48 protein-coding genes and 2 tRNA genes are annotated in these 42,603 nt (G+C 38.1%); 39 read left to right on the top strand and 11 right to left on the bottom strand.

Annotated elements, in window-relative coordinates:
• The 16 genes from ABD909_RS01495 to nusB all read left to right on the top strand — a co-directional run.
• Positions 1-110, top strand: a 110-nt coding sequence (locus tag ABD909_RS01495) for an EF-Tu C-terminal domain-related protein (protein WP_482830035.1), incomplete at its 5' end; no start/stop codon positions are given.
• Positions 111-152: 42 nt separating this feature from the next.
• Positions 153-228 (top strand) — tRNA-Trp (locus ABD909_RS01490).
• 204 nt (positions 229-432) lie between these two features.
• A complete protein-coding gene (secE, locus tag ABD909_RS01485; protein WP_345096195.1) occupies positions 433-645 on the top strand; it encodes a preprotein translocase subunit SecE in 213 nt (70 codons plus the stop codon).
• A 20-nt stretch (positions 646-665) separates the two neighbouring features.
• Positions 666-1,196 (top strand): transcription termination/antitermination protein NusG, encoded by a 531-nt coding sequence (gene nusG / locus ABD909_RS01480; protein ID WP_345096194.1) that lies wholly within the window; start codon positions 666-668, stop codon positions 1,194-1,196.
• A gap of 149 nt (positions 1,197-1,345) precedes the next feature.
• Positions 1,346-1,774 carry a 50S ribosomal protein L11 gene (gene rplK, locus ABD909_RS01475; RefSeq protein WP_345096193.1) on the top strand — a complete coding sequence of 143 codons (429 nt, stop codon included), beginning with the start codon at positions 1,346-1,348 and terminating at the stop codon, positions 1,772-1,774.
• A 4-nt stretch (positions 1,775-1,778) separates the two neighbouring features.
• Positions 1,779-2,477: a 50S ribosomal protein L1 gene (rplA, locus tag ABD909_RS01470; RefSeq protein ID WP_345096192.1), complete on the top strand. Its 699-nt coding sequence runs from the start codon at positions 1,779-1,781 to the stop codon at positions 2,475-2,477.
• 366 nt (positions 2,478-2,843) lie between these two features.
• Complete coding sequence (rplJ, locus tag ABD909_RS01465) at positions 2,844-3,362, top strand: 50S ribosomal protein L10 (RefSeq protein WP_345096191.1); 519 nt, start codon at positions 2,844-2,846, stop codon at positions 3,360-3,362.
• Positions 3,363-3,465: 103 nt separating this feature from the next.
• Positions 3,466-3,837: a 50S ribosomal protein L7/L12 gene (gene rplL / locus ABD909_RS01460; RefSeq protein WP_345096190.1), complete on the top strand. Its 372-nt coding sequence runs from the start codon at positions 3,466-3,468 to the stop codon at positions 3,835-3,837.
• Positions 3,838-4,121: 284 nt separating this feature from the next.
• On the top strand, positions 4,122-8,273 hold the full coding sequence (gene rpoB / locus ABD909_RS01455; protein ID WP_345096189.1) for a DNA-directed RNA polymerase subunit beta: 4,152 nt from the start codon (positions 4,122-4,124) through the stop codon (positions 8,271-8,273).
• Between the two features lie 174 nt (positions 8,274-8,447).
• Positions 8,448-12,659: a DNA-directed RNA polymerase subunit beta' gene (gene rpoC / locus ABD909_RS01450; protein ID WP_345096188.1), complete on the top strand. Its 4,212-nt coding sequence runs from the start codon at positions 8,448-8,450 to the stop codon at positions 12,657-12,659.
• Positions 12,660-13,397: 738 nt separating this feature from the next.
• The gene (gene glyA, locus ABD909_RS01445) at positions 13,398-14,711 is read left to right on the top strand and encodes a serine hydroxymethyltransferase (RefSeq protein WP_345096187.1); all 1,314 of its coding nucleotides are present in this window, start codon (positions 13,398-13,400) and stop codon (positions 14,709-14,711) included.
• 14 nt (positions 14,712-14,725) lie between these two features.
• The gene (nrdR, locus tag ABD909_RS01440) at positions 14,726-15,208 is read left to right on the top strand and encodes a transcriptional regulator NrdR (protein WP_345096186.1); all 483 of its coding nucleotides are present in this window, start codon (positions 14,726-14,728) and stop codon (positions 15,206-15,208) included.
• Positions 15,201-16,328 (top strand): bifunctional diaminohydroxyphosphoribosylaminopyrimidine deaminase/5-amino-6-(5-phosphoribosylamino)uracil reductase RibD, encoded by a 1,128-nt coding sequence (gene ribD / locus ABD909_RS01435; RefSeq protein WP_345096185.1) that lies wholly within the window; start codon positions 15,201-15,203, stop codon positions 16,326-16,328. Before nrdR ends, ribD begins: the two co-directional genes overlap by 8 nt.
• Positions 16,310-16,927 carry a riboflavin synthase gene (locus ABD909_RS01430; protein ID WP_345096184.1) on the top strand — a complete coding sequence of 206 codons (618 nt, stop codon included), beginning with the start codon at positions 16,310-16,312 and terminating at the stop codon, positions 16,925-16,927. Before ribD ends, ABD909_RS01430 begins: the two co-directional genes overlap by 19 nt.
• Positions 16,928-17,009: 82 nt before the next feature.
• Positions 17,010-17,468, top strand: coding sequence for a 6,7-dimethyl-8-ribityllumazine synthase (locus tag ABD909_RS01425; RefSeq protein WP_345096183.1), 459 nt, complete (start codon positions 17,010-17,012; stop codon positions 17,466-17,468).
• 2 nt (positions 17,469-17,470) lie between these two features.
• The gene (gene nusB / locus ABD909_RS01420) at positions 17,471-17,941 is read left to right on the top strand and encodes a transcription antitermination factor NusB (RefSeq protein ID WP_345096182.1); all 471 of its coding nucleotides are present in this window, start codon (positions 17,471-17,473) and stop codon (positions 17,939-17,941) included.
• 54 nt (positions 17,942-17,995) lie between these two features.
• On the opposite strand, the gene ABD909_RS01415 is transcribed toward nusB, so the two are convergent.
• Positions 17,996-18,475, bottom strand: a complete 480-nt coding sequence (locus ABD909_RS01415) for an outer membrane protein assembly factor BamE (protein WP_345096200.1) — start codon at positions 18,473-18,475, stop codon at positions 17,996-17,998.
• Between the two features lie 217 nt (positions 18,476-18,692).
• Between ABD909_RS01415 and ABD909_RS01410 the strand changes: the two genes are divergently transcribed.
• The 5 genes from ABD909_RS01410 (at position 18,693) to ABD909_RS01390 (ending at position 22,585) form a co-directional block, all read left to right on the top strand.
• Complete coding sequence (locus tag ABD909_RS01410) at positions 18,693-19,250, top strand: YceD family protein (protein ID WP_345096181.1); 558 nt, start codon at positions 18,693-18,695, stop codon at positions 19,248-19,250.
• 142 nt (positions 19,251-19,392) lie between these two features.
• A complete protein-coding gene (gene plsX / locus ABD909_RS01405; protein ID WP_345096199.1) occupies positions 19,393-20,475 on the top strand; it encodes a phosphate acyltransferase PlsX in 1,083 nt (360 codons plus the stop codon).
• A 36-nt stretch (positions 20,476-20,511) separates the two neighbouring features.
• On the top strand, positions 20,512-21,486 hold the full coding sequence (locus ABD909_RS01400; protein ID WP_345096180.1) for a beta-ketoacyl-ACP synthase III: 975 nt from the start codon (positions 20,512-20,514) through the stop codon (positions 21,484-21,486).
• Between the two features lie 75 nt (positions 21,487-21,561).
• On the top strand, positions 21,562-21,885 hold the full coding sequence (locus tag ABD909_RS01395) for an integration host factor subunit alpha (protein WP_345096179.1): 324 nt from the start codon (positions 21,562-21,564) through the stop codon (positions 21,883-21,885).
• A gap of 196 nt (positions 21,886-22,081) precedes the next feature.
• Positions 22,082-22,585 carry a MerR family transcriptional regulator gene (locus ABD909_RS01390; protein WP_345096178.1) on the top strand — a complete coding sequence of 168 codons (504 nt, stop codon included), beginning with the start codon at positions 22,082-22,084 and terminating at the stop codon, positions 22,583-22,585.
• A 38-nt stretch (positions 22,586-22,623) separates the two neighbouring features.
• Here the strand turns inward: ABD909_RS01390 and thrS are convergent, their stop codons facing one another.
• The 3 genes from thrS to ABD909_RS01375 form a co-directional block, all read right to left on the bottom strand.
• A complete protein-coding gene (gene thrS / locus ABD909_RS01385; protein ID WP_345096177.1) occupies positions 22,624-24,600 on the bottom strand; it encodes a threonine--tRNA ligase in 1,977 nt (658 codons plus the stop codon).
• Between the two features lie 115 nt (positions 24,601-24,715).
• Positions 24,716-25,069: a membrane protein insertion efficiency factor YidD gene (yidD, locus tag ABD909_RS01380; RefSeq protein ID WP_345096176.1), complete on the bottom strand. Its 354-nt coding sequence runs from the start codon at positions 25,067-25,069 to the stop codon at positions 24,716-24,718.
• Entirely contained in the window at positions 25,070-25,498 is a 429-nt protein-coding gene (locus tag ABD909_RS01375) for an iron-sulfur cluster assembly scaffold protein (RefSeq protein ID WP_345096175.1), read from the bottom strand. It lies immediately after the preceding gene.
• Positions 25,499-25,624: 126 nt separating this feature from the next.
• On the opposite strand from ABD909_RS01375, the gene folE reads away from it, so the two are divergent.
• The 3 genes from folE (at position 25,625) to ABD909_RS01360 (ending at position 27,803) form a co-directional block, all read left to right on the top strand.
• On the top strand, positions 25,625-26,245 hold the full coding sequence (gene folE, locus ABD909_RS01370) for a GTP cyclohydrolase I FolE (RefSeq protein WP_345096173.1): 621 nt from the start codon (positions 25,625-25,627) through the stop codon (positions 26,243-26,245).
• 139 nt (positions 26,246-26,384) lie between these two features.
• Positions 26,385-26,469, top strand: a tRNA-Leu gene (locus ABD909_RS01365).
• 161 nt (positions 26,470-26,630) lie between these two features.
• Entirely contained in the window at positions 26,631-27,803 is a 1,173-nt protein-coding gene (locus ABD909_RS01360) for a tyrosine-type recombinase/integrase (RefSeq protein ID WP_345096172.1), read from the top strand.
• Between the two features lie 9 nt (positions 27,804-27,812).
• Here the strand turns inward: ABD909_RS01360 and ABD909_RS01355 are convergent, their stop codons facing one another.
• From ABD909_RS01355 to ABD909_RS01330, 6 genes are all read right to left on the bottom strand, one after another.
• The gene (locus ABD909_RS01355; RefSeq protein WP_345096171.1) at positions 27,813-28,088 is read right to left on the bottom strand and encodes a helix-turn-helix transcriptional regulator; all 276 of its coding nucleotides are present in this window, start codon (positions 28,086-28,088) and stop codon (positions 27,813-27,815) included.
• Between the two features lie 80 nt (positions 28,089-28,168).
• Positions 28,169-28,792, bottom strand: coding sequence for a lambda exonuclease family protein (locus ABD909_RS01350; RefSeq protein WP_345096169.1), 624 nt, complete (start codon positions 28,790-28,792; stop codon positions 28,169-28,171).
• 1 nt (position 28,793) lies between these two features.
• Positions 28,794-29,621 (bottom strand): phage recombination protein Bet, encoded by an 828-nt coding sequence (gene bet, locus ABD909_RS01345; RefSeq protein ID WP_345096168.1) that lies wholly within the window; start codon positions 29,619-29,621, stop codon positions 28,794-28,796.
• A gap of 13 nt (positions 29,622-29,634) precedes the next feature.
• Entirely contained in the window at positions 29,635-30,378 is a 744-nt protein-coding gene (locus ABD909_RS01340; protein WP_345096167.1) for an antA/AntB antirepressor family protein, read from the bottom strand.
• Between the two features lie 83 nt (positions 30,379-30,461).
• Complete coding sequence (locus tag ABD909_RS01335; RefSeq protein ID WP_345096166.1) at positions 30,462-30,827, bottom strand: hypothetical protein; 366 nt, start codon at positions 30,825-30,827, stop codon at positions 30,462-30,464.
• A gap of 282 nt (positions 30,828-31,109) precedes the next feature.
• Positions 31,110-31,463, bottom strand: coding sequence for an XRE family transcriptional regulator (locus ABD909_RS01330; protein ID WP_345096164.1), 354 nt, complete (start codon positions 31,461-31,463; stop codon positions 31,110-31,112).
• Between the two features lie 89 nt (positions 31,464-31,552).
• Between ABD909_RS01330 and ABD909_RS01325 the strand changes: the two genes are divergently transcribed.
• From ABD909_RS01325 to ABD909_RS01315, 3 genes are read left to right on the top strand one after another with little or no spacing between them, the layout of a single operon-like run.
• A complete protein-coding gene (locus tag ABD909_RS01325; RefSeq protein ID WP_345096163.1) occupies positions 31,553-31,813 on the top strand; it encodes a helix-turn-helix domain-containing protein in 261 nt (86 codons plus the stop codon).
• A complete protein-coding gene (locus ABD909_RS01320) occupies positions 31,800-32,945 on the top strand; it encodes a hypothetical protein (protein ID WP_345096162.1) in 1,146 nt (381 codons plus the stop codon). Before ABD909_RS01325 ends, ABD909_RS01320 begins: the two co-directional genes overlap by 14 nt.
• 10 nt (positions 32,946-32,955) lie before the next feature.
• Positions 32,956-33,324, top strand: a complete 369-nt coding sequence (locus tag ABD909_RS01315) for a hypothetical protein (RefSeq protein ID WP_345096161.1) — start codon at positions 32,956-32,958, stop codon at positions 33,322-33,324.
• Here ABD909_RS01315 and ABD909_RS01310 read toward each other — a convergent pair.
• Positions 33,297-33,974, bottom strand: coding sequence for a hypothetical protein (locus tag ABD909_RS01310; protein WP_345096160.1), 678 nt, complete (start codon positions 33,972-33,974; stop codon positions 33,297-33,299). The genes ABD909_RS01315 and ABD909_RS01310 overlap by 28 nt on opposite strands.
• A 66-nt stretch (positions 33,975-34,040) precedes the next feature.
• On the opposite strand from ABD909_RS01310, the gene ABD909_RS01305 reads away from it, so the two are divergent.
• The 12 genes from ABD909_RS01305 to ABD909_RS01250 all read left to right on the top strand — a co-directional run bounded on the left by ABD909_RS01305 (position 34,041) and on the right by ABD909_RS01250 (position 42,569).
• Complete coding sequence (locus tag ABD909_RS01305; protein WP_345096159.1) at positions 34,041-34,517, top strand: crossover junction endodeoxyribonuclease RuvC; 477 nt, start codon at positions 34,041-34,043, stop codon at positions 34,515-34,517.
• On the top strand, positions 34,507-34,872 hold the full coding sequence (locus tag ABD909_RS01300) for a DUF1376 domain-containing protein (protein WP_345096198.1): 366 nt from the start codon (positions 34,507-34,509) through the stop codon (positions 34,870-34,872). Before ABD909_RS01305 ends, ABD909_RS01300 begins: the two co-directional genes overlap by 11 nt.
• Positions 34,862-35,209: a DUF1376 domain-containing protein gene (locus ABD909_RS01295; RefSeq protein ID WP_345096158.1), complete on the top strand. Its 348-nt coding sequence runs from the start codon at positions 34,862-34,864 to the stop codon at positions 35,207-35,209. Before ABD909_RS01300 ends, ABD909_RS01295 begins: the two co-directional genes overlap by 11 nt.
• A complete protein-coding gene (locus ABD909_RS01290) occupies positions 35,202-36,302 on the top strand; it encodes a YdaU family protein (protein WP_345096157.1) in 1,101 nt (366 codons plus the stop codon). Before ABD909_RS01295 ends, ABD909_RS01290 begins: the two co-directional genes overlap by 8 nt.
• Complete coding sequence (locus ABD909_RS01285; RefSeq protein ID WP_345096156.1) at positions 36,244-36,690, top strand: hypothetical protein; 447 nt, start codon at positions 36,244-36,246, stop codon at positions 36,688-36,690. Before ABD909_RS01290 ends, ABD909_RS01285 begins: the two co-directional genes overlap by 59 nt.
• Positions 36,691-36,934: 244 nt before the next feature.
• Positions 36,935-37,372 (top strand): hypothetical protein, encoded by a 438-nt coding sequence (locus ABD909_RS01280; protein ID WP_345096155.1) that lies wholly within the window; start codon positions 36,935-36,937, stop codon positions 37,370-37,372.
• Between the two features lie 294 nt (positions 37,373-37,666).
• Complete coding sequence (locus ABD909_RS01275; protein WP_345096197.1) at positions 37,667-37,966, top strand: hypothetical protein; 300 nt, start codon at positions 37,667-37,669, stop codon at positions 37,964-37,966.
• A 383-nt stretch (positions 37,967-38,349) separates the two neighbouring features.
• Positions 38,350-39,084, top strand: a complete 735-nt coding sequence (locus tag ABD909_RS01270) for a phage antirepressor KilAC domain-containing protein (protein WP_345096154.1) — start codon at positions 38,350-38,352, stop codon at positions 39,082-39,084.
• 84 nt (positions 39,085-39,168) lie between these two features.
• Positions 39,169-39,663, top strand: coding sequence for a bactofilin family protein (locus tag ABD909_RS01265; RefSeq protein WP_345096153.1), 495 nt, complete (start codon positions 39,169-39,171; stop codon positions 39,661-39,663).
• Between the two features lie 762 nt (positions 39,664-40,425).
• Entirely contained in the window at positions 40,426-40,863 is a 438-nt protein-coding gene (ssb, locus tag ABD909_RS01260) for a single-stranded DNA-binding protein (RefSeq protein ID WP_345096152.1), read from the top strand.
• Positions 40,864-40,878: 15 nt separating this feature from the next.
• Positions 40,879-41,358 (top strand): hypothetical protein, encoded by a 480-nt coding sequence (locus ABD909_RS01255; RefSeq protein ID WP_345096151.1) that lies wholly within the window; start codon positions 40,879-40,881, stop codon positions 41,356-41,358.
• 149 nt (positions 41,359-41,507) lie between these two features.
• Positions 41,508-42,569: a tyrosine-type recombinase/integrase gene (locus ABD909_RS01250; RefSeq protein ID WP_345096150.1), complete on the top strand. Its 1,062-nt coding sequence runs from the start codon at positions 41,508-41,510 to the stop codon at positions 42,567-42,569.
• The last annotated feature ends 34 nt before the right edge of the window (positions 42,570-42,603 follow it).

Raw genomic sequence — 42,603 nt, 5'->3', positions numbered from 1 at the left:
TGGATGTCTCTCTGATAGTTCCGATTGCTATGGAAGAAAAGCTACGCTTTGCTATTCGTGAAGGTGGTCGTACTGTTGGTGCCGGTATCGTTTCTAAGATCATTGAGTAAATAATGCTTATTGAAGGGTGTTAAGGAGAGAGTTTACGTGTTAGGGGTATAGCTCAGTTGGTAGAGCGGCGGTCTCCAAAACCGCAGGTCGCGGGTTCAAATCCTGCTGCCCCTGCCAGAGAGAAATAAGATTTTAGCTGTGAGGAGGTGGATTTTTTAATTGCCTTCTTTACTTTTTTTCTATAAAGTTTGTTTTTTTGTCTGTGAATTGTTGTTGAGTAAAAATGAGAAAGCCGCATAAGGCTAAATTGCCTTTTGCATTTTTATTGTGTTTGTTTTGTTTTTGTATCACAATAGGGTTAGAAAGAGTATAGTGTGACTGATGGCATCTAAAACCAATCCGATTACTTTTTTAAAGCAAGTTTATGCAGAAACAGTTAAGGTCAAGTGGCCTACACGTCGTGAGACGGTGATTTCAACTATTATGGTGTTGTTGGTGACTGCACTGGCTTCGATTTTTTTCTTTGTTGTGGATCAGGTTATGCATTTTAGTGTTTGGCGGGGTATTGCTCTTCTAAAGTATCTTTTTAGTTGATAGTGCAAGGAAGTGTGACTGTGGCTGCTCGTTGGTATATTGTTCAAGCATATTCAAATTTCGAAAAGAAGGTAGCGGAAGCTATCGAGAAAGAGGCAAAACAGAAGGGTCTTGATCATCTGTTTGAAAAGATTTTTGTTCCCACAGAGCGTGTTGTAGAAGTTCGTCGTGGGCGGAAAGTTGATGCGGAGCGAAAGTTTTTTCCTGGTTATGTTCTTGTTTGTGCTGAGTTAACAGATGAGGTTTATCATCTTATTAAGAATACGCCTAAAGTAACAGGTTTTTTAGGGTCGGATGCGCGTCCGGTTCCCATTTCTCATCGAGAGGTTGAACAAATTCTTAAACAAGTTCAAGAAGGGGTTGAGGCACCAAAGACTTCTGTATTGTTTGAGGTGGGAGAGCAAGTTCGCGTTGCTGATGGCCCTTTTGTTTCGTTTAGTGGGATTGTTCAGGAGGTTGAAGAAGAGCGTTCTCGCCTTAAAGTGGAGGTGCTGATTTTTGGGCGTCCTACGCCTGTTGATTTAGAGTTTAATCAAGTTGAAAAACTTTGATGAAACTTAAAGTAGTTTTTGATTACTTTAAGAAACTGGTGGAAGGTGATTTGTGGCTTTTGTCGGCTTAATGATCCGAACCACTCAACTGCAAAGGATGTGGGCAAGGTGAGTTGCTAGCATACCAGTAAAATTGAAGGCAGATTGTTATGGCAAAAAAAAGTATAGGTCAGCTCAAATTGCAGGTTCCTGCAGGAGCAGCTACTCCATCTCCACCGATTGGTCCTGCACTTGGTCAACGTGGTATTAATATTATGGAGTTTTGTAAGGCATTTAATGCGGCTACGCAAGAAATGGAAAAGGGTGTACCGATTCCAGTTGTTATCACTTATTATCAAGATAAGTCTTTCACTTTTTCTTTAAAAACGCCTCCTGTATCATTTTTTTTGAAAAAGGAAGCAAATTTAAAATCTGGTTCCAAGGAGCCTGGTAAGGTATTTGTAGGGAGCATTTCTCGTGATAAAGTACGTTCAATTGCAGAAGCAAAGATGAAAGATCTTAACGCAAATGACATTGAAGCAGCAATGCGCATGGTTGAAGGTTCTGCTCGCTCTATGGGCTTGGAAGTGGTGGGCTAGTGTTATGGCGAAAGTAGCAAAGAGAATAAAAAATATCCGCAAAGATGTTGATTTTAATCAACTTTACGCTTTAAATGATGCGGTTTCGATGGTTAAAGAGCGTGCAGTTGCTAAATTTGATGAAACAATTGAAATTTCAATGAACTTGGGTGTTGATCCTCGTCACGCAGATCAAATGGTTCGAGGTGTTGCGCATTTACCTAACGGAACAGGGCGGAATGTTCGTGTTGCTGTTTTTGCACGTGGTGATAAGGCTGAGGAAGCTAAAGCTGCTGGTGCTGATATTGTAGGGGCTGAAGATTTATTTGAGCGTATTAATGGTGGAACGATTGATTTTGATCGTTGTATTGCAACGCCAGATATGATGCCTCTTGTTGGTCGTCTTGGTAAAATTTTGGGCCCTCGCAGTTTAATGCCTAATCCAAAGGTTGGTACAGTGACAATTGATGTTGCAAGTGCTGTTAAGGCGTCTAAAGGTGGTGCTGTTGAATTTCGTGTCGAAAAAGCTGGTATTGTTCATGCTGGTATCGGTAAGGCTTCTTTTGGAGTTGAGAAAATAGTGGAAAATATTAAAGCTTTTGCCAGTGCTGTCATAAAAGCTAAACCGCAAGGTGCAAAAGGTGAATATATTAAGCGCGTTGCGGTCTCTTCGACTATGGGGATTGGCGTTAAAGTCGATCCTATAACTGTTCGTTCAGAGTAGTTCTGAAAGGATTTATAATTATATTTTGAGGTATGTAAATATCGGAATTATATTTAAAATGTCGATATTTTATCGGCATTGGGTCATCTAGGCTTTATCAAGCTTAGGTTATACCGGAAGAAATTCCGGAATATCCTGTCCGAGATTGTGGGTGATACTACTGGAGTATCTTAATTAAGAGAACCTGCATGAGACTGGGGTAAAAACTGAGAGTTATAAAGACTTAAAGGGTTTGAGCCAAGGTTGCCTTTGATCGCTAAGCGTGAAAAAGGGGGCAGGATCCTCATCGATAGCGTAAGATATTTTATGTTATCAAAGGTAACCAACGGGTTTGTTTTAAACAAATCTGTTAAATGGAGAGAGACAGTGAATAGAGCGGAGAAACGCGCATTTGTTACATGGCTTAACGAGGCTTTTCAAAAGTCTGGTTCTGTTGTTGTTGCACATTATTCCGGTCTGACAGTTTCGCAGATGAACGATCTTCGTTCAAAAATGGGTGAAGCTGGCGGTGCCGTTAAAGTTGCCAAAAACCGTCTTGCTAAAATCGCTCTTCAGGGCACGGAATCTGAATCGATAGCAAGTTTGTTTACTGGGCAGACGCTTATTGCTTATTCAGAAGATCCAATTACAGCACCAAAAGTTGCTGTTGATTTTGCGAAAAGCAATGACAAATTTGTCATCCTTGGAGGTTCAATGGGTGCGACAAATTTGAGTGTAGATGCTGTGAAGTCATTGGCTTCATTGCCTTCGCTCAACGAGTTGCGGGCAAAACTTGTGGGTATGATTTCTACTCCTGCAACCCGTATCGCACAGATTGTTAATGCACCTTCTGGTCAGGTTGCACGTGTCATTGGAGCATATGCTCAGGAGGATAAGGCGGCTTAAGGCTGTTTGGTATTCATGTTTATGGGAAGGCTTTGCTGCTTTTCTGTTTTGTTGAATAAGTTTTAAACAATGGTTCAAATCTTTTAATTGAAGGAATGTAAAAATGGCTGATCTAGCAAAGATCGTAGAAGAGCTTTCTAATTTAACTCTTTTGGAAGCAGCGGAGCTTTCTAAGTTACTTGAAGAAAAATGGGGGGTTTCTGCTGCTGCTCCTGTCGCTGTAGCTGCTGTTGCTGGTGCTGCTGCTCCAGCTGCTGAAGAAAAAACAGAATTTGATGTTATTCTTGTTGAAGGTGGTGCGCAGAAAATTAATGTTATTAAAGAAGTTCGCGCTCTTACGGGACTTGGTCTTAAAGAGGCAAAAGATTTGGTTGAAGGTGCACCTAAACCTATTAAAGAAGGAGCTTCTAAAGAGGAAGCAGAAAAAATTAAATCTCAACTTGAAGCAGCTGGTGCTAAAGTTGAACTTAAATAAGTTTGATTTTATCGGCGAGCATTTATGTTCGCCGATTTTCTTTCTTTTCACAAGAAGAAAGGAAATCAATGAAGGCCTTTTCCCAGTGATTCAATAGCTGATGGGAGCAGGTTTTGTTTTTAGTCCCTTCATCGTGGGCCAAGTAAGTAGATGGCTTGTGTTAGTGGGACAAGTTGGTGGTGCTCATTATCGGGTATCAAGTGAACTGATCTGCATGTGCAGGTTAATGGCATAAAGCTTTCAAGGTTTAGTCTATCTTGAAGAGTAAATATCAAGGAGCGACGATGGCTCAGACCCTAACGATGAAGTCTCAATTCAATGGTCGTAAGCGCGTACGCAAATTTTTTGGTAAGATTCCTGAAGTAGCAGAGATGCCGAATCTTATTGAGGTTCAAAAAGCGTCATATGATCAGTTTCTCATGGTTGAGGAACCGAAAGGCGGACGACCAGATGAAGGTTTGCAAGCTGTTTTTAAATCGGTATTTCCTATTTCGGATTTTTCCGGCACAGCTATGCTTGAGTTTGTTGGTTATGAATTTGATTTACCAAAATTTGATGTTGAAGAATGTCGTCAGCGTGATTTGACTTATGCTGCACCATTGAAGGTGATATTGCGTTTAATTGTTTTTGATGTTGATGAGGATACTGGCTCGAAGGATATCAAAGATATTAAAGAGCAGGGCGTTTATATGGGCGATATGCCTTTAATGACAACCAATGGTACCTTTATAGTTAACGGTACGGAACGTGTTATCGTTTCGCAGATGCATCGTTCTCCTGGTGTCTTTTTTGACCATGATAAGGGAAAGTCCCATTCATCAGGCAAATTTCTTTTTGCTGCTCGCGTTATTCCATATCGTGGTTCTTGGTTGGATATTGAGTTTGATGCGAAGGATATCATTTATGCGCGTATTGATCGGCGCCGTAAGATTCCTGTCACAAGTCTTTTGATGGCATTAGGCATGGATGCCTCAGATATTTTGTCAACATTTTATAACAAAGTTACTTATGAACGAGATGGGGATGGGTGGCGTATCCCTTACTCTGTTGATCGCTTTAAAGGAATGAAGCTCGTTTCTGATCTTATTGATGCAGACAGTGGTGAAGTTGTTGCTGAGGCCGGTAAAAAACTAACAGTTCGTGTTGCAAAGTTTTTAGCCGAAAAAGGTCTAAAGGCGGTCAAAGTTAGTGAGGATGATTTATTAGGGTGCTATTTAGCCGAAGATATAGTCAATTATCAGACAGGTGAGATTTACCTTGAGGCTGGTGATGAAATAGATGAAAAAATATTAAAGATTTTGTTTGATGTGAATGCGAATCAAATTGATATTCTTGATATTGATCATATGAATGTTGGGGCATATATCCGCAATACTTTAAAAGTGGATAAAAATGAAAGTCGGCAAGATGCGCTGTTTGATATTTACCGTGTGATGCGTCCAGGTGAACCGCCAACAATGGACACAGCAGAAGCCATGTTCCATTCATTATTTTTTGATCCAGAGCGTTATGATCTTTCTGCTGTTGGACGTGTTAAGATGAATTTGCGTATGGATCTTGATTGTCCAGACACGGTTCGCATTTTGCGTCAAGAAGATATTCTTGCTGTTGTCAAGATGTTGGTTGAATTGCGTGATGGACGTGGTGAAATTGATGACATTGATAATCTTGGCAATCGTCGTGTACGTTCAGTTGGGGAATTGATGGAAAATCAATACCGTATTGGTTTGCTTCGTATGGAGCGTGCAATAAAAGAGCGCATGTCATCGGTTGAAATTGATACGGTTATGCCGCAGGATTTAATAAATGCAAAGCCTGCTGCAGCAGCAGTTCGCGAATTTTTTGGGTCTTCGCAATTGTCGCAATTTATGGATCAAACCAATCCATTGTCGGAAATTACCCATAAACGCCGTCTTTCTGCTCTTGGTCCAGGGGGGTTGACACGTGAGAGAGCAGGTTTTGAAGTTCGTGACGTACATCCTACACATTATGGTCGTATTTGTCCGATTGAAACGCCTGAAGGTCCTAATATTGGTTTGATTAATTCTTTAGCAACATTTGCGCGTGTTAACAAATATGGTTTTATTGAAAGCCCCTATCGCAAAATTATCAATGGTAAAGTGACAACAGAAGTTATTTATCTTTCTGCTATGGAAGAATCGAAGCACTATGTGGCACAGGCTAATTCTTCGTTGGATAGTGAAGGGCGCTTTATAGAAGAATTCGTTGTTTGTCGTCATGCCGGTGAAGTTTTGATGGCACCGCGTGATCATGTGGATTTGATGGATGTTTCACCAAAACAGTTGGTCTCGGTGGCAGCAGCACTGATTCCATTTTTGGAGAATGATGATGCGAATCGTGCTTTGATGGGATCAAACATGCAGCGTCAGGCAGTTCCATTGATACGTGCTGAGGCACCATTTGTTGGTACGGGAATGGAATCCATTGTTGCGCGTGATTCAGGTGCTGCTGTTAGTGCAAAGCGTAGTGGTATTGTTGATCAAGTTGATGCAACCCGTATTGTTATTCGTGCAACAGAAGATTTAGATCCTTCAAAATCCGGTGTTGATATTTATCGTTTACAAAAATTTCAACGTTCTAATCAGTCTACTTGTATTAATCAACGTCCTCTTGTGCATGTTGGTGATCGGATAGAAAAGGGCGATATTATTGCAGATGGTCCATCTACGGATCTTGGTGATTTAGCACTTGGACGAAATGTTCTTGTGGCTTTTATGCCTTGGAACGGATACAACTACGAAGATTCCATTTTATTATCTGAACGCATTGTTGCTGATGATGTTTTTACTTCGATTCATATTGAAGAATTTGAAGTTGCAGCACGCGATACAAAGCTTGGGCCTGAGGAAATTACGCGTGATATTCCTAATGTTGCAGAAGAAGCGTTAAGGAATCTTGATGAAGCTGGTATTATCTATATTGGTGCTGAAGTTCAACCTGGCGATATTTTGGTTGGTAAGATTACACCAAAAGGTGAAAGTCCTATGACTCCAGAAGAGAAATTGTTGCGGGCAATTTTTGGAGAAAAAGCTTCAGATGTTCGTGATACTTCTATGCGAATGCCACCTGGGACTTTTGGAACTGTTGTTGAAGTTCGTGTTTTTAACCGTCACGGTGTAGAAAAAGATGAACGCGCTATGGCAATTGAGCGTGAAGAAATTGAGCGTTTAGCGAAAGACCGCGATGACGAACAATCAATTCTTGATCGCAATGTTTATGCACGTCTTACTGATATGTTGACAGGTAAGGTTGCTGTAGAAGGACCAAAGGGTTTTTCAAGCAGCAAAGCGCTTGACAGTACAATAATGGGGCATTATCCGCGCTCACAATGGTGGCAATTTGCTTTTGAAGATGAAAAACTTCAGAATGAAATTGAAGCTTTACGCAAGCAGTATGATGAATCAAAAGAAGCGTTACAACGTCGCTTTATGGATAAAGTTGAAAAAGTTCAAAGAGGCGATGAAATGCCTCCTGGTGTCATGAAAATGGTAAAGGTTTTTGTGGCTGTAAAACGTAAAATACAACCAGGCGACAAGATGGCGGGACGTCATGGTAATAAGGGGGTTGTATCACGTATTCTTCCAGTAGAGGATATGCCATTTCTTGAAGATGGAACGCATGCCGATATCGTTTTGAATCCGCTTGGTGTGCCTAGTCGTATGAATGTAGGGCAAATTCTTGAAACGCATCTTGGTTGGGCTTGTGCTGGTATGGGCAAGAAGATTGGCGATTTGCTAGAATTATATCAAGAGACTGGGGATATATTGCCTCTGCGTCAGCGTATCGAAAATTTTATGCCTGATAATGATCATAATGAACCAGTTCGTCAGTATGATAATGAAAGTCTTTGCAAATTAGCACAACAGATGAAGAAAGGGGTTTCAATCGCAACGCCTATTTTCGATGGAGCACATGAAGCTGATATTAATATGATGCTGGAGGATGCAGACTTAGATAGTTCAGGGCAGGTTACACTTTACGATGGCCGTACTGGAGAGCCTTTTGATCGTCCAGTGACAGTGGGGTATATCTACATGCTGAAATTACATCACCTTGTTGATGATAAAATTCATGCACGTTCGATTGGGCCATATTCCCTTGTAACACAGCAGCCATTGGGTGGTAAGGCACAATTTGGTGGTCAGCGTTTTGGTGAAATGGAGGTTTGGGCACTTGAAGCTTATGGAGCTGCATACACTCTACAAGAAATGCTGACTGTAAAATCAGATGATGTGGCTGGTCGAACAAAAGTTTATGAAGCAATCGTGCGCGGTGACGATACATTTGAGGCAGGTATTCCTGAAAGCTTTAATGTATTAGTAAAAGAAATGCGTTCACTTGCTTTGAATGTAGAGCTTGATGATGCACGTGAATTTATTGCACAACGGCCATTGTCTGATACAGTAGAACAATAATTTAAAGGGCGCACTAGAAAGAGTGCGCTCTAGTTATCTTGAGAGACAAAATCAAGAATTTCTATGAAGAGAATATAGATCGGTTTAAAAAGTAAAAATGGGTTTTAAATAAGGTCTATGATAAAACGAGTAAGATATTACAACAGGTTCTAAGAATCTTTGAAGGAGAACAGCATGAACCAAGAGGTCATGAATCTTTTCAATACTCAAGCGCCAGCACAGACATTTGACTCTATTCGTATTTCCATTGCGAGTCCTGAGAAGATTTTGTCTTGGTCGTACGGTGAGATCAAGAAGCCTGAGACTATTAATTATCGGACTTTTAAGCCAGAGCGTGATGGTCTTTTTTGTGCACGTATATTTGGTCCAATTAAGGATTATGAGTGTCTGTGCGGTAAATATAAGCGCATGAAATATAAGGGTATTATCTGTGAGAAATGCGGTGTGGAGGTAACACTTTCACGTGTACGCCGTGAACGTATGGGGCACATTGAGCTTGCTGCTCCTGTTGCTCATATTTGGTTTCTTAAATCATTACCAGGTCGGATTTCTACACTCTTAGATTTAACTTTGAAAGATATTGAGCGGGTTCTCTATTTTGAAAATTACATTGTAACAGAACCAGGATTGACATCTCTTAAGCTTCATCAGCTTCTTTCTGAAGAAGAATATATGCTTGCTATTGATGAGTTTGGGGAAGATCAGTTTACAGCCATGATTGGCGCTGAGGCGATTTACGAACTTCTAGCGGGCATGGAATTAGAAAAAATTGCCAATGATTTACGTATCGAATTATCTGAGACGACTTCAGAATTAAAACAAAAGAAGCTGATTAAACGACTTAAGATCGTTGAAAATTTTCTTGAATCTGGCAATAAGCCAGAATGGATGATTATGAAGACGATTCCAGTCATTCCACCTGATTTACGTCCGTTGGTTCCCCTTGATGGTGGACGTTTTGCAACATCAGATTTAAATGATCTTTATCGACGTGTCATAAATCGTAACAACCGCTTGAAGCGGTTAATTGAATTGCGCGCTCCTGGGATTATTGTGCGTAATGAAAAGCGTATGGTACAGGAAGCTGTTGATGCGTTGTTTGATAATGGTCGGCGTGGTCGTGTGATTACTGGAGCAAATAAGCGTCCGCTGAAGTCTCTTTCAGATATGCTAAAAGGTAAGCAAGGACGTTTCCGCCAAAATTTGCTTGGAAAGCGTGTTGATTACTCGGGGCGTTCTGTTATCGTAACAGGCCCTGAATTAAAATTGCACCAATGTGGTCTTCCTAAAAAAATGGCTCTGGAATTATTTAAGCCTTTTATTTATGCGCGGCTTGATGCAAAAGGATTTTCGTCAACTGTAAAGCAGGCCAAGAAGCTGGTTGAAAAAGAACATCCAGAGGTTTGGGATATTTTGGATGAAGTTATTCGTGAACATCCTGTTTTGCTTAATCGTGCACCGACATTGCACCGTTTGGGGGTTCAGGCTTTTGAACCTATCTTGATTGAAGGCAAAGCCATTCAGCTTCATCCATTGGTATGTACAGCTTTTAATGCGGATTTTGATGGTGATCAGATGGCGGTTCACGTTCCGCTTTCTCTTGAGGCACAGCTTGAAGCACGTGTTTTGATGATGTCGACCAATAATATTCTTCATCCAGCCAATGGTGCCCCAATTATTGTTCCTTCACAGGATATGGTTCTGGGTCTTTACTATCTTTCGATTGTTTCCGAAAAAGAACCGGGAGAAGGAATGGCTTTTGCCGATATAGGCGAGCTCCATCATGCTTTGGAAAATAAAATTGTAACGCTTCATACAAAGATCAAAGGTCGTGTTAAGAATGTAGATAAGGATGGAAAAGAGGTTTCTAAACTCTACGATACAACACCTGGTCGTTTGATTATTGGAGAGCTTTTGCCGAAAAATCCAAATATCTCGTTTGATCTTATCAATCAAGAGATGACAAAAAAGAATATTTCTAAAATGATTGATCAGGTCTATCGGCACTGTGGGCAGAAAGAGACAGTTATTTTTTGTGACCGTATTATGCAACTTGGTTTTTCTTATGCGTGTCGTGCGGGGATTTCTTTTGGTAAGGACGATATGGTTATTCCTGATAGCAAATCACGTTTGGTTGCAGAAACGGAAGCCTTGGCGAAAGAATATGAACAGCAATATAATGATGGTCTCATTACGCAAGGTGAAAAATATAACAAGGTTGTGGATGCATGGGGTAAATGTACAGATCGCGTTGCAGATGAGATGATGAAACGTATTCAATCCGTTGAATTTGATCCCAAAACCGGTCGTCAACGTCCAATGAACTCGATTTATATGATGTCGCATTCTGGAGCACGTGGTTCTGCTAACCAAATGAAGCAGTTGGCTGGAATGCGCGGATTAATGGCAAAGCCATCAGGAGAAATTATTGAAACTCCCATTATTTCAAATTTTAAAGAAGGGCTAACCGTTAATGAGTACTTCAACTCGACCCATGGCGCTCGTAAAGGACTTGCTGATACTGCGTTAAAAACCGCTAACTCTGGTTATCTCACACGGCGCCTTGTTGATGTTGCACAGGATGCCATTATTTCTGCTGTAGATTGTGGTACAGCAAAGGGGCTAACTATGCAGTCAATTGTTGATGCTGGGCAAATTGTTGCCTCTCTTGGGCAAAGAATTCTTGGTCGCACGGCACTTGTTGATATTTTGCATCCAGTTTCTGGAGAGGTTATCCTTGAAGGTGGAGCAATGATTGAGGAAGCTGATGTTGCTAAGATTGAAGAAGCTGGAATTCAGTCTGTTCAAATTCGCTCTGCTTTAACATGTGAAACACGCCTTGGTGTTTGTGCCAAATGCTATGGTCGTGATTTGGCCCGTGGTACACCGGTTAATCAGGGTGAGGCCGTTGGTGTTATCGCGGCTCAATCCATTGGTGAACCGGGAACGCAACTTACCATGCGTACTTTCCATTTAGGAGGAACAGCGCAAGTTGTTGATTCATCTCATTTAGAAGCCTCCTACGAAGGTAGGGTAGAGATTCGTAATCGCAATGTGGTTCGTAATTCTGACGGTCATTTAGTGGTTATGGGACGTAATATGGCGATCCTTATCAAAGATGAGACTGGAAAAGAGCGTGTGGTGCATCGTGTAAGCTATGGTGCTCATATTTTTGTTGATGATGGTGATATAGTAAGATGTGGCCAACGTATCGCAGAATGGGATCCCTATACACGTCCAATTTTAACTGAAGTTGAGGGTTATGTAGGTTTTGAAGATATGATTGATGGTTTATCAGTTACTGAAACAGCTGATGAATCTACAGGGATTACCAAGCGTTTGGTGATTGATTGGCGCGCCAATCCACGTGGTGCTGAGCTAAAACCAGCGATTATCATCCACGCAGATAAAAAAGGTAAAGCCATTGCCAAATTGCATAAGGGCGGTGAAGCTCGTTATATGATGTCGGTGGAAACTATTTTGTCAGTTGAGCCTGGTTCTTACGTTAAGGCGGGAGATGTTATTGCTCGCTTGCCAATGGAAAGTGCAAAGACAAAAGATATTACAGGTGGTCTACCACGTGTGGCAGAGCTTTTTGAAGCGCGACGGCCAAAGGATCACGCCATCATTGCTGAAGTCAGCGGTACCATTCGCTTTGGTCGTGGTTATAAGAATAAGCGTCGTATTATCATTGAACCAAATGATGAAACTCTTGAGCCCGTAGAATATTTGATTCCAAAAGGTAAGTTGTTTCATTTCCAAGAGGGGGACCAAATTGAAAAAGGGGATTATATCCTCGATGGAAATCCTGCTCCTCATGATATCTTAGCGATTAAGGGTGTTGAGGCTTTGGCATCTTATCTTGTCAATGAAATTCAAGAAGTTTATCGTTTGCAGGGTGTTCTCATTAATGACAAACATATTGAAGTGATTGTTCGGCAGATGTTGCAAAAAGTTGAAATTACTGAATCTGGAGATTCTGGTTATATTCCAGGTGATAATGTTGATCGTATTGAACTAGATGAAATCAATGATAATTTGATTGCAGAAGGAAAAAATCCTGCATCTGGTACGCCTATCCTTCTTGGGATTACGAAAGCCTCTCTTCAAACACCGTCGTTTATTTCTGCAGCATCGTTTCAGGAAACAACAAGAGTGCTTACAGAGGCCGCCGTTTCTGGTAAAATTGATACTTTGCAAGGTCTTAAGGAGAATGTTATTGTTGGTCGTCTTATTCCGGCTGGTACAGGTGGTACGATTGCGCAAATTCGCCGTATCGCTGCAGTTCGCGATGACTTAATCGTAGATGAACGGCGCAAGTCTAGTAATAACGAGACGGCTAGGGCTATGTTGACGAATATGACAACTGAAGCGGTTGCTGAATAATTTGAAAGCATGTTCAAAAAGGATAATAGAAAGGCACTCGAATTTAGAATGTGGGCGTCTTCTAGGTTCAAAATGCAACATTAGAGTATTTTAAAACAAACTGTAATAGTAAAATCTATAAAGTTCCTGCTATTTTTAGCATCCTTTATAGCTTCTGTTATTTTGTGATAATGGATCTATCTTTTCTGTTGTTATAGAATTTTTTATTTGTGGTTAGCTAAAAGCTTAATTTTCAAGATTTGTAAAATGCGTAAGATGTAATAAGGGGTGGTGTTTAAAAGAAAAAGGGATGCATTTTCTTTGTATGAAAAATTCAAGAAAGCAAATGATAAAGTGTAGGCTTAAAATTTTATAAAAAAATGGATATATTTTTATTAAGTGTATGTTTACAAAAACAGAACAGTAAATATACAAATATTATTCAATTTTTGCATTGACATGTAAATATTCAGACTTTGCGTTATTATGAAGTACGAATTATACTTGTCCACGTGGAGGAACACCCTTTTAAGTGCTTAGCCCAAAACCCAAAGTTTAAGATTTTGAGGCGGTTCAATGCAACAGGACAAACATAGTATTCACATCACTATAAAATCTTAGATCGTAAAAACTAGGATTCAAAAAATAAGATAAATGTTTGCACCATTTTTAAGTAAGAATGGTTTAAAGTGTTTGGTTTGCGTGGTTTGCTGTGTTATCGTCCAATGAGTTTATTTTTTAATGTTAGGAACATGTTTTATGACTCAGCAGGAAAATGGCATACAAAGGCGCTTTTTTAATGATAATTTACAGACCGTTGATGTTGCAATCTTTGATGCAATTAAGGGAGAGTTTGAGCGTCAACAACATGAAATTGAACTAATTGCTTCAGAAAATATTGTTTCAAGAGCGGTTCTTGAGGCGCAGGGGTCAGTTTTAACCAATAAATATGCAGAAGGTTATCCAAGAAAGCGCTATTATGGAGGATGTCAGTTTGTTGATGTTGTTGAAGATTTAGCAATTGAACGAGCAAAACAGCTTTTTGGTGCTGCTTTTGCAAATGTTCAGCCTAATTCTGGTAGCCAAATGAATCAGGCGGTTTTTTTAGCTTTACTCAAGCCCGGTGATACATTTATGGGATTGGATTTAAATGCTGGCGGTCATCTAACCCACGGTTCATCCGTCAATATGTCTGGGAAATGGTTTGACGTTGTTTCTTATGGTGTGCGGCAAGAAGATCAGATTATTGATATGGAGGAAGTTGAACGTCTTGCAAAAAAACGTAAGCCAAAGCTTATTATAGCAGGAGGTTCGTCTTATCCTCGGTTATGGGATTGGAAACGGTTCCGTGAAATTGCAGATGAAATTGGTGCCTGTTTCCTCGTTGATATGTCTCATATTGCAGGTCTTGTTGCTGGCGGTGTTCATCCTTCACCTGTTCCCCATGCACATATTGTAACGACGACAACACATAAGTCGTTGCGTGGTCCTCGAGGTGGCTTGATATTGACAAATGATGAGACTTTGTCCAGAAAAGTCAATTCAGCAATTTTTCCTGGTCTTCAAGGTGGTCCTTTAATGCATGTAATTGCAGCTAAGGCTGTTGCATTTGCAGAGGCTTTGCAGCCTTCTTTCAAGAGTTACAGTGCTCATGTTGTTGCTAATGCCAAAACTTTAGCAAAAACACTACAGAGCAATGGTTTTAATATTGTTTCTGGTGGTACAGATAATCATTTGTTATTGGTTGATTTACGTTCTAAAAATGTGACAGGAAAACGTGCTGAATTAGCTTTAGGACGGGCACATATTACCTGTAATAAAAATGGTATTCCTTTTGATCCTGAAACGCCATCTATAACATCAGGAATTCGTTTGGGAACACCTGCTGCAACGACACGTGGTTTTGCAGAAAAGGAGTTTATTCAAGTTGGTGAGCTGATTTCAGAAGTCCTTGAAGGGCTTGGGACGATGAAGAGTGATGAGGATAATAATGCTGTTGAAATGGCAGTTAAGAAAAAAGTGATAGATATAACAAATCAATTTCCTCTTTACTCTTATCTGAGCAGTTGTTAAGGACATGGAAAGAAATGCGCTGTCCTTACTGCCAATATGAGGATACACAAGTTAAAGATTCACGTCCGGCGGAAGAAGGAGCTGTTATTCGTCGTCGGCGTGGATGTTCTGTTTGCGGTGGCCGCTTTACAACTTTTGAACGCGTGCAATTACGTGAGCTTTTGGTCTGTAAAAAAAATGGAAAATGCGAACCATTTGATCGTGATAAGTTAATACGATCGGTTGATATAGCGGTACGTAAACGGAATATTGATCCTGACCATATTGAACGAGCAATTTCTGGGATTGTACGTCAACTTGAAAGTTCGGGGGAACCAGAAATTGCTTCGGAAAAAATTGGGCATCTTGTGATGGAAGCATTGAAAAGAATTGATGACATTGCTTATATCCGCTTTGCTTCTGTTTATCGAGATTTTCGTAATGCGAGCGATTTTCACGATGTTATAGATGAGTTGTCAAAGGGTATAACGGATACAGAATTTCATTTTGATGAATAAAAAAATGCAAGATGAGCGATTTATGGCTGCAGCTATCCGTTTGGCAGAGCGGCATGTTGGTCTTACGGGTGAGAATCCTTCGGTTGGTACGTTAATTGTACGAAGGGATGACAGTGTGGGAGCATCCATTGTTGGTTATGGTGTTACTGCCATCGATGGGAGACCTCATGCAGAAGTACAGGCTCTGCGTATGGCTGATTCTTTGGCACGCGGCGCTACTGCTTATGTCACTTTAGAACCTTGTTCCCATTATGGAAAAACTTCACCATGTGTAAACGCTCTCATTGATTCAGGTATTTCTCGGGTTGTTATTGCTCTGGCCGATTTAGATAAGCGGGTTGATGGTCGTGGTATTGCTCTTTTACGGACAGCTGGTATTGAAGTTGTTGAAGGCGTTTTGGCAGAAGAGGCTTTTGAAGCCTTGTGTAGCCATTGGTGTGTAAGAAAAATGCAACGCTGTTCTGTCACTTTCAAAATGGCAGTTTCTGCTGATAATGGTGTAGGAAAAAAGGGGCAGGGTGGAATAAAAATTAGTGGAATGATTTCTCATACCCATACACATATTCTGCGTGCTCAAAATAATGCTATTCTAGTTGGGCTTGGGACTATATTAGCAGATAATCCGCAATTGAATTGTCGTTTACCAGGGATGGAAGGACGTTCGCCTATACGTGTTGTTTTGGATGTAGATTTATCCATTCCCTTTAATGCAAAAGTTGTCCAAACAGCAACAAGAATTCCGACATGGATTATTTGTGATAGGAATCTTGCAAAGAAAGACAAAAAAAGTGCACTAGAACAGTATGGTGTGTCTGTGTATTCGTTAGATATGCAAGATGGTGACATAAAACCTCTTGCTATTTTACAGCTGCTTTATCAACATGGAATCAATAGTGTTTTACTGGAAGGAGGGGTAAAGACAGGGGAAAAGTTTTTAAATGCTGGTTGTGTAGATCATCTGATATGCTTTTATACTCCTGTTATTTTGGGAAAAAATCGTATTGAGGCCCCTCATTTTGGAAATTATCTTTCACAGTTTCATGAAGTTGAGACAAGAATGTTTGGAAATGACCGTTTTTATAAATGGAGACGTAAGGCATTATGTTCACAGGAATTATAACGGATATTGGATGTGTTGAAGATGTTCAAGCTTTAAAGCAAGGCATGCGTTTAAATATTTCTACGCGCTATGATTTAAAGAGCTTAGAAATTGGAGCATCTATTGCCTGTTCAGGCATTTGTCTGACAATCGTTGAGAGGAGATCAAAACATGCGAATCTTAATTGGTTTGCTGTGGAAGCTTGGGAAGAAGCATTGCGTTTGACGAATCTTGCACAGTGGACAAAAGGCACTTGTATTAATTTAGAACGTTCACTCAAATTGGGTGATGAAATGGGTGGGCATTTGGTTTTTGGGCATATCGATGGTTTGGCCGAGGTTATTGATCAAAAAAATGCAGGTGATGCAGTTCGTTTTTTTCTAAAAGTTCCAAAACGGTTTACACCCTTTATTGTAAATAAGGGGTCTATTGCGCTTAATGGAACATCTTTGACTGTTAATTCTATTGAAGATTGTATTTTTGATGTTCTTATTATCCGTCATACACTTGAAATGACAACTTGGGGACAAGTTAAAATTGGCGATCAGATCAACTTAGAAATTGATCAGTTTGCTCGCTATGCTGCGAAATTTTCTAGCTTTAAAATGAAAGATGAATAAGCTGAAAGTTACTGGTAGTTTTTAGAATTTTGTACTTTATAACCATAAACTCTTTTATTTATTTTTCTCTTGGAATTCTATTATGATAAAAGAAAAACGTAAGAAGCCGCATCTGTTGATTGTTGAAGCACGTTTTTATGATGAGATTTCTGATGCGCTTTTGGCAGGTGCAGTAAATACTTTGCAAAAGGCTGAAGCTAGCTATGACATTGTAACAGTTCCTGGAGCATTAGAAATACCAGCTGCGATAGCTTTTGCCGAAGAAAATAATAAGGTATCTTATGATGGTTATGTCGCGCTTGGTTGTGTTATTCGGGGAGAAACATATCATTTTGAAATTGTTGCTAACGATTCTTGTCGTGCTTTGATGGACTTAACTGTTTATAAGCATCTGGCTATTGGAAATGGTATTTTGACTGTTGAAAATGAAAAACAAGCATGGGAACGTGCAAAGCAGGATCAAAAAAATAAAGGTGGTTTTGCTGCTGAAGCTGTTTTATGTATGATCGCTCTAAAAAAAAGATTTGGAGATAATCAGTAAATATGTCTGATATGAAAAGTAAGCATTCTCCGTGTTCAGCCAATAAACGTGGAGCAGCAAGACTCGCTGCAGTTCAAGCACTCTATCAAATGGATATAGTTGGTTCTGGTGTGATGGAAATAGCAGCTGAATATGAGGCTTATCGTTTGGGAAAAGATATTGATGGAGATCAGTATCTTGATGCTGATTTTCAATGGTTTTTGGCTATTATCACTGGTGTTGTAAAAAATCAAAAACAACTTGATCCTATGCTTCATCAACAGCTTTCTACAGAATGGTCACTCTCACGTCTTGATGCTACATTACGTGCAATTTTGCGTGCAGGCTTATGGGAGTTAATCAATCGTCAAGATGTCCCTGTTGCTGTTGTTATGAATGAATATGTAGATATAGCAAAGGCGTTTTTTGAAGGTGATGAACCAAAACTCGTCAACGCGGTTCTTGACAATATGGCGAAAAAAGTTCGCACCTAAAATACTCTCTACAATCCTGATGCTCTCAAGATTGTAGGTAGGCTGTATGTACGTTTAGTTATGGACAGGTAAATTTGTAGGACCTTTTATAATTTGAAGTAAAAAAGGCTGCTCTTTTGTTACAGTTGGAGTTGTTTGCGCAATAAAATCAAACACTTGACCATCTCGCAAACCATAGTTGGCTATTTTAGAAACCTGTTCATTTTTGTTGAAGTAAATAGCCAAAACTTTGCGATCAATAATTTTTGTTTTCATAAATTGCATCCCACGATAGCGCGTTTGTGAAATATAATAAAAGATTTCATTATCATATTTTGTTTTTAGCGAAGGAGTACCTAATGTAAGAAGAACTTGCTCTTGGCTTGAACCAACGGAAATAGAACTCAAAGCATTTTTATCAATAACGTAACCTTCTTGATATATTTGGCTTGTACCTGAGGAATCAAGAATACTACAACCCGCAATCGCTACCATGCTCGCTATTGACAGACCAATCAATAGTTTACGTTTGATTATGTCTACTCTGTGAGGCATTTGAAACAATGGTATCTCCCTTTTATACTTAAATATTATAAGGTGGCAATCTCAATTTTTTTCTTATTTCAGCTTAATCTATCATAGCTTACATTGAGTTTCCCTGTTATAAAGCGAATTATGCCATAGAGAGTTTCTTTAGAAAAGAAAAAAATGAATGAAATGTGTTTTGGCTAAATAAAAGCGCAGTACGTCCTTTTTTATTCGGGAGTTGCCAATGAATGTTCAAAATGTTTTTCAAATGGCATTTGCTTTGACTTATCCAATATCAGTACGCTCTCTGCCAACGAAAGGTATAAGAGTTAATATTTGTGCAAACCAGCAAGAATGTAAAGCTTTAGCTAAGAATCATGCTTTAGTTAAAGTAAAATCTTGTGAGGGAAAATTCCATATTTTTCCGTGGAAAAAGCGTGGTGTGCGTATAAAAGGTCTATTGTGGGCGCGGATAATACAGTTATGTGTTGTCACATTAGAACCATTAGAAAATATTCTCCATGAAAATATAGAGGTCGTTTTTGTCCCAGAAGATTCAGATTTGTTGAAACCAAAAATATTAGAGGATACAGGGGAATTATTTTTAGATGTGGAGGGACTAGATACACCAGAAGTGTTTTATGGCGACAAAATTGATATCGGTGCAGTCATGGAAGAGTTTTTTGAGTTGTCCATTAATCATTATCCGCGTAAAGAGGGCGCTGAGATGCGTGTCATAGAAAATGGAGAAAAAGCTGAACAAAAATTATCGCCATTTTCTGTTTTGAAAAGTTGGAAGTGATTGTAAAAATATAAGAAAATATCTGTTGTATACTATTATAAAAGAGTTATTTTCGCATGATATGTTTTTTTATTGTTCCAATAGCAAAAAATTGCCATAGGCATTTAAAATGCGTAAATGAGAAGATGTGGGATATGCAAGCGTGATTAGGATTTCTGTAGATGTCATGGGTGGGGATTATGGTCCTGAAGCAACTATTGCGGGGGCAGCAATTGTACAAAAGAAATTGCCAAATATTTATTTTTTATTCTATGGCATAGAAGAAGTTGTTAAGCCTGTTTTTAAAAAGTACCCTTGTTTGGCTTCTGTATCGCGCTTTTTCCCTACAGAAAGTTATACACGTATGGATGAGAAGCCAAGCCAAGCTCTTCGTAATGGACGTGGTAAGTCATCCATGTGGTATGCAATTGAAGCGGTAAAAAATGGCGAAGCTGATGCTTGCATTTCTGCGGGCAATACTGGTGCACTCATGGCAATGTCTTATTTTTGTTTAAAAATGATGGCGGAAGCTGAGCGCCCTGGGATTGCAGGTATTTGGCCAACACTTCGTAGTGAGAGTATTGTTTTGGATATTGGAGCGACAATTGGGGCATCTGCTAATCAGTTAGTTGATTTGGCTGTTATGGGGGCAGGAATGTTTCGCACTTTATATCACACTGAAAAACCAACTGTTGGGCTCTTAAATGTTGGAGTTGAAGAGGTTAAAGGCCTTTATGAAATTAAAAAGGCCGGAATGATATTACGTGAAGTGCAATTAGAAGGATTAGAATATAAGGGGTTTGTTGAAGGCAATGATATTGGAAAGGGAACCGTAGATGTTGTTGTAACGGAAGGATTTTCTGGTAATATCGCTTTAAAAACTGCAGAGGGAACTGCGCGCCAGATAGCTGAAATCTTAAATTCCGCACTGCGGAGTTCTCTTTTAACATCTCTTGGCTATTTTTTATCGCGGAGTGCTTTTCGTACACTGAAACACAAGATGGATCCCGATAGAGTGAATGGTGGCGTGCTTTTAGGTTTAAATGGCGTTGTTATAAAAAGTCACGGAAGCGCTAATGCTAACGGTTTTGCTTCTGCTATCCGTGTTGGTTATGAGATGGTTAATAATGAGCTGTTGAAAAAAATAACTGATGATTTACGACACTTTCATGAGAATAAAAAAACACTTTTTGATCAAGAAAATGAAACAACAATGAAGGGGAGGGATTATGATAAGCTTTTGTAACATAAATAGAAAACATAAAGAAAAGGTTGGATACGAATGATTCGATCCATTTTGTGTGGTGTAGGAAGTGCCTTGCCAAGAAAAAGCTTATCGAATGATGAGATTGCAAAATTTGTTGAAACATCAGATTCATGGATTGTTCAGCGTACAGGAATACGCCAGCGTTATATTGCCGGTGAAAATGAAACAACTGTTTCTTTAGGAGTTGAAGCCGCACAAGCAGCGCTTACAAATGCTGGTTTAACAATAAAGGACATTGATTGTATTATTTTAGCAACGTCTACCCCAAATCGTACTTTTCCTGCTTCTGCTGTTGAAATTCAGCGTGCTTTGGGAATGCGCCATGGATTTGCTTTTGATGTTCAAGCTGTTTGCTCTGGTTTTATTTTTGCTTTAACGACAGGAGATGCTTATTTACGCTGTGGAGCAGCCAAGAGAGTTTTAGTTATCGGATCTGATACGTTTTCTCGAATTTTAGATTGGAAAGATCGCACGACATGTGTTTTATTTGGTGATGGTGCAGGTGCAGCTATTTTGGAAGCACAGAAAAGTGAAAAGGACGGAACTTTTGATCGTGGTATATTGTCTACAAAATTACGCTCTGATGGTGCATATATGGATAAGCTCTATGTTGATGGTGGTCCTTCGACAACGCAAACAACGGGTTATTTGCGTATGCAAGGACGAGAAGTTTTTAAATATGCAGTTGGTATGATAACGGATGTGGTTTATGATTGTTTTACGGCTGCTGGTATTGTTTCTTCTCAATTAAATTGGTTTGTACCGCATCAGGCCAATAAGCGTATTATTGAAGCATCGGCTAAAAAATTAGGGATTGCCATAGATAAAGTTGTGATCACCGTTGATCAGCATGGTAATACATCTGCTGCGTCGGTACCATTGGCTTTAACTACGGCTATTGGTGATGGGAGAATTAAAAAAGGAGACCTTATCATGCTAGAAGCTATGGGTGGTGGTTTTACATGGGGAGCAATTCTTATTCGTTGGTAGTATAGTCACTTGACCATATTTGAATAAAACGTATAAGTCACTTGGTAATTTTTAATATTTGAATAGGTGGTTATAATGACAAGTAAGACAGTAACGCGTGCAGATTTAGCGAGCGTAGTTTGTAAAAGGGTGGGCTTGTCACATACTGAATCAGCAGCTTTGGTTGAATTGGTTTTGGATGAAATTTGCAAATCACTGGTAAGAGGTGAGGCTGTTAAATTATCTTCTTTTGCAACTTTTCAAGTTCGTAATAAAAATGAACGCATTGGGCGTAATCCAAAAACCGGTATTGAAGCATCTATCCCGCCGCGACGCGTCGTGACATTTAAAGCTGCAAATATACTTAAACAAAGAATTCTTGATTCGCATCGTGCAAGACAAAAAGACGATATCGCATAAATAGACGCTGTTACAATGTTTGGTATTTGTTAAAAAAAATTGTATAAGATAAAATTCTACGTTTTTGTTAAGAAAAAGTTTTTTTAGTTTAAAGATTATCAAGTATGGACCTATTTTTGACCAATCTTGTTGAGAAATTAGAGCTTGATAAGTCTTTGTAAAATCATTTGTAGTATTTTAGATAAGGTGTTGTAAAATGGATAAGAGCTCCGATGCTTTTCGCACAATTAGCGAAGTGGCTGAGTTTTTGGAGCTTCCACAACATGTCTTGAGATTCTGGGAAACACGTTTTAGGCAGATAAAACCAATGAAACGTGGAGGGGGAAGGCGCTATTATCGCCCAGCCGATATTGATTTGCTCAATGGTATTAAGCAGTTATTGTATGATCAGGGTTATACTATAAAAGGTGTGCAACGCCTTTTAAAAGAAAATGGTGTTGCTTTTGTTACTGCATTTGGGAATGGTGATCTGGATGCGATGAATATTGTTGTAGAAAAAAAACATGTGGGACACGCTTCTGAATCGAGTAACAATAAACCTAAAAAATCTTCTTTTGGGCTTTTGAGTTTCATGAGGAATGAAGGAGAGGCATCTATCGGTTCTGTTAATATTTACAAAGACAAAACCGATAAAGTATTGCTACAGGAGATACTGTTTGAGCTCATTGAATGTAAGCGTGTGCTTGATAGAGCACGATAGCAATGTATTCTTTTCACTTTATAGCTCTTTTTAGTTTTTTAGGCACTCATTAAACGCCGTAGATCTGGTGGTGTTGCTTCCTCCATGAGCCGCTTAATCGCTTCTTCTATAGATAAAAATACTTGATCCGAACTTCCTAAGCGGCGCATGCTGACACTATTTGTTTCAGATTCACGTTTGCCGCATACTAAAATCACAGGAATTTTTTGTAAAGAATGTTCACGTATTTTATAGTTAATTTTTTCATTACGAAGATCTGATGTTGCGAAAAGTCCAACAGCTTTAAGTTGTGCTGTTATCTTTTTTGCATATTCATTTGCTTCTGATGTAATTGTTGCCACAATGACTTGTTCAGGTGCGAGCCATAGTGGCATATGTCCAGCAAAATTTTCGATTAATATACCAAGAAAACGCTCCATTGAGCCAAAAATGGCACGATGTATCATGACAGGTTGACGTTTTTCCGAATCTTTATCAATGTAAAATGCTCCAAAACGTTCAGGGAGATTAAAGTCTATTTGTGTTGTTCCACACTGCCACTCTCGACCGATAGCGTCCTTTAATGTATACTCAAATTTTGGACCGTAAAATGCACCTTCGCCTGGTAAAACACTTGTTTTGATTTGTCCTGCAAATTTGGTTTCAATTGTTTTAAGAACAGATTTCATAATACTTTCTGCATGATCCCACAATGCATCAGATCCAACCCGCTTGGCTGGGCGTGTTGAAAGCTTAAGACTAATTTCTTTAAAACCAAAATCAGCATAGGTTGATAAGATCAAATCATTAATATTAAGGCATTCATCAGACAGTTGTTCATCAGTGCAAAAAATATGCGCATCATCTTGTGTAAAGCTGCGTACACGCATAAGACCATGCAAAGAGCCTGATGGTTCATAACGATGGACAACACCAAATTCAGCAAGCCTGACAGGTAAATCTCGGTAAGATTTTAAACCATGTTTAAAAATCTGTACGTGTCCAGGACAATTCATTGGTTTAAGAGCGTAAACATTTTCGTTATCCCAATCTTCAGCTGCTGGAATTGCTTTGAACATGTTCTCTTTATACCATCCCCAATGACCAGATATTTCCCAAAGTGATCTATCGAGAACTTGTGGTGCATTAACCTCAGCATATTGGTGGTCATCAAGACGTCTACGCATATAGTTGGTCAAATTTTGGAACATTTTCCAACCTTTTTTATGCCAAAAAATCATGCCTGGTCCTTCTTCTTGGAAATGAAATAAATCCATTTCACGCCCCAGACGTCGATGATCGCGTTTTTCAGCTTCTTCTAGCATGTGTAAGTAGGCTTTTAAGTCGGCCTCATTGGCAAACGCCGTACCATAAATTCTCGTTAGCATTGGATTGTTGGCATCTCCACGCCAATAAGCTCCTGCAACTTTCATTAATTTGAAGGCATTGCCAATTTGACCAGTAGATTGCATATGTGGTCCGCGGCAAAGATCAAACCAGTCACCTTGATAATAGATTTTTAAATCTTGATTTTCAGGAATGCTATCAATAAGCTCGACCTTATAGAATTCGCCTTTTTCAGAAAAAACTTTTCGAGCTTTTTCACGAGACCAAATCTCTTTTTTGAAAGCTTTATTGCGTTGAATAATTTCACGCATTTTCTTTTCAATAATGGTGAGATCATCCAAGGTAAAAGGTTGTTTGCGTGCAAAATCATAATAAAAGCCATTTTCGATAACAGGACCAATTGTTACTTGCGTTTCAGGAAAAAGCTCTTGCACTGCTTCAGCAAGAACATGTGCGCAATCATGACGTATGAGTTCAAGAGCACGTGGATCTTCTCGGGTAATAATTTCTATTTGACCAGATTGTCCCAATGAATCTGATAGATCTCGAGTAATTCCATTAAGATTATAGGCGACCGCTTTTTTTGCCAGTGACTTAGAAATGGATTCTGCCAATTGCAAACCAGTCATTTGGGTTGGATAATCACGTTTTGAACCATCAGGAAAAGAAAGAGAAACAGAACAGGACATAAAATACCCCTTTAAGCCAATTCCGCCAACAATTGCGGATGGTTTTGTAAAAAATTAGCAATGATTAAAGCCTATAACTAATTTTCTTATCAAGAGGTGTAAAAAAAGAAAAGAATTATTTATGATGTTTTTTATAAATTTTCCAGTAACGCCAAGGTTTATAAAAACAATAAGAATTTTCAAGAGAGGTAGGGACAGGATCAAATCCATGTGTTCCAAATGGTCCACAACGTATAATACGAAAAAGCCCCATCCAAGAACCAGCCCACAGCCCATGGCGTGCGATTGCTTCATAAATATATTCTGAACAAGTTGGTGCATGGCGGCACTGATTACCTATGAAACTGGAAAGTGTTATTTGATAAAAACGTATCAAGAAAATACCAAGCAATCGCCCTGGTGTTTTCCTCCAAGGGCCCATATAGTTTCGCGTTTTTTTCTTTTTTTGTTGAGGCTGTGATTTAAGCATTTATTTTTCTTTAATTTGCTTAATGCAATCTACAGTTGCATCAAAGGGAAGCATTGTTGATGCATGACGTTCTTTGTAGTCTTTAATGGGCTGTAAGCAAGAAAAGGCTCCAAAGGGAGTTTGAGGAGGTGGACCATTTTTTGTTAGCATATGATAAATAATGTCATGGAGCATTGTCAGATTTTGTGTTGTTTGTCCTATAATATGGGATGCTAAAAGTGAAGCAGAAGCTTGCCCTAGCACGCATGCATGCACTTCATGGGCAAAATCTGTCACTATATCATTTTCTATTTTTAGATCTACAATAATTGTTGAACCACAAATGCGTGCAGATTTTTTTGACGTTGCATCTGGATTATTAAGACGTCCAATTCTGCTTATATGCGCAGCATATTCAAGTATTTTATCACTATAGATATTATCAATCATGCACTATTACCTGAAAATTTTAAGAGTCTTGATTGTTTAAGCTTTTCATTCGCTTATATAAAGATTATACAAAATGATATAGATATGTGACAAATACTTTATAGAGGGTGAGCTTGGAGTTTTTAAATGCATAATGTTGTTAAAGGAGGTAGGGGAGATCCATTTTTACCGAAAGAAAAGCGCCCAAGCTTTGAAGAGGTGGAAAAAGCGATCCGTACATTGCTTTTATGGGTGGGAGAAAATCCAAATCGAGAAGGGCTTTTAGATACTCCAGAACGTGTAGCTAAAGCATATCGCGAGCTTTTTCTTGGTTATGACGAATCTGTTGAAAAAATTTTGGGCACGTTTTTTGAAGAAGTTTCAGGATATCATGAAGCGATAATCATCAAAGATATTCTTTTTTATTCTCATTGTGAGCACCATATGATTCCAATAGTGGGGAAAGCTCATATTGGATATCTTCCTGATACAAAGGTCATTGGTCTTTCAAAAATTGCGCGTGTTGTAGATATTTTTTCTCGTCGTTTACAGACTCAAGAGGCTATGACAGCGCAAATAGCTGATGCATTGGCTGTGCATTTGCAACCTCGTGGTATTGGGGTATTGATTGAGGCTGAACACATGTGCATGGCTATGAGAGGAATCCAAAAACAGGGGGCAACAACGATTACAACATGTTTTCGTGGTTATTATGAAGAAGATCGAGCTGAGCAAGATAACTTTATGAGGATGGTTCAAAGGTCATAGTAGGACTTATATTTTTATGATTTTAAGTTGGGGGATAAATTGTTTAGGTAAAATAAATTATGAGAAAGTGAAAATAGGCTTGTACCTTGCTTTGTGATTTGTTAAAGCCAAAAAACTAAAATATTTTGTTTTATCACGTGCGGTCGTGGCGGAATTGGTAGACGCGCAGCGTTGAGGTCGCTGTGGGGCAACCCGTGGAAGTTCGAGTCTTCTCGACCGCACCATTTATAGATTCTTTACAATATCACATGGTATCATTGTTTATCTTATTTCATTTATAAGTGATTGTTTTTCTTTTCTTAATTGTTTTTTACATATGATTTTGATATCTGATGAATCCGCTGAAAGCGCAATTCAAAAGGTGGTTCAAAAGGTGGTTTAAAAAGTGACTAGGGAAACAAGAACACGTGATAGATTGACAGCATTATCTGTAAAAAATTTGCCTAAAGGTAAATATGCAGATGGAGCTGGACTATGGCTTATTAAAACAGCACAGAATCAAGGACGTTGGGTTTTTCGATTCGATTTCAATAAAAAACGTCGTGAGATGGGGTTAGGCTCTTGTAGCGTTGTATCTTTGAAAGAAGCAAGACTTAAGGCTATCTCTTGCCGTGATCTTTTGCACCAAGGTATTGACCCGATTCGTAAAAGGAACAATGAAAAATTACAGCGGTCGATTGACAGTATTTCTTTACGAGAGATTGTTTTAAGCGCCTTTGAAGCGAAAAAAAGCGAACTGAAAAATGAAGGAACAGCCGCAAGGTGGTTAACGCCTCTTACATTGCATGTTTTCCCAAAGCTTGGAGATATAGCAATCACTGAATTGACGCAGATTGATATAAAAGAGTGTTTATCACCTATTTGGAAAACAAAAAACGAAACAGCGAGCAAGGCTTTATCGCGTTTAAATATTGCTATAAAACATGCTGCGGCACGTGGTATAAATGTAGATATGCAATTGGTCCCAAAAGCAAAAGCTTTATTGGGAAAATTTATTCAAAATGTTCAAAATATTCCGGCTATGCCATGGAAAGAAGTTCCAGAGTTTTATCAATCTTTGAACGATAACATTGTATCAAATTTAGCCTTAAAACTTCTAATTTTAACTGGTGTTCGTTCAATGCCAATTCGGCATATACGGTTGGAGGAAATCAATCAATCAATCTGGACGATTCCAAAAGAAAATATGAAAGGGATAGTTGGAAAGGTTTTTGATTTTCGTGTACCGCTTACAGATGAAGCGCTTGCTATTATTGTAAAAGCAAAAGCAATCGAAAAAAATGGATTTTTGTTTGTTGGGAATTCTGGACAGCCTATATCTGATATGACACTTTCTAAATTTATGAAAGATAGAGGGATTACTTATCGTCCCCACGGTTTCAGATCTAGTCTTCGTGATTGGATAGCAGAGACAACGTCAACACCATTTGAAATTGCGGAATTTACGTTGTCTCATTCAGTAGGAAATTCAGTCACAAAAGCTTATATGAGGACTGATTTTTTGGAACAGCGCCGTGTTCTTTTAGAACAATGGGCATCTTTTGTGACTGGGCGTTGATTGTTACGATTACGATAGTGATGGTAATTCTGTAGAGTCTCTTTCGGCTTTTTTGCTTTCAATATAGTGGTCGATTTCAACGATATCCCATTTTAAGTATCGTCCTTCTTGTATTGGTTTAGGAAAAACTCCAGCTTTTACAAGCTCTCTAATAGAGGTCATAGACATTCCAAGATAAATCGATAGGTCTTGTATATTGACGAGCCTTTGCAAGCGCATTGACAATAATGCTTGTTCAAACAAACTAATTTTTTCTATTGATTCTAATAATTTTTCTTCTTTCATTTGAGAGGTCCTTTTTCTTTATATTATGAAAGGGTGGGGGTGCATAGGAGACATGCAATTAATAGAGCCCCCCCATAGGATTAAGCGGCTTTTGTTGAGATCCTTTGTATCTCTCTTTCTATTTCCTCTAAAAAGGTCATGACCGCTTGATTGATTTGTTCAATTTGCTTTTCATCACGGTGGATGCGTTTAATTTTCATACGAAAGAGAGATGAATCGTCTGTAAAACGTGGGTCATAACTGATAAAATCACACCATTTACGTCCCGTACAAGCCATTTGAAACTGCATTTGTGCATGATATTCTGGTTTGATCTCATTATCGATAATGAAACGCATATGATTAGTTGATCTAGGGCATTTGATTTCGATTAACCCATCTTCATCAATCAGACCATCAGGGCTTGCCCCCGCCATTTTTATTGTGGGGTGTTGGATAAAGCCGCACTTTGTGACTTCAGTATCATAAATGAATGCATATTCTCTCAAGGCATCTTCTTCATTTTCAATACCCCATCTCATATCTTCTGTTTCATAATAGGGACTTGTTTGACCCGTTAAGCGCTCTGTAATGATTTTGATTTTGTAGTCCTCATATTTGCTGGTAGGGGTTCCCTTCGCTGTTTTACTAATAACGTTGTAAATATTTGATGCGGTGACTTTACCTAAACGTGCTTGAAACCATTCTGCCGTTCTCTGTTCCATTTTACACCGCCATTTGTTGTTCTTGTTGCATTGGAGCATATTCAATATCTTGAATATGAATATATTCGGCATCTTGTATAGGTGCGTCTGTTTGTTCTTGCTGTAGGAGAAATTGTTCTGCTTTATCGATTTGTTTGTTTTGTTTATTTTTCAAAAGATGCAAAACCTCTAGTGATTTCTTATCAGAGAGATCTTCAAGTCTGTTGACTTTGGCATAAGCAAGAACTCTTTCTTCTTCTGTTTGTGTTATGTTCATAAGCTCTTTGATTTGCATAAGTGTGTCATGGGAAACTCTTTGATCTTGTGTATTTTGATTTATCTCATTAATACGCGCCGCCTCATCTTCTTCATAAATGCCAGAAAACCCGAAAGCATAACGAGCGCATTGTATAGTGGCTTTATGGCGTAACATACGAGCAGGGTATTTTTGCCAAGTGTCACTTTTTTGTTTGCATTCGTTTAAATATTCAGTGACTTCGATGGGATCTTTAATATCTTTAAGACGAATAGCACATTTAATAGCAATGATATTACCATCTTTATCGAGTTGATCTTGAAATGTCATGCCATCAAATTGAGGATTAGATTTAATGATCTTAATCCATCCATCGATAGAGACCACAGGGATAATGCCACCACCTCTTTTAGGAAGTGCATAGATCTCTTTAGTTAGAGGGTTAAGACCATAAGTATTTGCCACAGAGATAAAAGCAGCAAATTCTTCATCAGAGAAGTTATGGCTGATACATGTTTTGATAATTGTTTTTCGAAATTGCTCATGAGAAAAGCCATATTTATTAGCCATAAGAGTTAAGGGCGAATTTGTCATTATTGTTGTCCTTTTAATGCATGTTTTGTCTTTTAAGTTCTTGAGACAGCACCCCCATGCCTTTTGTAGTAATTTTTGCAGCTGGTACGACTTTTTCTGTTCCTTCTGTTGTTTGAATGGTGTGTGTAGGACAATCCATAAGACCTTTTTGTATTTTATCTTGATATGGTAATAACGGACCGCTTGGTACTCTTTTGTAAACCCAACCATATCTTCTTAGGTAATCTGATAAATCCTTAGGTCTTACTTCTAATATTTTCGCAGCATCTATAATACCAAACAAGCCATCCGAGCGTTGCAAGCTTTCAAGCGCCATTGCTTTTGGTTTTAGATATTCAATGATAGTATCTTGTTGATCTATTTGACTTTGTAGGTAATTCAAAAATCCAATCATAGCTTTTGGACTTGAATAGTCGATTTGTGGGGTTGCTACTTGCTTTGCGCGCTTTTCACATTCGATAAAATATAAACGGGCTTCTCTACCTTTTTGATTGTTTTCTAACATAGAGAGCTCTTTGGCTACACTTAGAGTCAAATGATAGTCTTTACGATTGTGCCCCCCCCTGCCTTTGCTCCCCAAAATCGGGGAGCAAACAAAGTCTTGATTTTCTACTAAATTATATTTGTTGATGCGGTCATTAATCCAAGTAGAGAAATGTTTACCTACTTCTAAAAAGGCATGCAATTCACGTGCGTTGACTGTTTGAACGCTTTCTTCGTTAATGGTGTTATTTGTAATAGTGATAGGATTATCCATTTTTATGATCTCTTCGAATTACCAATATTGATAAGAGAAGGGGGCGCTTTTAAAAACGCCCTTCATAGTTTTTAAAGCACATCTCAAGGATAACGGTTCTGTTTTTCATAGGTACCATACATTGCATCTTCATATTCACGCCGTTTGATATCATCTAAAAAAAAACCGTATGCGGAGCTATGTAGAACAAAGTCGTGAGCTATATCGCCGTTAAAGCACTGCTTTTCACATTCTTTAAGATAGAACTCTGCGATATCTTCAGAAATATCTATGCATCTTTTATTCTCAGGTTCAATGCGAAAGATTTGCAGTGCATTATCGGCTCCATCAATAAAGCCAATAATGTCCTTTTCTTCGTAGAAAGGACCCGATTGTGCGAGATTTTGCGTTTCATTTTCACAGATAACTAAAAGAATTTCATCAGAATTTATAAACACAGGTTTATTCATAAATGCCTCCATATCAAAATATTTAAATACATTTTGAAAAAAACGCCTTGACATAGGATTTTTTTTTCGGGGTATGGTGTCTGTGTATATAGGCATTATGCATATTAGTCAATCAAAAAATATGCATAAAGTATATTTTTTTTAAAGAGCACATAAAAAGTTCTCTGAAAAAAATTTATTAATTAATATTTTTGAAAAAAGGAGAAAGGAAATGAGTTGTGGAACTAGATAATAGGATAATGCAGCTAGTTTCTGCTTTTAGTTATGAAAGAAAAAAAGCTTTTATTTATTTTCTTCAGAATTTAGACGGTTTAAAAGGTGAAGAATTAATTCTTTATCTGGTTGACTTGTTGTTTGTAGCAGATCAATGATTTTTTCATCAATCGTTTGTATAAAATCAGGAACTGAAAGGGCAGGTCCATCTCCTTCTCCAGTTAGTAGCCATCCTTCGCTAACTCTAAATGCAGTTGCGTATTTTTTAGATGCACGCGATATACCTCGGATTCCTTGTTCATGTTGTATATAACTAGAATAGTTCCATCCGAAATATGTGGCTGCTGCTTTTGCGCTTTTGAAACCACGTATTAAACGTGCTTTCATTAATCTAGAAGATTGATCTGTTATTTTATTGAGCATTTTTTGTCTTCCTATGTATACTCATATTGCATGAAATTGGTATGCATTTCGACTTGACATTAAAGTGCTCGTAATGCATATTTTTATTCATGAATAAGATAGAAGCAAAAAAACTAAGAAAACACCTTAATCTTACGCAGGACGAAATGGCGGCGTTATTAGGCGTTAACAAATCAACAGTATGGCGTTGGGAAAAAAATGGTGTTCCTTCAAGAGGAACAGTTTCTTATCTTTTAGAATCTTTATGGAATAAACACATATCCCCAACAACAAAATTTACAAAAAATTCCAGGTTCATAACGCATGTGACAGTTTGCAACCTTGAGGAAGATCAAAATGAGTTCAAATGAAATTTTACCAATAGTAGTTGTGGCAATATTGCTTATCAGTGGAGGGATATTGCGGTTTGCTTTCTCTTATCGCGATCAGGTTAGAAATCTAAAAGAGGAGGCAAAAAAGAAAAAAAATGAATTTTTAAAAGAAACTTTAGAACTTACGCATGAACGTGATGCTGCGATTAAAGAGCAAAATAGAGCAATTATGGAACGCGATGCTGTTATTGAAGAGAAAAATAAGATTATTAATGGACGTAATAGAGAAATTGAAGATTATAATAATACCATTAAAACACATAATGAATCTATAAAGAAACGTGATATCATAATAAAAGAATGCGAGAATGCAATTAAAGGATTGAAGCAAAAGATAGATGAATATGATGAAAGCTTTAGACGGAAGAATGGAATTATAGATGCTCTAAAAGCCGATGTTCAATCACGTGATGAGGAAATTGAAAGACTTACACAAAAGATTAAAGACGATGAGGAAATTGTACTTACACAGCGTCAAGAGATCATAAAACTTAGAGATAATAGAGATAATATTGTAGCAGTTGATCCAACTAAGAAATACGAATTCACTGGAGAAATCAAAGAATATAACCACAGTGGTAAGAAAGGTGGTTGTACGCATGTTTTACATCGTATTCGTGCATTAAAAGACTTTGGAACCATTAAGAAAGGCGATTTAGGGGGCTGGATAATGAAAGAGGGAAACCTTAGTCATGAGGGTGACTGTTGGGTTGGGGGTGAGGCTATGGTTTTTAATAATGCGCAAGTTTACTCGAATGCACAAGTGTATGATAAAGCACAGGCTTATGGACAGGTCGTTATTGGTGGAAATGCCAAGGTTTATGGTAATGCCCATGTGTATGAAAATGCGGAGATTTGGGGTTCATCACAGATTTATGAAGAAGCCCGTGTTTACGGATATGCTACCGTTACTCATAATGCACAAGTTCATGGCAAAGCACAAGTTTATGACGAGGCATTAATTTATGGCACTGCAAAGATTTACGATACTGCAACAGTTTGCGGTAATGCACGTGTAGATACAAACAATGTTGGTGGTGGTACGTTAATTAACAGTGCAGAAGCTTCTTCTGATAATAAAAATGACTCTTCTCAGAAGAAAAGTAAGTGAGGAGAGAGGGATGAAAGATATGAAAGTTAAAAAAAAATATGAACTCACAGATGACGTAGTTGATCTTGGTCCTTGCAAGGTATACCGCATACGCGCCTTAAAAGATTTTGGAGACGTTAAAGCCGGTGATCTAGGCGGTTGGGTAGAGAGTGAAGAAAATCTTAGCCATGAAGGAAATTGCTGGATCAGTGTTTTAGGGGTGGTTTTTGGGGGTGCAACAATAAGGGGTGATCATCAGGTTGAAAACTTTAAGTGTATTTCTCATAAGATTTACAAATTGTCTATGTTAACACCACAGCAATACATGCAATCACTACCTTGGCACCGTAGAATATGGGAGAAACTTTTATATTATAAGGAGTTCAAAGTATGGTTGTAATTATTAGAACTATCCATAAGTTCTTTTCCTTTAGATATCCTATATTCCCAAGCTTTGTCCTGTTCATCTGTCCAACGGAAAAAACCAAGACAAAAAGTAGTCTCAAGAGTTTTTTCTGGATTATTACATGAGGTATGTTCAACTACAATGGTTATAGGTTTTCTTAAACATGGTGCTTGTGGGTGTATGGTAAACCAAAGAGTCAATTTACTTTTGGCTTTTATACTAAAAAGATCAAAAAATCCCAAATGGTTAGGATCTAATTTGGGGTCTATTAAATCAATAAGCTTGCCGCTTTTTAAAGCGATTTTCGTTGCATTTTTACGTTTTTCAGTATCTGAGATACCTTCGGTAGGATCTGGGTAGAGTGCTTCAGTAAATATAAATGGGTGTTTTTTAGGTATTTTGATGTGATTTATTTTGATTATTTGGTTTGTAGGATTGTAAATGGCTAATTCCAGTTCAACTTCAAGGTCACTAGGATACTTTGGAGACAGACGTTCAAAAACTGTACGTACACTACAGTTTTGCAACTTTTGTCCTAAACATTTTTCTTTCTGTTCTTTGTAGCTTTTATACAAAACAAAAACTAGAGAGAACGTACTAATGATTAAAGAAATATATTCATATGTTGTTGGCGTATCTTCCATATTTTTCTCTATCCGCTTTTCGGAAAAAAACAATCTTATAAAACACGTTATGTATGGAGCGGCGCGGTGATTAACACGATTCTTTGTTTTGATCTAGGGACGAAAACGGGGTGGGCGATGTGTGGTGGGTGTGGTGACATATTTAGTGGCACCGTTGATTTTAAATCACGCCGTTTTGAAGGCGGTGGGATGCGTTATTTACGCTTTAAAAGGTGGCTTTCAGAAATAAAGCAGACAGCAGGTAACATTGACGCAGTGTATTTTGAGGAGGTGAGGCGTCATGTTGGAACCGATGCAGCGCATGTTTACGGTGGTTTATTAGCAACGTTAACGGCGTGGTGTGAAGATCATGAGATAGCGTATGAGGGGATACCGGTTTGTACGATTAAGAAAGTGACGACGGGCAAGGGGAATGCGTCGAAAGAAGAGATTATAAAGGCGATGCGTGCAAAAGGACACGCGCCTTGTGATGATAACGAAGCGGATGCTTTGGCAATTTTACATTTAGTTAAAGAAAGGGAGATCACGAATGATGTCCATTAATAAAGTAGCGTATGTTAAGTTTAGTACAGATAAGTTTTTAAAAGAGCTTATGGGTTTAAAAGCAACAGAGAAAGCTGTTTACACAACACTTGTGTTGTTAATGAATGATAATAAAGCGCCACTTACGAATAATGCGTCTTATTTATCGAGTTGGTGTGGGTGTTCAAAAAGAGCGTTTCAAAAGACATTAGAGAGCTTAATCAACACGGGTCATATTACGCGTTTAGAAAATGGTGGCTTATGGCATAAGTCACTAGCCTTTGATTATACGATTAGCAAAGCTTCCGAAAACGCTTCGAAAGCAGCATTAGCAAGGTGGAGTAAGAAAAGAGAGGAGGCAATACATGTCAACTAAATTGCCATGGACGAGGCTTTTTTCTTCACAATGGATTGTTGATGTTAGTGGCATGAGCATAGTGGAAAAGGGTCTTTATATGACTCTTGTTTTATATATGTATGAAGAACGCCGCCCTATTATTGAAGATGCTCCCAAATTAGCAAGGTGGGCTGGCTGTTCAGTAAGAATTTTAAAAAAGACATTAGACATTTTATTACGTGATGAGAAGATCATACGTTTAGACGATGGTCGTTTGTGGAGTTTAAAAGTTGAAGAAGAGCTTAATAACTCTAATGAAGAGCTAGATAATTTCACTTGCAATAATAATGAAGAAATGGAGGTAAGGCATGTCTAATGGTATGCCGTGGATAAGATTTCATTTGTATGATTGGATAAGTGGTACAGATGGGATGACATTGGAACAACGGGGTGTTTATATAACACTTCTTGTTCGCATGTACGATAAGAAAGCGCCAATTAAAACAGATTTTGAAACGCTTGCACGCACCTGCAATTGTTCGAAGAAAAAATTTGCAACTATTATCGAATATTTAATAAGGGATGATAAACTTATTGAGATAGATGGTGGGTTGTGGAATACGCGTGTTGAAGAAGAGCTAAAAGATTTTGCTGATAAAAAAGACTACATATCGCAAGTTCGTAGTGAAGCTGGTAAAAAAGGCGCACAAGCGAAAAGTAATATAAAACAACACGTTGATAATTTTGCTGAAGAAAACGTTAAGCAAAATAATAATTTTGCTGAAGCAAAAATTAAGCAAAACGTTTTTTTTGCTGAAGCAAACGATAAGCAAAATCAAGCTATAAAGAACCAGAATAAGAATATATATAAAAAAAATAAAACTATCGTTTTATCAAAAAAAGAAATTGGTTCTGAAAATTTAGAAACAACCGATTTGGTTGACGAGCCAATCGAGTGTGATGATGTTGATAGCCAATCAGAACAAATCGCAAGATCATCAAAAAACCAACCATCCATTCACGAGCAAGAAAGCGTTCCTAAGAAAGCCAAGCGGGTTAAAACCGACCGAGGTTGTCGATTGCCTGCTGATTTTGAACCCGATTACGATTTTGCACTTGCAGAGGGCTTGCCACCGGAGCGTATCAAAATCGAGATCGCAAAATTTCAAGATTATTGGAATGCCAAGGCAGGTAAGGACGCTAGCAAGCGTGATTGGCAAGCAACATGGCGTAACTGGGTGAGAAATTCAAAAAAATACGAAATCAATAAACAAGGTGGCAATTATGGAAATTACACTCAAAAGCAAAAAAGCATTGGTGAACGCATCGCAGACAGCATCCTTGATATCGGAAATCGAGGGTACTTTGAAGCACATTCACGAGATGATAGCACCGGGGTTTCCATTGGTTTTGAAAGATGGCAGTCAATTAACGAAACAGCAGGAAGCGGTTGCTTTAGAGGCTGGTGATCAATTGCAAGAGCTATTTACAGTGAAAGCAAGTAAAGAAGATATAGCAAAAGCTATTCGCATGCTATCATGTGGTTTGAAAATATCGCAACAATCAGATCATGAGGGAATGGCGTTAACTTATGGAATGGTTTTGGAAAATATTTCATCATGGTCACTGATGGCAACGGTTAAACGGATTTTGTGCGATGAGATAGATGGTTTATCGGATACGTTTTTTCCGAGCACGCGTGAACTTGTAAGGTTATGTCGTAATTTAGAAAACGACCTTTTGACGAAAGCCAATCTTGTACGCAAGGCTGTTTTGAGATCTCACGAAAAGCAGTTGAAAGAACAATCAGAGAGAGTATTCAAAACCGTTTACACTTGTTCAAAAGCAAAGGCTTGAAGAGGTTTTAAGTGGGATGGAAGGAATAATAAAACACATTGATTAGACAGCAAAGTAGTGAAAAGTGCTGATCATTTTGAGATTAGATATGCGTTTAAATCGATAAAAAGGCACCGTACAAAGCATTTTATATTTTTATGATATTTCCCCATACTGGAATTAAAAACGCTACTGTACGGTCAAATTTGAGGTAAATAAACCCATGAATAAAGTTATGGATTTAGATTAGGGGATATTAAAACAGATGTTCTTAAGAAACCGTAAATCAAGACCGCAAAAGAAATTTATTGCAACGGCTGTTGGTCATGTACCATGGGGATTAGGGGTAGCAGAATGTTTTTACAATCTTTACGAATATGATGATGGTATGAGGGAGTATGAGGAATTCGATGGTGGTCAATATCAAGATTATGAGATACCTGCAAATGTAGATTACAGCACGAAGGCGCAAGTGAAAGCGTGGATATACGGTGGTAAGTTACCAAAAAGTGTATTGAGTTACGAAGTGTTGATAGATGAGGTAAATGCGAAAATCAAAGAACGTACAAAAGATGATCAGTTGATTTGTGAGATAACGAATGATGGTGAATGGGGTTATCCATTGTCTTGTGATGAGATGGATAGAGAGTTAGAAAAAGCGCTTGATATTCAATTAGGTAAGTACCAAAATGAAAAAAAGTAAAAAATAAAAATACGTATTGACTTTAAAGTGAAGCTGGTTTAGTAGGGTTGACAAGTGCTTCAAAATCACTTGTGATGAGCGGATAAACCACGATAAGGTTTCTCCCATTTCTTAAAATACTGACTTTCTTTTATGCTGTCATTGGCATATAACGATTTATGTCGGGTGTAGCTATACCATACAATACCCTTTCGAGGGAAAAGTATAGCGGCGGACTTATCACCGTGTTTTTGAGCGCCCGGCGCCCTTATGGGCTGTCAATCAAAAACAACTCTTGATAAGAAAGAATTTCAAATGGAAAAAAATGAAATTAACATCACTACCGATTTCTTATGTGATTTGTGGATGGCTGTGTGTAAAGAAGTTAACACAGATTATACTGAAGATGAATATAGCAATGCTTTAGTGGAATTAATGGCAAATTTAGAAAAGGTTTTGGTTTTAAAATTACAAAACGAAATGCCTAATTTTACAAAAATTTTAGCAATCATTACAGAGTTTGGTCATTCAGAACCAATTCAATCAATAGCACCTCTTTTGAAAGCTTATAAACCTGATTTTGATAATGTGCACAGCATTAATGAGGCAGCGTGAAAATGGTGCAGGCGCGGCGGGGGCGCCTTCTTTTTAATTTTAGATTCAATGATGTAAGTATCAAAACGAAAAAAAGTTAAAAAATAGTAAAATACATATTGACAACAATAGAATCACTTTGTTAAACGAATCAGTAAGTACTTGAAAAACACTTAAAGTTCACAGGGGATGGGTTTTATAATCAATATTGCCTCTGCAAATTGTAAAGTTTTGACTCAAGTGTGCTTTATAGCATATAGAGGGGATTGTCGGGTGTGGTTATGCCATACAATACCCTTTCGAGGGAAAAGCGTAACAACGGACTGTGAACCGTGTTTTTCAGCACCCGGCATTCTTTATTGTGTGTCAATGGAAAACAAGATAATTTCACAGGAGACAATACTATGTCGCAATATTTAATAGATATCAATCAAACTGAAATTAACGATGAATTAGTTCAAACAGTGAACGCACGTGAATTGCATGCATTTTTAGAAATAAAATCCGAGTTTAGAAATTGGATTAAAAATCGTATTAAAGAATGTAACTTTCGAGAAAATATAGATTTTATAACTGCGGTAAATTTTTACCGGGGTGGAAAAGTAAAAGAATACTATATTACCTTAGACATGGCAAAACACCTTTCAATGATAGAGCGTAATGATAAAGGGCATGAAGCAAGAGAATATTTTATCGAATGCGAACGGCGTGCAAAGCAGGCAGTAACACCACAACAAATCGACTATTCAAGTCCACAAGCTATGATTGGCTTTTTGAATTACTTACAAGGGCAAATCGAGCAAAAAGATCATGTCATTGCAGAATTAAAACCAAAAGCAATAGCTCTTGATGGTCTAACGCGCTCGGATGGCTTGTTTGGTATTATAGATGCTGCGAAAATATTAGAAGTAAGACCTAAGGATTTATCAGATTACCTAAGAAGATATGGTTGGGTTTACAAAAGAGTACCAAGCGGTCCGTTATTACCATATCAAGATAAAATACAAAAAGGTCTTATGGATTGCACGACCATCACTATTCAAAAAAATGATGGTACAGAAAAGACAGTACCCTCAACAAAGATAACAACAAAAGGATTGGCTCTTTTAAGAGAGCAACTTTATGGGAATATGCAATAATTAAAAAGCGGTGGTGCGGGGGCGCCTCTTTAAAACATCTCATTTCATTTACAAATTAATCGAATATTAGATTAGGAGCTACCTATGACCGCTAAAAATGTATCCAAAAAATATGAACTTACTGATGAAACTACAGAAGTTAAAGACCATTTCTATGGCAGAGTTAAAACACTTTATCGCATTAAAGCTTTAAGAAATTTTGGAAGTGTTAAAAAAGGTGATCTAGGGGGCTTTATTGAACATGAAGGTAACCTATCTCATGTGGGGAGTTGCTGGGTTGGGGACGATGCAAAGGTTTATAATGCTGCTATTGTTTGGGGGCATGCAAAGGTTTTTGAAAATGCAATAATTTGTGATGAGGTGTATGTTAATGGATTTGCAAAGGTTCATGGCAATGTACGTGCTTATGGGAGTGCAATTATTGGTGGCAGGGCACGTATTTTTGGAGATACGCAACTTTTTTCGGGGGCATGGGTTACAGGAAGAAAAGAGATTTCTACAGGTTTAATGTCTTTTGGAGATAGGGTAAGGACTGTAGATGAATTGATTAAAGCAGCTGCGTCGTATTCTAAAAGATAGAATTAAAAGAAAGCCACCTCCTTTAAAGACACGGCTTCTAAACTAAAAACCATTATTAACAAGGATATCACTGTAAACTGGTTAGTAAATTACATATTTTGTGTATAAACGCAAGTATGTTTTTAGCAAATTGTATCATAAAAAAGATTATGTTATTCTTAATTTGCAACGTCATGGTGGTGTTGTGTTTTTAACCATTCTTTAGATTTATTCTTTTAAGACATCATAAAACAAAGCCGTGCCAATTTATTTTGACACGGCTTTTATCTTATTGTTTTGCAATGTAAGCTGTATCGAATAATGTAATACAAAGTGTGTATAAAATCAAATTTATTTTAATTCTATTTGCATCTTAAAACAGATTAGGCTATCTTAATAGAGATTTAAGAAGTTGAGAACCTTGCCTATCTTCGGATGGCAGGGTTTTTTATGTCACGTTATTATAATATTGCTTTTGAATGCTTTTATCTCTTAAAAACAAATGATAGCCAATAAAAAACCGTGCCCTTTAATGACACGGCTTTTATATAAATGCTTCTGTTTTTCCATTATCCTACGAGTAAGACGAATGCATCTATACTATACATTTTGTGTAAAAATGCAAGAAATTAATTAAAATAAAAAACATGATTCATCATTTAGATTCAGTATGTTACAATAAATTTTGTTTGCAATTACAACCCATAATGTTTATACTAATTATCAGTTGTAAATTTGTTTTTTTTGCTCGTGCTGTTTTCCCATAAAAAGGATATCAAGCGAATGCTTAATAAAGTGATTTTAATTGGTTTCTTAGGTACCAATCCTGAAAGTAAAACAATGCCATCCGGTTATGAGGTGGTCAATTTTCGTATGGCAACATCCGATAGCTATACAGACAAGGCAAGCAATAAGAGAATAGACAAAACAGAATGGCATTCCATTGTGGTGTTTAATCAACATCTTGCAAAAATAGCTCTTCAGTATCTCAATAAAGGCAGCAAAATCTATATAGAGGGGCAATTACAAACCCGTAAATGGCAAGATAAAAACGGTGTTGATCGGTTTGTAACAGAGGTCATTTTACCTAAGTACAAAGGCGAATTACAGTTTTTAGACAGCAAAAATAATGATGATCAAGAGCCGTCATTTGCTTATGCAAGCATTCACAGACCTCTTGATATGTCTACAAACGCTTTAAATGATGATGTTCCTTTTTAAACAGAAGACGGTGTTGTGAAAACAAAAAAAAAGATGGGACGCCCTAAAATCACAGGACAGTTAAGAGAAGCCAATGGACGAATATTACGTGCAAAAGTACCTCGTGAGGCTGTCGATAAATTGGCTATAGAAATGCGTGCAAAGCGTTTTAATTTAAGCCTACATGACGCAAAAAATTCACTTGCTGGTACTTATATAGGGCGGCTTTGCTTGCAGGGTGTACTTACACAAGAGCAATATGATATTGCACAACAGTACCTACAGATAAGAAATAATTACCTTTGTGCAAAAGGATTGCCTAATGCGATTTATGACGAAATGCCGTCATCTTCTGATGAGAAGGCAAGGGATAAATGGGTAAAATTTGCAACAGAGAAGTTTGAAAACATGCAAGATGCAATAAAAGAAGCACAACATCTCTATAGACAATACAACATTTATGCTGCGCTACAGTACCTCGTTATAGAAGTACAAGGTATTGATTTATATAGATAATTTAGCGTTATTCATATTGAATTAAAGACCCGAATAGCGTAGGATTCTCTCATTTCAAATCTGTGTATGTTGAATCAATCAAAATCACTTGCTTGCATGTCAAAAACGGGGCTGATGTGTGGGTAAAATTGTATAAGAAAGGAATAAAAATGGCTCTTATGAACCGTCTTAATGCAAGGGCTGTTGCAACATTGGGGGCTGGCAAATATAATGATGGTGCTGGCTTGTTACTTCATAAGCGTAAAGATGGAGGTGCTCAATGGCTTTACCGTTATACCATTCACGGTCGGCGTCGTGAAATGGGCTTGGGTGCTTTAAGAGATGTTTCTTTAAAACAAGCTCGCGAATTGGCAAATGGGTGGCGTTTTGTTTTACGTGAAGGTCGTGATCCCATTAAAGAACGCGATAAACAAAAGCGTGAAGCAATAAGCAATCTCCATTATTTAAAAGATATCGCCTTGGATGCTTTTGAAAGTCGTAAAGCTGAATTAAAAAATGATGGCAAGGCTGGAGATTGGCTTTCACCTTTAAAACTGCATATTTTACCAAAATTAGGCTGTCTGCCGGTTTCAGAGATTACACAAACAGAAATACGCAATGTTCTTGCTCCCATTTGGCATTCAAAAGCTGGAACAGCTAATAGAGCTCTTATTCGTCTCAATCTTTGTCTCAAACACGCGGCTGCATTAGGATTGGATGTTGATTTACAAGCTGTAGAAAAAGCACGCGCTCTTTTAGGCAAACAACTCNTTCTGACAGGCGTTCGTACTTTTCCTTTACGTCATATTCATAAAGAACAAATTGAGGGGGATATATGGACTATCCCTGCTGAGAATATGAAAGGAAAGCTTGATACAACAAAAGAATTTCGTGTGCCTTTATCATCAGAAGCATTAGACATTTTGAAACAAGCGCGCTTCCTTTCTCGCAATGATTTTTTCTTTTCTGCTAGAGGTCGGGGTCCCCTTAATGAGAGTTCTATGGCAAAATATATGAGAGACAATAAACTTGATGCCTGCCCTCATGGATTTCGTTCTAGTTTACGCGATTGGCTGGCTGAAACAACCGATGCCCCCTATGAGGTCGCTGAAACCATTTTAAGTCATACAGTGGGCGGCAAAGTAGAGCGTGCCTATCGTCGTACTGATTATTTAGAACAGCGTCGTGTTTATATGGATAAATGGGCGGCTTATGTCACTGGTCAATCTTAAGATATGGGGTGCATAACCCCATGATCTGTGGATA

It is taken from the genome of Bartonella acomydis (assembly GCF_039543025.1).
GTDB classification, from domain to species: domain Bacteria; phylum Pseudomonadota; class Alphaproteobacteria; order Rhizobiales; family Rhizobiaceae; genus Bartonella; species Bartonella acomydis.
The sequence above is the reverse complement of the archived record's forward strand: the minus strand, read 5'-3'. Positions and strand labels throughout refer to the sequence as shown.

Coding starts and splice junctions, on each gene's coding strand:
- ABD909_RS01350 (WP_345096169.1), bottom strand. CDS start 28,792: ATGGAACAGAGAACGGCAGAATGGTTTCAAGCACGTTTAGGTAAAGTC.
- ABD909_RS01415 (WP_345096200.1), bottom strand. CDS start 18,475: ATGCCTCACAGAGTAGACATAATCAAACGTAAACTATTGATTGGTCTG.
- bet (WP_345096168.1), bottom strand. CDS start 29,621: ATGACAAATTCGCCCTTAACTCTTATGGCTAATAAATATGGCTTTTCT.
- ABD909_RS01400 (WP_345096180.1), top strand. CDS start 20,512: ATGATTCGATCCATTTTGTGTGGTGTAGGAAGTGCCTTGCCAAGAAAA.
- ABD909_RS01410 (WP_345096181.1), top strand. CDS start 18,693: ATGAATGTTCAAAATGTTTTTCAAATGGCATTTGCTTTGACTTATCCA.
- nrdR (WP_345096186.1), top strand. CDS start 14,726: ATGCGCTGTCCTTACTGCCAATATGAGGATACACAAGTTAAAGATTCA.
- ABD909_RS01290 (WP_345096157.1), top strand. CDS start 35,202: ATGTCTAATGGTATGCCGTGGATAAGATTTCATTTGTATGATTGGATA.
- ABD909_RS01275 (WP_345096197.1), top strand. CDS start 37,667: ATGGAAAAAAATGAAATTAACATCACTACCGATTTCTTATGTGATTTG.
- ABD909_RS01430 (WP_345096184.1), top strand. CDS start 16,310: ATGTTCACAGGAATTATAACGGATATTGGATGTGTTGAAGATGTTCAA.
- rpoB (WP_345096189.1), top strand. CDS start 4,122: ATGGCTCAGACCCTAACGATGAAGTCTCAATTCAATGGTCGTAAGCGC.
- nusB (WP_345096182.1), top strand. CDS start 17,471: ATGTCTGATATGAAAAGTAAGCATTCTCCGTGTTCAGCCAATAAACGT.
- secE (WP_345096195.1), top strand. CDS start 433: ATGGCATCTAAAACCAATCCGATTACTTTTTTAAAGCAAGTTTATGCA.
- yidD (WP_345096176.1), bottom strand. CDS start 25,069: ATGCTTAAATCACAGCCTCAACAAAAAAAGAAAAAAACGCGAAACTAT.
- ABD909_RS01335 (WP_345096166.1), bottom strand. CDS start 30,827: ATGAATAAACCTGTGTTTATAAATTCTGATGAAATTCTTTTAGTTATC.
- ABD909_RS01355 (WP_345096171.1), bottom strand. CDS start 28,088: ATGAAAGAAGAAAAATTATTAGAATCAATAGAAAAAATTAGTTTGTTT.
- ABD909_RS01395 (WP_345096179.1), top strand. CDS start 21,562: ATGACAAGTAAGACAGTAACGCGTGCAGATTTAGCGAGCGTAGTTTGT.
- ABD909_RS01300 (WP_345096198.1), top strand. CDS start 34,507: ATGTCCATTAATAAAGTAGCGTATGTTAAGTTTAGTACAGATAAGTTT.
- ABD909_RS01390 (WP_345096178.1), top strand. CDS start 22,082: ATGGATAAGAGCTCCGATGCTTTTCGCACAATTAGCGAAGTGGCTGAG.
- thrS (WP_345096177.1), bottom strand. CDS start 24,600: ATGTCCTGTTCTGTTTCTCTTTCTTTTCCTGATGGTTCAAAACGTGAT.
- ABD909_RS01330 (WP_345096164.1), bottom strand. CDS start 31,463: ATGCTCAATAAAATAACAGATCAATCTTCTAGATTAATGAAAGCACGT.
- ABD909_RS01375 (WP_345096175.1), bottom strand. CDS start 25,498: ATGATTGATAATATCTATAGTGATAAAATACTTGAATATGCTGCGCAT.
- ABD909_RS01310 (WP_345096160.1), bottom strand. CDS start 33,974: ATGGAAGATACGCCAACAACATATGAATATATTTCTTTAATCATTAGT.
- ABD909_RS01315 (WP_345096161.1), top strand. CDS start 32,956: ATGAAAGATATGAAAGTTAAAAAAAAATATGAACTCACAGATGACGTA.
- rpoC (WP_345096188.1), top strand. CDS start 8,448: ATGAACCAAGAGGTCATGAATCTTTTCAATACTCAAGCGCCAGCACAG.
- ABD909_RS01265 (WP_345096153.1), top strand. CDS start 39,169: ATGACCGCTAAAAATGTATCCAAAAAATATGAACTTACTGATGAAACT.
- ABD909_RS01280 (WP_345096155.1), top strand. CDS start 36,935: ATGTTCTTAAGAAACCGTAAATCAAGACCGCAAAAGAAATTTATTGCA.
- rplK (WP_345096193.1), top strand. CDS start 1,346: ATGGCAAAAAAAAGTATAGGTCAGCTCAAATTGCAGGTTCCTGCAGGA.
- ribD (WP_345096185.1), top strand. CDS start 15,201: ATGAATAAAAAAATGCAAGATGAGCGATTTATGGCTGCAGCTATCCGT.
- rplL (WP_345096190.1), top strand. CDS start 3,466: ATGGCTGATCTAGCAAAGATCGTAGAAGAGCTTTCTAATTTAACTCTT.
- rplA (WP_345096192.1), top strand. CDS start 1,779: ATGGCGAAAGTAGCAAAGAGAATAAAAAATATCCGCAAAGATGTTGAT.
- ABD909_RS01340 (WP_345096167.1), bottom strand. CDS start 30,378: ATGGATAATCCTATCACTATTACAAATAACACCATTAACGAAGAAAGC.
- ABD909_RS01295 (WP_345096158.1), top strand. CDS start 34,862: ATGTCAACTAAATTGCCATGGACGAGGCTTTTTTCTTCACAATGGATT.
- folE (WP_345096173.1), top strand. CDS start 25,625: ATGCATAATGTTGTTAAAGGAGGTAGGGGAGATCCATTTTTACCGAAA.
- ABD909_RS01270 (WP_345096154.1), top strand. CDS start 38,350: ATGTCGCAATATTTAATAGATATCAATCAAACTGAAATTAACGATGAA.
- ssb (WP_345096152.1), top strand. CDS start 40,426: ATGCTTAATAAAGTGATTTTAATTGGTTTCTTAGGTACCAATCCTGAA.
- glyA (WP_345096187.1), top strand. CDS start 13,398: ATGACTCAGCAGGAAAATGGCATACAAAGGCGCTTTTTTAATGATAAT.
- ABD909_RS01320 (WP_345096162.1), top strand. CDS start 31,800: ATGAGTTCAAATGAAATTTTACCAATAGTAGTTGTGGCAATATTGCTT.
- ABD909_RS01425 (WP_345096183.1), top strand. CDS start 17,010: ATGATAAAAGAAAAACGTAAGAAGCCGCATCTGTTGATTGTTGAAGCA.
- ABD909_RS01325 (WP_345096163.1), top strand. CDS start 31,553: ATGAATAAGATAGAAGCAAAAAAACTAAGAAAACACCTTAATCTTACG.